Source organism: Paenibacillus sp. HJGM_3 (assembly GCF_045062745.1).
In the GTDB taxonomy this organism is placed as follows: Bacteria; Bacillota; Bacilli; order Paenibacillales; family NBRC-103111; genus Paenibacillus_AA.
This window is the reverse complement of the sequence record NZ_JBJGED010000003.1, coordinates 288,357-346,027: the sequence shown is the minus strand read 5'-3', so window position 1 is coordinate 346,027 and position 57,671 is coordinate 288,357. Positions and strand designations below refer to the sequence as shown.

Genomic DNA, 57,671 nt, shown 5'->3' with positions numbered 1-57,671 from the left:
GACATGAGCGATTGGCTGATTACGAACAGGAAAGGGGCGATGATCGAACAGCATACCACGATGAGAAAGGCCGCATTCACATAATCGAACAACTTGAGCTTTACCATATGCCCTCCCTCCCTAAGCGTTTCACCATGTAGTTCGTACCGAGCAGGAAGATGAGCCCAACGACGTTTTTGAACACGCCTACCGCTTGCGCATAAGAGTATCTTGAATTTTCCAAACCTTCCCGGTATACATACGTATCGATAATATCTCCTACGGAGTATACATTAGGGGAGTACAGGAGAAGCACTTGTTCAAACCCGGCATTCAAGATGCCGCCGACCGCGAATATGAATAGAATGGAGATGATGTTGGCCATCCCCGGCAAGCTGATATGAATCATTTGTTGAAACCGGTTGGCGCCATCTATTTTTGCGGACTCGTATTGGGCCGGATCGATTCCCGCCAAGGCGGCCAAATAAATGATGCTCCCCCAACCGAGTCCCGCCCAAATATCGCTGGAAACGAGAATGCTGCGAAAAAAATTCGGGTCGGAGACCAAATTGTTCTGGGATCCGCCGAACTCCGCAACCATCTTGCCGATCAAGCCGCTTGTAGGGGACAACAACGATAGAATCAGAGCGGAAATAATCGCCCAAGATAGGAAATGCGGCAAATAACTGATCGTTTGAACGGTTTTTTTGAACCTGGCGTTTCTTAGTTCGTTCAACAGAAGCGCAAACACGATCGGCGCCGGAAAACCGAAGATGATCTTATAGGCGCTGATCAGCAAAGTATTGCTAAGGATGCGCACGAAATAGTAGGAATCGAAAAAATGGACGAAATTCTCCATCCCCACCCATCTGGCATCGATAAACATGGATTCGATACCGCGAAACGGGCTGAAATTCTGGAAGGCAATCACAATGCCATACATAGGGACATAATGGAATAACAGCACATGCAGCAATCCGGGAAGCAGCAATATATACAGGAACTTGAACTTCCACAGGTTGCGGAAAAAGCCCGTTTTCTTCGTTCCCAGCAGATTTTGCGTTCGACTACCTTTGCTTAATGGAGACACAGGGATCGATTTCAAAACGGCTCACACCTTTCCATAAGAGGGCTCATCTTCTGTTGACAACAGAAGATGAACCCATTCATCCGCTTACTTGGCAGCTGCGGCGAATTGCTCGTTTTTGTCGTCAATCATTTGTTGGCCGCCAATCTCCAGCCATTTCTTCACAATGCTGTCCCAGTTCTCAACCGGAATTTCTCCGTTGAATACTTTTATCTTCTGCTCGGACCAATACGTATTTAGATCCGTCAGTTTGGAGAAGGATTTCCATTTGGACGTGTCGTAAAGCACTTTGGCGTCAATCGGGTCAAAGCGAGGCAGCTTGTGCACTTGATCCCGCTTCAAGTTGTATTCTTGGTGAACCCAGGTATTCGCGGGCCATACGGGACTTCCAGGCCAGTTGATGAACACCGTCTTGTATTTGGCGTAATATTTGGCCTTGGACAGATCCGTCTTATCGTCTGCGACAAATTCGACCAGCTTGTTCGTTCCCCGAGTGAAGTTCTCGCCTTCAACACCGAAGTAGACCAAGTCGCTCCCCTCCGGCGTTGCTTGGTAATCGAAATATTTCATGACGGCTTCGGGACTGGCGTTTTTCTTGAATATGACCCAGGCCGATGTGGCGGCAGGGGCCGCAGGCAATTTATTGATCCCCTTGCCTTCTAACGCGACGGGGACATATTGGGCATCCGGCACCGTTTTCCTAAGCACCTCTACCGCGTTTATGATGGTTCCCGAGAATGAGGCTGCCACGGTTCCTGCTTTGTTCTGTGCGATCAACTCTTGCTGCTTGGGCGCCGTAGAGAGCACCATATCGGGCCAGATATACCCTCTTTTCTTCCACTCTACGAATTTGGCCATCATGTCTTTATAGCTCGGGTGAAGCTCGGGCGGTTTGATTTTGCCGTCACTATCTTTCCACCATGCTGTAGCTGCCGGCTGGAAGAATGGAGCGAAGACATATTCCAACATGTCAATCCTCCCGCCTGAACCGGTCGACAAGGCATAAGTATCGGCCTTTCCATTTCCGTCGGGGTCGCCGGTTTTAAACGCTTCCATGATCTTTTCATAATCGTCAACGGTTTTCGGCATCGATAAATTTAACTTGGCAAGCCAATCGGTTCGGATTTGCAAAGCGTTTGGCGTGATCACAGGGGTCTCAATCGGAATGCCCAGAATTTGATTTTTGTACGTCACTTTTTCAAAAGCGGCAGGCACTACGTTTTTCTTCAAGTTCGGTCCGTATTTATCCAGCAAGTCGTTGAGAGATAGAATGACACCGTCATTGTAAGCTTGAATCGCATCGGTAATAGACATTTCCGCGAATTCCAATTGTTCGCCTGAGGAGAGCATCAGATTGCGCTTGGTGACGCACTGGCCGGCCTCCGAGAAGACGATGTTGACATCGGCGCCTGTTTTTTCCTGAAGTATATCGTGCACATGCTTCTCTTCCGGCGTCTTCCGATCGAAAGTGGCATTGCAATTCAGCCCTACGACTTTGACAGGGGCGCCTTTGGTCGGCGTTGAGTCCCCCGTACCTTTCGGATCCTTGGTGTTTGACGAGCTGCATGCTGTCGATGTTGCCATGACGGACACTATCAAGATTGAGAGCCATAGCCTTGGCATTCTCTTCTGTTCCACGCTTCATTCCTCCTTATTGGTTCCCGGCCCCCGGGATAGCTACAACCTACAACAGCCCTTGCCCGCAATTCAATCCTAATATTTTAAATCGTTGAAACGACGGGCTTTTCGCCGCTGTTCAACGTGTTGAATATTGTATTACAACCCGATTTCAAAACAAAAAACCGACGTCGAAGTCGGTTTCGTTCTAACGGATTTAACTATTGCGGTTGACCCGCAGCTCTCTGTACTCGGACGGCGTGATCCCCGTATATTGCTTGAAGACTCTGGCAAAGTAGCTGTTGCTGTTGAATCCGGTTTTCAAGCCGACCTCCGCAATTTTCGTGCTTGTATTCGATAATAGGTGTTTTGCCTTTTCGACTCGATACTCATTCAGGTATTCAATGGGGGTCCGGTTATAACTTTTTTTGCAAACTTGAATCAAGTGCTGCTTGCTAATTCCGGTATAGTCCGCCATTTCGTCGAGGGAGAAATTATCCATGTAGCGAACCGCGATGAAATCGTCAATCTTGCGGATGTAATCCTTCGTATCGACCGCATATTCCCGAAAGTTATGGAACTTGGAAAATAAAAATTGCTTGACGGCTGTTACGTTCATATTGCCCTTTTCCGCAATCAATTTATTCAATTCATCCAAGAAGGACAAGCTGTTCTGTCCGTACATCCGCAGAAAAAGCGAAATGACCGTATAAAAATTCAAATTGTACTCGACAACCGTAATTTGCTCGGAGAACAAAGCATGTAAGGCGTTCGTAAAGCTCCTCTCGTTTTGCTGCTTAATAGCCAATTCCATTTCTTCAACGGCCGGGGTCTCGACTGCCGTGTTATGGTAATCCATCGGAAGTTTATTATAGCAATACAGCTTCGAATCAAGCGAAAAAATCCGCCCGACATTGTATGCATACATGGCTTCGAGATAAGACTTATGCAAGTCATGGAGCGGATGAATGCCGCCGATGCTAATCTCCAACCGTTCCAGCAGGTCTTCTTTGAAGCTGAGCAGGAGATCGGTAGTAAAACGGTTCACGTCTTCGTGCTCCAGTTGGAACAACACGATGTACATTTCATTCGTCTCTTCAAACATTTCATAACGGAATGTCCCGTCTAAACCGTCTACAATCGATTTTCTCATGCGTACGGGATCATGGCCGATTTCATCTATCGATGGTAGGATTTTCATGATGGTCACAAGATGATATCTCGCATAAGCTTTTGTTAATCTTTCTATGTCCGGATTAATTCCGATCTGGCCCATCAATAGACGATGCAGAAGCGTTTTTCTTAGCAGTTCTTCGTTTTCATTGATTCTCAGGACAATCCTGTAAAACGGTTTATAAAGCTCACGGAATCCAATCAGGATAAGAACCAGCATGAAGACGACAACGGCCGAGACCACGATAATCAGCGTATTCTTTAGTTTCGCGACATCCCCGTACAACTGCTTCGTATTGACTTCGCTAATTAATCGCCAATTAAAGGCATTGAGTCTATAGTCGTTCATTTGGAAGGTCTTTGGATCCCGCTCGAGATCGGAAAGGTTCATCCCAAATTTTTGCGAATCCCGATGAAACATGATTTTACCGTTAGCGTCTGTAAGAAAATAATTATACAGCTCGGCGTTCACGTTCAATTCTTGTAAAAAAGAAGCATAAATCTTATCCAGATTAACATTATAAATGAAATAATTTTGCTCTCCTCTTGAAGAAGGAAGCCGTTGAACAATAGACGCAACATGGGCCCCTTGTTTTGACTTTCCCTGTACGATCTCGATTTCATATAAGGACATCCCGGATGCAACGGAGGTGATCCACGGTATGGCACTGTTACTGGGATTTCGTTCAATTCCATAATTAGAGATAAGTAACATATTCTCAATACCATTGTAATACAGGATTTCCGTGACATAGGGATTGGCATAAACTAAGTTGGTAATATCCCCTAACGCCTTCCATTGTTCGTATTCCGTTCTAATATTGGCGAAACGGCTGTCTAGCGTAATGGAATTCGTGAAATCGATAATTTGTTGAAGCGTTCTTTCCATCAATGCGCCGGTTCGAGTTAATTCGTTTTCGTTTTTCGAATTGATAAGCTCGACCGTTTTGGTTACGAACAAATTCATATTGTAAGCGCTAACAATTAAAAAAGGAATACTGGAGACGACCGCCAAAACGATTATCACTTTGTAGATGTACGATTTAATATCTTTCGTCACCACTACTCCCCCTTAAATACTGCTGCTGAAATCCTCGATTCGCTTACACACAATATAGATGTACTCGCATGGAAGCGTCAAGAAGTCCTCCCCCAAATCTACCATCACAATTTTCCGTTTATTGGCATAACCTTATTTTCGTGCACCGTAAATATAATATATAATTAAATCATATTGTATACAATAATCATATTAGTGGCCTTGATCTTATCGACTCTAAAACGATGGAAGCCAGTTAGATCAAGGTTTACATAAAAATGAAAAAAGCCTGTCAGATCAAGGGTTTGATCTGACGGCTTAAAATACTGATCTCATTTTTAGACATAATAAGTCTCATTTGTTGCTGCAGCTGGATTCGTCCAAGATTGCCATGTCAAGGGTGCAACAATACTTTTGCCACATTTCCGGGATTCGACACCAGCTTCGAATACCACTCCGATGCTTGCTCGAAAGGCGCCTTAACCACCCATTCGTCCTTGATGCGAATCCGCCCGTCGGCAATCCACTGCAACGCCGTCTGAAAGTTCGAGGCTGAATAGGCGAAAGTACCGATGCAGGAAATCTCTTTGCGGATCATCATGTTAATCGGCAGCTGGGATTCGGCCTCATGAAGGCCGGTCCAGATCACTTTCCCGCCAAATCCTACACATTCGACGGCCATCGAGCGGGTAGCTGCGGCTCCTACCGCATCGATGACGACATCGAACCCGTTTGCTCCAACCCTCCCTTTGATGTGTTCTTCCGTTGGATGAAGAGGGATGGCCCCAAGCTCAGCTGCCATCTCCAGCCGCTGAGGGTTACGATCCACCGCTACGATCTCCTTTACCCCATGAGCCTGAACGGCTTGCATGGCGAATAAGCCAATGGGTCCCATTCCGATGATCATGACGCGATGGTCGGGCTTCAGCCTCGCGGCCTCGGCTACCCTGACTCCGCAAGCAAGCGGTTCGACAAAAGCGCCTTGTTCAAAGGTAACGTGCTCCTCGAGCGGATAAACGAATCGTGCCGGAATCTTCACATACTCCGCGTTACTCCCCGGCAGTGAGGCACTGAGCAATTGCCGGACCGAACACAACTGCTGGTTTCCGCTTAAACAAGCCTGACATTGGCCGCACGTAATAAGGGGATTGGCCGTAACCCGCGTTCCCGGTCGGAGGTGCGGGTAGGCTCGGGCTGCCTTTTCGCCCATCTGTGCCACTATGCCGGAGAATTCATGCCCGAATATCATAGGAGGCGTTCTCAACGAATTATGCCCCAAATAACCGCTGAGCTCCGATCCGCAAATGCCTGAATAGACGACTCTGATTAAAACCTCATCCTCTGTTGGAATTGGATTAACCGTTTGACGCACGTTCATTTGTTGAGGTCCTTCGTAGATTACTGCTTTCACTGGACATTCCCGCCTTTTTCCGGAATATTCATTTGACTGCACCATTGCAGAATCGCTTGAATGTAGTGTTTGGTTAATCGCATCAAGCTGTCCAGATCCACGAACTCGTCTGGCGCGTGGGCATTTTCGCCAACGGGGCCGAATATGACGGATGGTGTCGTCGAATAGTCGTTGAATATAAACGCATCGCAAGCAAAAGGAGCCATCTCGGGTTTGGCTTCGGGAGCCCCATCCTTGATACGGAGCTCGACTAGCAAATCCGCAAGCTCTGATTCCGCATACGTCCCCGGAATGAAGCGAGTGATCTGCTCCCACTCCATTCGGTACGTTTCCATTCCCGGCTGCTCGCTAAGGCTGCGAATACGCCCGCCGAAGGTCCGGTCCAAATCGTCAAACGTCTGACCGGGATAGCTCTCGACCCAAACTTCCAAAAAACAGCGTTCCGGCACCCCGTCCGCCATTCCCGGTTCATAGTCGCCCGCCTGAACCTTAGAAAGCACAACATTGGGTTTCGTTCCGGGAATAGGACCCGGCGTATTAGGCGGGGCCGATTTCTCCATCTCCTCCTGATATCGTTCAATTTCGCTAATGATGCGAGCTAAGCCGTAGAGAGGATTGCACACCTTTTCACCGCCGAATCCCATTCCCCCCTTGCCGTGTACCGTAATTCGCCACATTACTCCTCCAAGATGGGAGGTACATACCTGAAGATTGCTCGGCTCCGGGATAATGGCGGCATCGGCATGAAATCCGCCGAGTCTTCCGGCGAGCGTACCATTAGCGCCGCCCATCTCTTCATCGACTACACTTTCGAATAAAACGTCTCCCCTAAGCTCTACCCTGTGCATTTTCAAATAATGAAACGCGAACAAAACCGCAGCCATGCCGCCTTTCATGTCGTTTGAGCCTCTTCCGTAAAGTCGATTCCCCTCCACGATCGGGGTAAACGGAGAGAATCGCCCGCCCCTGCTGCCGATCACGACATCCGCATGCCCCGAGAACAGGAGCGATTTGCCTCCTCCTTTTCCCGCTTTGCGGGCGAAAAGATTAGGCCGTCCGCCGTAGTCGCGTCCCGGCCAATAGGCGGGATGAGCTTGCAACCCTTCTACGGTATGAAGGTCGTATCGTTCACATTCGAACCCCAACGCCTCCAGCTCCTCCTGCAGGACAAGCTGCACCGGCAGCTCCGCCCCATGCGGTGGACGATTCTCGCTTGGAATGGCGATTAGTCGGCCTGCGATCCGAATCAACCATTCCCGGTTTTGCTGAAGCCAATTTTCAATCATCTCGACAGTATCCAATGAGTTCACCCTGCCCGCTTTTGAATATGGTATGTTCGTTAAAAACAGAGCTGTCCGCCATCCACGACCAAAGATTCCCCCGTTATGAAAGAGGCATCTTCGGAAGCAAGAAACGCAAAGACCCCAGCTACATCGGATACTTTCCCTCTTCGGCCAAGCGGTATTTTCGTTCTGACATATTCGGCGGCCTTTTCCTTATCATCGATGCTATCGGAGAGAGGGGTTTGAATGTAACCCGGACATACGGCATTGACGCGAATCCCGTAAGGGCCAAGCTCAATCGCCATCGTTTTGGTCAATAGAACCACGCCGCCTTTAGAGGCATTATAGTGCGCATAATTCGCTTCGCCTACGATTCCGTTCGTGGAGGACATGTTCAGGATCACGCCTCCGTTGCCCTGTACGACCATCTGTCGGGCAACGGCTTGCGCCACTAGAAACATGCCGTTCAGGTTGACATCGATCATACGACGCCAATGGCTCTCCGTAATATCCAGAAAAGGTTCTTCCCACGCAATACCTGCATTATTTACGAGAATATCCACGTACCCGAATGCTTCTACTACTCTATCGACCGCCTGGCGAACTTGCTCGGAACGGGAAATATCCGTTTGAATGGCCATTACCCGGCAGCCTTTGGCGAGCAGCCCCTTTTCCGTTTCCTCCAAATCGTTCCATTCGTTGGACAATAGAGCTACCGAGGCTCCTTCGGCAGCGAACCGTTCGGCCGTTGCCTTGCCAATCCCCCGGCCCGCCCCGGTAACCAAAACCACGCGATTTTCAAATCTATACATAGATGGCCTCCTCCGTTGCGCGCAGCTCGATGAACTACTCCCACGTAATCCTTTGGAACGTTCGAGTCTCTGCGGACTCCTTCGCCTTCAAGCACATTAAGGCGCTTAGCAATCCATCCTCCAGCTTACTTTTGGAGGAGGCTCTGCCCGCCATAATATCTCCGAAGTTGCGCACGAGCTCGTGATCGCCTCCAAAATGGTCTTCCCCGGAACTGAATTCGTGGATCTCCACCTTCGGCGTGTGATGCATCAACACTTTGAGGATCCCGGTCATAAAGTCAAAATCGATGGTCCCTTTGTACCCCAAGAAACGCGCCCCGCGCATACCTGCCTTTCTTCGAGCAAAAAAGTTTTGCGAGTAAGACACATGCATGCCGCTTTCGTATTCTATCAGAGCGCTGCCCGAATCTTCGTTGCCGGTATCCTCCGCGAAGCAGCAATACTGCCAATCCGGATGAAAGTGTGGGGCTTTTTTGACGTGAGGGCTTTCCAAACAAGTCCGGTTGTCCTCGCAATCGGAACATCTCAATCCAGCCGGTTTCGTGCCCTTGAAAATTTGCTTCGACTTCATCGCACAGATGGCGACCGGCGTCTGTCCAAGCACGTATTGAATATAGTCGAAATCGTGGGTGGCCTTCTGCAAGAACAACCCGCCTGTCTCCGATTCATCCCGGTACCAATGCTGATAATACACATTGCCATACGGCACATTGTTCACGGCTTGTACATGCTCCACCGTTCCGATCTGACCGGAGTCGACGATTTGCTTGATGGTTTGAACCAGACTGGTGACGCGGAGCGGGAAAGATACAACGACCTGCGAACGTGAGGCTTCATATCCAGCTTTAAGTCGGCGAAGGTCCTCCATGGTTGTGGCGACCGGCTTTTCCAGATAGAGTGGCAATCCGCTTGGAAATACCTTAAGGGCCATTTCGGTATGCAGCGAGCAGCGTGTTCCGATCAGGACGCCGTCCAGCTTGCATTCAGCTAACATCGCTTCTGTCGTTTCAAAAAAGGGTACTTTCCTTCCGCCGCTGCTTTCGAGCTCGCGCTGTTTGTCATTTTGAATGTCTACTACTGCCGCTATTTGAGCTTCGGGATGCTCCTTCTTCAGTGCCTCAATGACATGGGAAATGCGTTTTCCGTATCCGATAACTCCTATATTCATGGTCCTCTCCCCCATTGCCTAGTAATTGATTTACTCCCCCATTATAAAAAAACCGACGTATGATGGCTTTGTACCTGAGGCCAGATTTTTTGTCTCTGACGCCGATCATTTCGCTTGCTAGCAGGACCGAACGAGACTATGATTTACATAACATGCATAAGGAGACTGCCCGATATGTATACGGTCCGCACGCGTCTTACCCCTGCGATTGTGATCCATAAGCTAATCACGATGTATTATTTCGAATTCGGCAAAGATTTCGTATTTAATGGAGAGAAACATGATTTCTGGGAGTTTCTGTATGTCGACAAAGGGGAAATCGAATATGTGGCTGACGAAGAACGCTATACGTTGAAGCAAGGCAGCATTATTTTTCATAAACCGAACGAATTTCACCGGTTCTCGGCTTTCCATGGAACGGCGCCAAGCGTCATTGTGATGACGTTCGACTGCAGATCCAAAGCTATGAAACAGTTTGAGAATCAAGTCATTGTGCTGAATGACGAAGAACGGAATTGGCTTGCGCTCATCGTGGAGGAAGGCATGCAGGCGTTTACCTTTCCTTTTACGTATCCGCTGAAGCGAAGACCGGACGCTCCGATCGGCAGTGAGCAGTTGGTGCAGAGCTATTTGAACGTGTTCCTGATCCGGCTGCTGCGAAGGTCCGAATTCCGGCCGCTTCGGCTGAACCACGCTCCCGATCTATCGTCCGCCGCTAAAGAGAAGAGCAGTCAGAAGCTTGTGCGCAACGTTCTACATTATATGGAGGCGCGGATCAGGGAGTCGATCTCGCTTAATGAGCTGAGCGAGGCGCTCCATATCGCCAAAACTCGTCTGAAGGACGAATTCAAGAAAGAAACGGGCCATACGATTATGGAGACGTTCATGAGAATTAAGATCGAACGAGCCAGGATGCTCATCCGGGAGGACAATAGCAATTTTACCGAGATATCGCGGCATTTGGGGTTCAGCAGCGTGCATTACTTCTCGAAGGTGTTCAAGCGTGAGACCGGGTCAACACCGACCGAATATGCCCGAACGGTTAAAGCGAGGGTGAGAGCCTATAAGGAAAACGATCCGCTGAGGGAAGTGTAAGCGGAAGCGCTAATCCTAGCGATTTTCATCGACAAACGATACCAATGTCTCAGTTGTAGCTATAATCGGTCTCAATGGTAACCATCCAACACTCACTGTGTGTAATGGTTACCATTGAGACTAAAATTGTGTCAAATTGGTCGGTCTAGTGGTTACTAACGAGAGCAGCCTCTTAGAGCCGGAAGAGCTCAGCTGGTTAGTTTGTCAGTTCCTTATTGCAGCACAACCGACTCCGCCAAAGGCGTCATGTCGTTAAGGTTATCCCAGATGAAGGCTTTCACGGAATGCCCTGCGGCGGATTCTGGCACGGTGACGGACAGGGACAAAGTACTGTTATCGTACTTGTTCAAGACGATTTCCTGGCTCTTGAACTCCACCAAGCCGGCCGGTGAATACAAGGCCACGATCAGAGTCGCATTCATATGCTTCTCCGAGCTGTTGATCACTCGCGAGGAGACGTTAATCGTACCGGCCGCAATCGCGCTGACTACCTGTCCGGCGGCATCGGTGAAGACCGGCGTCTCAATGGACACCATCGGTCCGACGATGACTTCTACGGAGTTGCTTTCGACGGTGCGGCCGTTATAGCTGAATGTGGCATGGTAACGAGTTGAGCCGTCGGAAAGCCCGGATACCACTCCACCGTTAATCGAAGCAATCGTTGGATGATCGATGGAATAGCTCAGCTCCGCGGAATCGGTAGGCAGCTCCACCATCAGCCCCTCGCTGTCGGTACCGGTTACCGAGATTCTCGTCGTTTCGCCTGCGCGCAGCTGCAGCTTCTCGGCGAACAGTTGGATGCTCACGATATCGTCCAAGCCGAAGCCGTCCAAGTAGACGAGCTTAACCGCATCGGCTACGACCTCGCCATTGGCAGCATCGCTCAGCTGAATGTAGCTGGAGGTTCCTGCGTTGAATGTATGAATGCCCATGATGTTCCAGGTGCCGCCTCTTACCGGCCGTTGATCAGCTTGATACGTTTTGGAACCGGCGGAAGTAGTGACCGTGTATTTCGCATTCCCCGCTCTACTCGAGCCGCCATCCGGCAAATAGTAGTACACCGCGTAAAACCCGGGAATCGTCACATTCGGCGTCCATCTAACGGTGTTCAATCCTGAGCCGGCTGCAATTCTCACAAAGTTGTTATTGTAGGAGTTGCTTCCTGTACTAGCCGTCCAGGCACCGGTTACAGACGGATTGTCGACGATGATGGACTTCTTCGTTCTTACGGCAACACTGGTACTCGACACGGACTCGTTCCAATTTCGGTCCTTGGCCACCACATAAAAATTGTAATCCGTATCCGGCGTGAGTCCCGTTAAGGTAACCACATTACTGGCGATCACAGACCCGAGCCGCTCATCGTTCGCCGCGTTGTAAATATCCGCATCCAATTCCACGCCATTCTCCATAGAACTCCAAGTCAGCATAACGGTCGAATCCGTAAAATCGGTCACGGCGAGCGAAGTCGGCGCAGCCGGGGCTGTCGTGTCCGCGATGGCGTCCGACGCATCCTCGAACGCTCCGATATCCGGCAATCCTCTGTAGATCGGATTGTTCCAGAAATCTCTCCCGCCGTTATTGCCGACCACGGTACCCGCTCCGATCAACGGTGAATTCGGCTTCAGTTTGTAGCCGTCTACGGTGTTGCGCCCGTCCGAGCCTTTGCCCGGATCGACGAATCCGGGATCGCCAACTACGTTGTTCTTGCCTTGTGTCGGGGCGGCTTTGCCATAGAACGCGTTGTTCACGAACTTAGGGCCCGTCGGATACGTTTCGGTTACCGGAGACGGCCCGGTTACGTAGAAGACGTTGTTTAGGAACGTGGCGTTCGCATTGTTTTTCATCTGAAAGCCGACGCCCGTATCGTTGTAGAAGACGTTGTTGTAATAAATCCCCGGATCGTTGATGTTCATCGTGTAGCTGTGCCAGCCGTCGCGCATATCGTTCTGGCTGATGTTGTAGCGATGGATGTTGATCCCGCTCTTGAGCTGCCCCATATCCATGAAGTAGCCGCCTGCATTGTCATGGGTGTAGTTGTATTGGAAAATATGGTCGCCTCGCGTAGCCAAATCGGTATCGAAGGCGGAGGAATCGGAATCGGCCTTGATCTCGGCTCTCGTACGCCCGACTTCGTTGAACTGCACGAGCGCCCGGTCGGTTCTCCAAACCCAGATGCCGGCAATCCACTTGATACCGGGAGCGAAAGCCCCGGCGTCCAAGCTGACGTTATGCTCGATGAGCGGATTGATCGACACCCCGACAACGATGCCGTCCGCGCCGGTGTTGGTGACCGTGTTGCCCCTAATCGCCACATTGCGGTTGAAATACGCCACATCCGACGAAAATGCCGCAATATTGACCCCCATAACCGCGAGATCATGAATATGATTGTTCTCCAGCGTCAGGCCGTCATAATACGCTTTGGGCCTGCCCGTTTCAAACTCCCACGCCTCGATCTGGATACCGGCGTTGGCGTTTTTGTTCACGCCCTTATCCTTGCCGTCCGTGGTCGTCGTCGTAGTTTCGCCCGTCAAATTCATCCCGGTGACATCGTGGATATCCATGTTGCGGATCGTAATATTCTTCATCGGACCGTTGTGAAACGCCTTGATCCAAATCCCGCTTCTCCGGTAATACCCGGTCTTGTAATCATCGGGATTCGAAGGATTGAAGTTCGTCAGCTCGAGGTTTTCCAGCGTGACATTCTGCACATTCTCCAAATTGATGGCAGCGTAGTCGGCGTTTGCGTTGATAACCGGCGCGGGGCCGTCGCCGTACTTGCTCACCACGATCGGATTGGCGTCCGAGCCCGAGCTCTTCAGCTTAAGAGAGCCTGACCAGGAGCCGCCCGATTTGAACAAAATCCGATCTCCGGGAAGGAAATTTCGGTTGTTCACCTTGCTTAAGCTGCGCCAGGCTGTCGCTTCGCTCGTTCCGTTGTTGCTGTCGTTCCCATCCGCGGAATCAATATAGTAGGTTGTGTTGTCCGCATAAACCCGATCGACGGGAAGCACGCCCCCCCACCCGGTCAACAGCAGTACCGCCGCCAATCCGATCGCCAACCATTGCAGCATGTTCCGTTTCAAATTCATCGACCTCCTCATGGACGGCCATGGCCGTGGCCATTGCCGTTGCCGTTGCCGTGGCTATTGCCATGGCCGTGGCCATTGCCGTTGCCGTTGCCGTTTCCGGGTCCGTCGCCGGGATCAACCGGTGTAGTATCGATAACTTGCAAATCGAATACCGAAGCCGAGCCCGCGCTAAACTCAAACGTGAAGGTCGTGCTTCCAACAGGCAATGTCGCGAGATACGTCTTGGACAGCACCACTCGCGTACCGTTCACCGTGTAATCCGTCCCTTCGGTCAATACAGTTGATCCATGTGCGATCGAAGCGAGCGTATTCCCGTTCAAGGTCATGTCGAGGTTCAAATCGGCTTGACTTGCGGCGTTCTTGTCAAACGAAGCCGTTACAGGCGAGATCGTCGAAGTTCCGTCACCCACCGTGAAGGAAAGCACTTGCGGAACTTGAATGCCTTGGCCGCCGACCTTGACCGTATACACGCCTTTTCGATTCGGCAACCCGCTGACATCGAACACGAACTCGAAGCGGCCGTTCGCATCGCTCCTCGTTTGATCGAACCCGATCGTGGCCCCGGCTTCACTTTGCATCGCCATCGTAACGAAGCTATTCGCCATGCGATACGTCTGCCCCGTCACGGTTACGGACTGCGCGCTCAGAGCGACCGTCGCATTCAAAGCCATTTCCGCAGGCGGTGCCGCCGCCCCCTCGAAGGCGATTTTGCCGAAGTTGCCTCTGACCTTCTTGTTCACCTCGCCGTTAATCGTCCAGCCCCATTGTCCACGGCTCGCAAAACCTCCGTCGCTCAGGAAAGCGTTCAGAATGAACGGCTTGCCTGTCCATGGTTGAGTGAGACCGAGCTGGTGCAGGGGAACCGCGACCTCCATTGTGTAACCCTTGCCATCCGCGTCCTTCTTGAGCTCCATGAAGACGGACGGTTTGGAGTTGACGCCGTTAATGGTCATGTAGGACTGATAGCCGAAGTCAATTCCGCTTCCGAGTACGAGCTGGATATCCGTAGGCAGCATCGTCCCTTTTTTATCCGGGTACTGGGTATAGTCGAGATCCTCAGTGCCCATGAACAGCTCCAGCACGTCGCCGTTCCAGATGCCGGTTCCGGTTTTCGTATTGATCATCGGGGTCGGATCTTTGACTTTAGCGCCGAGATACAGCTTCTTCTCGTCATATTTGAAATACATATCCGCGCTGTGGCTGTCCCCGTTATTGTCGATCACGCCTTGGATGCGCATCAGCTCGGCGCCCGCCCATTCTCCGATCGGATTGCCGTTCGAATCGGTTGCTACGACGCCGTCCAGCACGATTTCACCCGAAGCTCGCTTGATCACGATGTCCGTGTCGACAGGAGTCACAGGAACTTCCGCCCCATAGCCGAACGCCATCTTCGTCATATAAGGGAAGCCGTTGCCCGTATTGCCGACGAGCTTCACGCGGACGTATTTCACTCCCGTAGGCAAATAATTCGCTTGCAGCACATCCGGAATGCTGTTATTGGCGGAAGACCCGAAGGCCGGATGCTTGTAGACGCCGGCAATGTTCCATAGCGTAAAGTCCGTACCGTTGACGGATGTCCACAGCTCCATCGCCTGGCTGCTAGGGAGATTGCCGAAATAATAGCCCTCTACATAAGCCGTTTTGAAATCTTTGCCCGCCGGTGCTGCATACGTCATCATCGAAGCCACCGTCGTGTCTCGGCGCTTGATATAGGAGTTGGTGCCAAACGTCCGGATATCGGCGATATTCGTCGGATTGACCACCTGCAGATTGGCGGTATCCGTACCGGCCACATACTTGGAGAAACCGGATGCATCGTCTATCAGGTAGCCGTCCATCGACCTTGTCGAGGAGAGCGTGCTCTCGATCACGATCTGATCAATCTTGAAGTCGCTCGCCGTCGCGGCATCCCCGTAGTATCCGGCCTGCGGCAGGATGACGCGAAGGTACTTCGTTCCCGGCGTGATCGGCTCGGCCGTCGAATACGTCGCCTTCACATATTGAACGCCGGCCATCAGCTCCGGACGCAGCTTACGGAGAAGCGTGACCGTCTTGCCGTTCTCGAAGCTTCCCGTCTGGCTGTTGTACACCGCTTCGACGACCGACAGCTCGTTCTGGATCGTGAAGTTCAGCGCCCATTTGTTATAGGTCACTTCAATATCCATGGTCTTGAACTCGTTCGCATCCGAATAGTAGGAGAAGTCGCCTGCTACACCAATTGCGCTGCCGCTGCTAAGGGTCGTTCCTTTATGACTGAATACTTGAGTGAAATCATTCATCTCGTCTGTGAATCGATTGCTGCCGTCGAAGGCGATCGCATGGCCCGTCACGGTTCCCGCTTCAGCGGATGTAGGTGGTGCCGGCACATACACCCCCGTGCTTACGACATGCATCCCCGTCGTAGTCCCCTCCTGAGCAACGGGCGTCACGCCGAAGAACAAAAATTTCCCCACATCGGTGGAAGCAACCGTGTAGTCTGCATATACCGCGTTTGTGATCGTCGTTTTGTCTGAGCCGTTCGATTGCGCCCCCCGATACCACTGGTAAGTGGACGTTCCTTCGGGATCAGACTCCGCATCGCTGAACACGTAGCCGCCTGTCAGCGTATTCCCCGGAGCAGGCGTGCCGTACACGTTCAAGGTCACCGCAGCCGGAGCCTGGTTCACAGGACCTTGCCCGTCGTCTTCTTTGACAATAAGCAGATCGTCCACGGCAATGGTGCCGGTTTGCAGCCTGTACGAGGAGAACGAGTATTGGGACACTTGGGTAGCGGTAGGCGTATAAAGAGCAATATTCGTCGCCGAGGCAATCTGTACGCCATCGACCGTTACGCTATATTGCTTGGAGGTCATATTGACATCCACATGAATGCTGTACCACTGGTTCGCCACAATGCCGGACTTGACCGTGGATTTATCATTGTTGCCGGATCTGCGCGTTATTTTGTCCCCGAAAAACAACAGCTCGACCACCTTGGCCCCGCTCGGATCTTTTAGCGCAAAGAAGTAACCTTCGAAGCCGGAACTTATCGTGCTGGTCTTGGCGCGCAGGTCTACGCTGAACGAAGTGGTGATGGGAGCGACAAAATTGTAGGTGGCTGTGTTAGCGGTTTGGTTGCTGTTCTCGGTCGTGGATAAGTAGCCGTTCCCGGAAGGATCTTCTACTACGCCGACTAAATTGGGGCTTGATGTGGCGACCCAGCCCGCAGGAACTTGTCCTACGGGCGTGTTTTCGAAATTCTCAGATAATACCGTGACTGTTTCTGCCTCCGCCTGTGGAGTACCCAGGGGAACCAGGCCGACCAAGAGCGCTGCCATTGCAAGAATGGCGATGCCTCTTCGCATGCGGCCACCTCCTCTTGAAATCTTTATTTGCCAAGCAGTACGCTAGAAGCTGCTGACTTCAATGCTTCCTCATCCCTCGTGATTCGGGCGAGGCTTGACTGCTCTTGAAGGAACCGTTCGAACGATTGATCGCTCAGCTTCGTTGCAATCCCCTTTCTCACTTCATCCAATGGAACCAAAACATCGGCCTGTTTGTCCAAACATTGCAGCAGGCTAAGCGTTTGCTTCTCATCGATGATGGCGCTCATTCCATCCTTGTCCAATTGTTTGGCCTCCGCTGCGAGAGCAGGATTCGTCATCACGTCGGTTTTGGCCGTCGTCCCGTCGAAGAGCCGCTCCTTGCAGCTGAATACGGTAGGCTGGCTCCGGCAATAGCTGTCGGTCACGGTCATGAAGTCCTCGCCGGCCGTTACACGCTTGGCGATTTCCTGCAGGCGATTCTCGGCGTTCGTGCGGGATGTTCCCTCGTTCGTCGTCGAATAAGAAGCAGTGATCATCTTTACTTTCGTTAAGCCCGTCTTCATAAAATCGCGCTGATTCTCCGTGTAATAGTTGGCAATGTCCGAATCGTCGACGACTTTGCGCTCGCTATACTTCCTCCTTAGCTCTTCCAGCAGCTGAGACTGCCGCATGTCGTAGTACATTTTTTCCCCGAGCTGAGTAGGCCCGTAAAGCGGCTTGCCCTTACGCACGTCCGCTTGGCGCCGTTCGTTCTCCGCCTGCAGCTGCTCCAGAAATGCGGTATAGCTGGTGTCCTGCAGGAAGCCGGCTTGGACGCCGAGCGATTGCTGAACCTTCGCCGCGACCACCTTGCTCCAAGCGTCGTTTGTAATTTTCTCGAGCGGTGTTTCCCCGTTGAAGGATTGGTTCCAGAATGCCGGACTGTCCTCCACCCCGTATTTGGCTTGAAAGTACGCATATACCTTAGAGCGTTCGGCCAACAAAAAGAAGGCAAATTCTCTTGCTTCCACCACCTCGCTGTTCACGACACCGACGTCAACGTCAACAGCACCGGAATGGGCCTGTGCATACGGCTTGGCACATCCGCCGAGGAGAGCCGTTAGGATCGCCATGGTCAGACACACTGCACCAAGTACACCTGATCTGTTCCTTGCCCTTGTCATAGATAAACGAACTCCTCCTTTGTAACCGGTTCCAACAGTAAAATTTTAGCAATCACGTTGCCGCCGCGGCTATATAATTCCGTGACCGAATGCTCGTATTTGTGACCATTCGTACAAACAGAACAAAATCATCCTTGGAACCGTCTATAGTTTCCTTAACTATATAAAAAAGCCAGTAAGATCAAGGGTTGATCTTACTGGCACAGCCATCAAGCATCAAAAAGGCCCGGGACCATGAATCATGTTCCCGAGCCCTTCTCGCTATCCTCTATTGGAGCCGCTCCAGCAACACGCTGTCGAAACTCGCCTGAGCGTTCGTCGCCCGGAACCCGAAGCCGCCGCGCGGCAGCGTCGTGTCGTAGGCGCTCAGCTCGAGCGTCCCATTCACGTACAGCTTCAGCACACCGCCCTCTACGGTGGCCTTCAGCGTGTAGTACGTGCCGGTGGAGATCGTGTACGTCTTCTCCGCAAGCACGGTCGACGCCGAGATGGCCTGCAGGCCGCTCAGCACCTTCTCGATGCGCAGCTTCGTGCCGCTACCGCTGTTGTACAGAAGGAAGCGGTAACCGTCGTTGATGCCGAGCGAGCGGGCGACAAGTCCGGCGCTGGCCGGCGTCGCGCCCCAGGCGACGACCTTCACCTTCGCCTGTCCGCTGTAGGCGTACAAGTCGTTCTGCTGCCGCGTTCGCACCTCCGAGTGACCTAAGCTGAGCGAGTCGGTATACAGCTCGGAGTTGTCGATCGACCAAGGCCCGCGGTTGATTTCCCAATCGTCTCCGATAACCTCCGACACCTTGACATTGTCGAAGTACACATCGCGGCGATGCGCGCTCAGTCCGACAAATCCTTCGGTAATGTCCCTATCGGTCGCCGTCAAATAGAGGGTCCCGTCGACGTACAGCTTGAGCGTATTGCCGCTGATCGTGCCCTTCAGCTTGTACGTAGTTCCGGTCGCCATCGTGAACGGCGTGGTCGCGAGCACCGTAGTCGTGCCGGCAAATACCTTCTCAATACGCAACGATGCGGTCCCGCTCAGCACGTAATAGCGGAATGTGTACGTATTGAGCGCATCCTGGTACCGGGCCATCAGATGGACTCCGTTCGTGGCGGTCGTGGACGACACCGTCGTCACGTCCGCCTCCACGAGCACGTCCGTCCACTTGGACGTCGTAACCGTCTTGGCGTTCACGCTGGCGTCGTCCGTTTGGCGGTACACTTGACCGGCGCCTTGGGCCACGACGCTCCATGTCCCGTTAATCGGCTGCCAGCCGGTCGCCGAACCGCTCTCGAAGTTATGCAGCTCATTCGTCAGCGGTTCGTCTCCGATGATCTCCGCTACCTTGATATTGTCGAAGTACGCATCGCGTCGATGCGTGCTCAGTCCGACATACCCTCCGTTAATGGCCGAATCGGTCGCACTCAAGATGAGGGTCCCGTCGACGTACAGCTTGAGCGTATTGCCGCTGATCGTCCCCTTCAGCTTATACGTAGTGCCATTATTCATTGTGAACGGCGTAGTCGCGAGCACCGTAGTCGTGCCGGCCACTATCTTCTCGATCCGCAACGATGCGGTCCCGCTCTGCACGTAATAGCGGAATGTGTACGTATTGAGCGCGTCCTGGTACCGGGCCATCAGTTGGACCCCGTTCGTGGCGGTCGTAGTCGACACCGTCGTCACATCCGCCTCCACGAGCACGTCCGTCCACGTAGATGTGGTGACCGTCTTGGCGTTCACGCCGGTATTGTCGGTCTGGCGGTACACTTTGCCCGCGCCTTGGGTCACGACGCTCCATGTCCCGTTAACCGGCTGCCAGCCGGTCGCCGATCCACTCTCGAAGTTATAGAACTCGTCCGTCAAATCATTCGTCGGCGGATCCGTGTCGAAGCTATCCGTCAACACCGTCGAAGCCGTGCTCGCCCCGGCCGCCGCTACGGTGATGAAATTCCCCGCCGTCGTGAACCCGATGCCGGCCCCATTGAACGTCACGGACGTCACCCCGGGCGCGAAAATCGTGACCGTATACGCGAGCTTATCGCTGCTGGACAGCTGCAGGGTCGTGCCGCTGTACTTCACCGACAAGTTCTGAACCTTGCCGGTAGCCGAGAGGAGATTCGTTGCCCCGTCCGTCAACAGGCTGCCCTCAGTGATCGCGATCTGGCTAAGCGCGCCGCCTGACGTCTTCTCGATATAGGCCAGCTCGCCGTTATAGCCGTATGTCCCGAAGCTTCGAGTCGGATGCGTCGTCTCGTGCGAGAGATAGTAGGCAGCCACATTCCCGTTGTTCCCCGCATCGAGGTGGATCGTCAGCGCCGTAGCGGTGTGAGGGTTAACGCCTGACATCGCGAGGCGCGACACCGTAACATTATGATTTTGACCCGTATCCTCGGGAAAAATCACCGTGTCGTAGGAAGTGCTGTCCGATGCTGACTTGGTGTAGGCTAGGTATTGGGCTGCCGAATAGGAATTGTAAGTGTCTGAATAATACCCGTTCCGCACTGCCGCCGTGATGGAAGAAGGATCGGCCGGCACGATTTTCACGTTAGGCTCCCCGGCGAACTGCGTCGTCACCGCCTTCGAAGTCCCGTTCAGGCTGAGCGTATTCGGGAGGAAGTGCCACAATTGCTCGTACGTATTGGCACTCGAGCCGCCCGTCATCACGTCCGAAACGATCCAGTAGTTCGGCTTGACGAAAAACACTTTGCGGTTGTGGTGGATCGGCGCGTAACTGTCGTGTTGGCCGTCATAGATGTCGAAGCCGTCGTTCGAGATCCATTTGTTCAGCTGGCGTTTCCCGCCCAGGCTTTGCGGGGCGTTGTTCACCTCGACCGTGTTGTGGGCTTCCGTGGTGTCCCTCAGCCACTGCCCCACCGTGTTTGGCATATCGTAGGTATAAACCCCCGGGTCGGCGATCAGCCGCTTGCCGAATGCGTACATGACGAGGCTTAGGTCATCCGGATGGTTGTGGGAACCTCCGTAATTCGTATCTCCATTCTCGATGTACATATACTTGTCGTTGTCGTTCCAGCCCGTTCGCATGATCGCGGAGCTGTTCGGATAGACGACGGACGTATGATCCGGCATGGTCCCGCCGGCTCGATCCGTAGCGACGTATTCGAAATCCGACCGACCGTAAATGGTCGAATAATCGTTCAGAACCGAGTGGGGGGAGAAGTTCTTATAAGAGGAATCCCCGATCATCGGCCCTTCCTCCAGGTTCGGGAGGAGCGCGTCCATCGTAAATTCGGCGCTGCGCTCGAGCAGCTCTCTGGAGTCCTTCAGCACATTGGAATAGCCGTTCAGCTGCCCGAATTTCTGAATCGTATTGGCCAACTGCAGGGCATATAGATGATAGTTCTCCGTAGGCTCAGAGTTCATGCCGTCGCCCTTGATGTGTTTGCCAATGTACTTGCTCATCGCGCCTTCGCCGCGCATCCTCCAGCTCTCCGCATCCTTGAACTCGGGAAAGTAGACGCCGGTGACGTACATCGAGCGGGCGATACTGGCGTACCAGTTGTTACCTTCTGTCGATTCGATGTTCGTATACGCGTAGTCGGCCATTTGCCAGATATGCTTCAGGTAAGCCGCATTACCGTTCGAATCAATCGAAGGACTGTTCCGGAACACCGAATAGGCCATGTTCCACGCGGACAGCCGCTTCGCCATGTCCAGAAAAACCTCTGACGCGATGTTCGTATTGCCTTTGTCCACAATAAATTCCAAGGCGAATTTCATCCAGGTGTCGGAGTACGCAATCCGCTTCGGGTCGCCGGGAGCGAGCCCATTGTACGCAGGAGCGAGAATGTTGTACATCAGAAATTCGTTCACTCGGTTGTTGAACGAGCCGTTCGACCAGGAACCGCCCGACCATGTCTCATCCCACTGGATGCCGCCGGACCCGCTGAAGTTCTTGGTCTCACCGAGAATCGTGAATATGTAGTTGACCAGGTCATCCGGGCTGGATTCCATCGGACCTCCGGAAGGCGTTGTACCGACCGTGAAATAGACGGGGGTGGTGCGGTTTTGATAATAACTTAGCAGGTTTGTCTTGGCGGCCGTGTAGTTGCCAGCGGCAACGTTTGCCTTCACCGTCGCGAGACCGGGATAATCAAGATTGAGCTTGGAGAAAAAGGAAGCGTCGGTCATGTTGCTAGGGTCCGTGTAGGCTCGTGCTGGTTGTGAAGGAAGCAGGAAAACGATAAGCGCGACGATAAGGGCGAATAACAGCAACAACATGGGCTTGAAGGCAGCTTGGCGAAGTGTGTTATCCATTAAAGACCTTCTTTCTCATCAGAATTGGTGCTAGCTGGACGTAAAGCATGACTGGGAATGTCGGCTAGCTATTGGCGATATAAGAGAGTGACCACCCCCTTTCTATCCCATATCTTCTCTTCTAACTATTTTTCCTGCTCTCCCTATAAACGCTCGGAGTCACACCTTCATATTTTTTAAAAAGTCGAATGAATGTACTGATACTACTGATCCCGACAAGATCACATATATCCTTGATCAGAATTTCGTCATCTTTCAACAGCTCAATCGCTTTATTCACGCGTAGCTTATTGATGTAGTCCGTCAATGATTCCCCGACCTGTTCCTTGAAGTAACGCGATAAATAAGAAGGATGGATATCGAATTCATCCGAAATCATCGTAACGCTCAGGTTATGATCTCGGAATTCGCGATTGATAAACTCAAGCACATTCTCTTTGAGGCGGAAATTATGGCTTCTCTTCTTGGCGTGCACATGATCGCATACTTTACCTAGAAACACGATCATCCGATCCTTCATGGCCATAACCGTAACCCCATCCATCAGCTCTTCCACTGCTTTCATGTTGTCCATATACAGCTCCGTTTGATCCAGATTCACTTCAATGGCCGCCTTCATCATCGTGCTGATGATATCGAACATGAGACACCGCACCATGTCAATCGACATGCCTTTATCCGTCAGATTATGGGCGATGACCTCATCAAGGATGGCCTTGGCGTGCTCGAAATCTCCGGCTTTTACGTAATTGATCAATTGCTGTTCATTCTCAAGAGAGTAAACATACGAACGATTGAAGCTCTGAATCTGATCATAAAAAATGACGGTTTGGGTCCCGAACACCATTTTATATTCCATTGCATCTAAAGCTTCTTGGTAGGCGGTCGGCAATTCGGAAATGGTTCTTCGGACCGTGCTCACCGAAACCGTGAAGAAGATATGGAATCGACCGCCAATGAACCGCTGAGCTTCTTCCGTGATACAGGTTAGCTCTTGTTTCGCTTCCTCCGGCGACACATCCGGACCCAGATTAACAATACAAGCGAGCATTTCATCAATTTCGGTCATCCAGCCCTGGTACTTCTGTCCGACCATCTCCTCAACGATGTTGGATAGAATGAGATGAACCAACTCTCGCTTCTTCTCCGCATCCGTCTCGTCCTTGTGAAAGATTCCGCTAAAGTCCTCCAAGTAGAAAAGCAGCACGGCGAAATGTTCGGACCGCAGCTTCATGCCATACTCCGCCATAGCCTCATGAACCGGGAATTCCTGTCCCACACGTCCCTTGAGAATGCGAACAAGCAAATTGGAGCGCAGCACAGTTTTCTGTTTCTCAATCATCCGGTTCATCTGGTTGTTCATGTCCATGGTGTTCTCAATTGCTTCTTCCAAAAAATCGTACTCATTGACGGTAACACCGTGGTTTAGTCGGGAGCGGGCCGCGACAGACCGCACAAGCTGCTGCAGCGGATAATAGTTGTGTCTCGCCAGCAGGATCGCAAGGATGACTCCAACTGCAATGGCGATAACCAGCGTTAGTACGGTCAGATCGCGAACATACTCCGCTTTCTGGCTATATAATTTCGAAGGAAGAACATATACGTATTTCCAAGTTGTGCTTCGGGACTGGATATAAGAGATGATTACATCCTCTCCGTCCCAATGACGCTGAATCGTCCCTCTTTCACCAATCATGCCGTCAAACATATCGGACGTCGGTTTGGTTGGTTCCGATGCAGCAAGCAATTGATTGGCACCGTTCAGAATGTAAACATGCCCTTGATTGTAAGATTGAACATTTCGCATGGCAGATAGCAAACTCTGAATATTCAATTCGATCACCAGGGTAGCGAGACGACCACTTCGGTCTTCAAAAGGCAACGTTTGAACGAAGGAGATTCCTTCGGTTTGCTGTCCGTGATCGGTTTGCATTGAGAAAAATTGCCCGCGATACGTCTGATCCAGGAAGCGCTTCCATTCCTCGTAGGACAAGCCCGAACCTGCTTGCACCGTCGTATAAAACACCTCCGGCTCATAGTAGGAAGACTCCGTCAGGATGAAATTGCTATTGTGGAAGTACAAATAAAAGCGATTGGAGTACCGGTGAGAGCTGTTGTATACCTTGAAATCAGCTAAGGCGTTCACCATCGCAATCCGATCTTCCGGACCGATTGTCCCTTGTGTTCGCATAAGCTGACGAACCTTGGAATTAATGGAGATGACTTCGCTTAAGCGGTAGGCATATTCAATTTGATTGTCAATATCTTGCTGGAACTGCGACAGAAGCGATTTGTTTGCACGATTGATCTCTTCTTCGATTACATGCCGGGTCTGAAAATAAGTAACAAGCATGATCGCAATCGGAATGAATAGTACGATCGCATACGACCGAATCCATCGTGATATGACGCTATTTTTTTCCAGACCAAACAATGCAATCACGCTCCGCCGCCATAATGGTTTTTCATCGCTGTTATCCCTTGATGGATCCAATCATAACACCTTTTACAAAATATCTTTGCAAAAAAGGATAAATGAACAGGATCGGCAGCGTGGCCACCATAATGGTTGCGTATTTGATGCTTTCTCCGACCGTTTCGATTTCGCCTGCAGACGAATGGCTAGTCATGTATTCCGTACTGTTCTGGATCAGAATTTCTCGAAGGATGAGCTGCAGAGGGAACAGGCTGCGATCTCTCAGATACAGCATGGAAGAGAACCAGGCATTCCAGTGATGAACCCCATAGAACAGGGTCATAACCGCAAGAACAGGAAGGGATAACGGGACAACGATTCTCGCAAGAATAGTGAAATCATGGGCTCCGTCGATCTTCGCCGATTCGAATAAGCTATCGGGAATGGAAGCAAATGAGGTTCGAAGGATGATTAAGTTCCATGTTGAGATGGCCCCGGGGATGATGAGAGCCAGCAAACTATTGCCCAGATGCAGCCAATTGTTCACAAGCAAATAGGAAGGGATCATTCCTCCGGAGAAAAACATCGTAAACACAATAAGCAGCATAAGCTTATTCGTCCATGGAACCCCTCTGCGGGACAGCACATACGCCCCCAAGCAGGTCAAGAACAAGTTGATCGATGTGCCGACGGTTACAACAAACAGCGTATTCGCATAGCCTCGAAGGATATTCGGATTCAGGAAGACAAGCTTGTAGGCCCCCCATGTAAATCCTTCCGGCCACAATAAGATGCCGGTGTGGGACAGGAGCAGTCTGGAATCGCTGAGCGAAGACATGATCACATAGATGAAGGGATACAAGGTAACGACGATCATCGCACTCATCAACAAAATGTTAAACCATTGGAAAACGTTTTCACCGTTTGCTCTTCGTATCGTGTTTGGTTTCACTTGGATCTCCCCCTCACCATAAGCTGCTTTCGCCCAGTCTTCGACTAATCTTGTTAGCTATGAGGAGCAGCAAAAAATTCAATGCGGATTGAAACAATCCTACGGCTGTAGCGTAGCTGAATTCGAATGAGTTGCCAAGCCCTTTGCGATAGACGAAAGTACTAATGACGTCAGCGGTTTCATAGGTGTTGGGATTATACAGCAGAATGATTTTCTCGAATCCCACGTCCAGCATGTGCCCGATTTTCAAGATGAACAGGATGATGATGATCGGCGCAATGCCGGGCAGCGTAATATTCAGAGTCTGCCTCCACTTCCCTGCTCCATCGACCCGGGATGCCTCGTACAATTCGGGATTGATCCCGGTGATCGCAGCCAGATAGATGATGGAGCCCCACCCCACACTTTGCCAGATGTCGGAAGCTATATAGATCGTGCGGAAAAATTCGGGATGCGCTAGCAACGAAGTCCGGTCCATCCCCAACCAAACCAGCATATCCATGATGACGCCTTCTCTTGCCACGAACTGGTTGATCATGCCGCAAATGACAACCAGCGATATGAAATGAGGAAGGTAGGTAATCGTTTGAACTGCTTTCTTGAAAAAGCGTCCTCCTATTTCATTGATTAAGAGGGCAAATAGGATGGGTGCCGGGAAGGCGAATACAAGCGAATACAGATTCAGCAGCAAAGTATTCTTCAGAAGCCTCCAAAAATAGTAGCTCTCAAAAAAAGTCGTGAAATGCTGAAAGCCTACCCAGGGACTGCCGAGAAATCCTTCCGCAACTCGGTAATCCTTAAAGGCGATGATGGCTCCATACATGGGCACATAGTGAAACAAGGCATAGAAAACAACAACGGGGAAGATCATGAAATATAAATATTTATGCTTGCGATAATCCTGCAGTACGCTTCTCATGCTGCACGCTCCTATCGGTCTCTTAAAGGAGTTCAGGCAGAGCAGATCCGCAATCCGCAGGCTCTGCCTGAATCCGTCTTTCTCTATTTGCGCTTATTATATTGATCCAGTGCATTTTGTTGGATCGCGATGGCTCGTTCAATCTTGAGCGCCTTCATTTGGGCGATATATTTGTCGAAATTGGCAAGCGGCTCGACACCCATAATGAACTTCAGGAACATTTCGCTCTGATACGTAGTCACTTCGGACATGATCGTGGACAACTCGCTCGCTTCTGCAACGGTTGGCGTCACGCGGGGCATCTGGACGGCGGTTGCATTTTTTTGATGACGGCTGAATATTGCCGAGGCGTCCTTCTGACTCTGAAGCGGGTAATACTGATCAATGTAGCGATCATCGCCGACGAATCCAGGGGAAGGAGTGGAAACTCGCAAATATTTGGCCATGGCTTCGCCAACCGAGAGCTTATCCGGATTTTTCATAATCAAATCCGTATACTTGGGATACCCGTTCACCATCGTGTAAGTTACCCCTTCTACCCCAAAGGATTTCAACATATGACCTTCATTGGAATAGTGATAGTCCAACCACTTGGCGGTTTCGGCCGGATATTTATTGGCAGGAGTAATCCCTGCGCTACCTCCACCTCGGTAATCGAAAGGTTTGTTGATAAATCGCGGCTCTTCTCCCTTGCGTAGTACCGGATACGGCGCTCCTACAAGATCATATGTGCCTTGTGCCGCGTTCAAATATTTCCCCATCCCGCTGCCGATAAAGGCAAAAAATGCGCCTGAGCTTCCGTTTGTCGCTTTTGCATCGAGAGACTTGGCATCTTGAGTGGCGAAATCCGGGTCAAGCAGGCCTTCCTTGTACCAGGCGTTTAACTGGGTTAAATAATTTTTGTAGTTCGCTTCGTAGGGACCGTATTTTACTTTTCCATTTTCTTGATAAAAATCCCAGCCAATCCCGTAAGGCCCGTTAAACATTTCGCGATTAAAATCGGCGAGCCTCATGGTAAGCGGCGCCTTTGCATTTTTCTTCTCTTTGAATTGTCTTAGCACATTCGTCCAATCCTCGATGGTTACCGGCACTTCAAGCTTCAGCTCATTCAACCAATCTTTGCGAAGCACCATGCCCCCGGATACCGCGTTGTTGCCGATCCCGATTCCAGGGAAAACATAAATGGTGCCGTCATCCGTACTAATCTCTCTCTTGATTTCAGGATGTTCGGCTAAGTACTTCTTCAGGTTTGGCGCATTTTTATCGATGATGTCATTCAGCTTGATGAGCACTTTATCGGAAAGCGCTTTCGCAGGGCCTCCGGGATAAGTGGTAAAATCTCTTTCAATGATGTCGGGCAAATTCCCTGAAGCGACTAACAAGTTAAACTGCTCGTTCTCGCTGCCGACAGCCGGATGTTGAAACTCAATTTTTACATTCATCTTCTTTTCCATTTCCTGATAAAATAAAGATTCGCCATAATTTTTCAAGGATCGGGTAACATCGGCAGTAATCGGCGTCCAGTAGGAAAGCTTGATCGGAGCAGCCGCTGACGGCTGTGTGCTAGAGGATGGAGCGTCGCTATTGCTATTGGATGAACATCCGGCCAGAAGGCTTCCCGCCACTGCCGCCGTCAATGTAATTACGGTCAATTGCCTTTTCAATGAGATGACCTCCGTTTTTTTCTATTGGTTCGGTCGTTTAGTTTTCTTCAGAGTAAGCTCTGAATGGCTAAAAATCTATTAGCAATCCTAAAGTCGCTTTGCATTTGATGACATTACGGGGCGGATGCTGCATTTCCAACCTTGGATTCCCAAGAGGCCGCTTTTTTACGCACAATATTTCGCACGGTATCGGCCATGTCGTAATTAACATCCTTGGATGGCTTCATCGTGACGAGTATGGAAAAATGGGGATCTTCTACAAGGGGAACAACGGTTTCAAGAAGCTGACCTCGAATTCCCGGGTGCCGTTCAGCGATCCGAATGAGCGCCATCAAGGAAAAGGAGAAGTACTGGAAAAAGTATTCATCGTTGTGATTAATAAATTCAATGTCTGTAGATTGATTAATAAACTGGTCCCGTTGCCGCATGATTTGCAGCAGCTCCGGAACGATCTCCACGTCGCCAAGCTTGCCTAACAGGTAGATGGCAGCGTAGCCTCTCGCCTGATTGTATTTTCGGCTAGTTCTAGGAACGTAAGGATCTCGCGTTCTCACACAATCCCTCAAATGCGGAATTGCTGCTTCATCCCCCTGCAAGGCCAGTGCGAAGGCCGTGTTTTTGCGCAAATTTTGCTGATCGGCGGTTGTTTGGCTCAGCCATTCTTTAAGCGTGCCATTGATGGCCGCCCCTAGTCTTCGAGTGGACCAAATGGCGATACCTGGCTTATCGCCGGCCAGCTCTTCCTTAATACGTTCCAAACTCGTTAGCCAAATCACTTTTTGATTGGTTTCATCTTCCCCAACAGATAGGCCATCCTTCATCCCTACGTGATTGGAAGGCCGCAAACATCCGTTTTCTAAAAGCAGGGGACGCAGTTGATCATAGGGAACATGCCTGACTGAGAGTCCTTGATCTAGCGCTAGATAGGCGATCAAAGCAGCAGCTTCCCCGCATTTCTGCATATCGCGCTTCATCCTCACACAAGCCGCCAGATCATGATCAATGGCAATGGACCGTCCCGCTACCAGCACATTGTCGAAGCCTTTGGGAATAAGAGCACCCAATGGAAGGGGGACCGATAGGGTTAGACCCCACAAGCTGGCTGCAACTGCCCAATCCTGCTGTAGTTCACTCTCGAATGCGATGTCTTTTGCATGATTGTCCACATTCGAATAGGCATAGAAGAGCGGTTCTGCAGATAGACGATCGGCCACAACATCGGCAAACGTTACCTGCTCTTCACCGAGAATGAATCGTCCTTCTCGAATCCCAAGCTGCGGTGCGAGCTTCAAGAACTTCGTGGATTCGTTATATTGGTCCGGCAAATGAGTGAATATGCAGGCGGATCGGAGAATGGCTTGAGTAAGCTCATCTTGGTTGGTTTGATCCACATATCCATGGTCGCTGTACATATTATGGACCCATTGATCACGAATGGCCATTACCGGTAGGGAGAACGGCTGCATCTTCCCGTCAAGCTGCCTGCCGCTTCCATACATCTCAGCGCCCATTATGGAGCAAACCTCAGCTTCACCGGTCGCATCGATCAAGATTCGGCAGCTTGCCTGCTGAATTCCTTCTGGCCCGATCCACCGTACTCCTCTCACGGCCATCCCTTCCATGTAAACCCCTACAACCGCGCTTTCATATTGAACCGTAGCTCCGGTATCCAGGGCTCTGCGCTCGAGGGCAATCTTCTTGACCTCTGCATTGACCCCTCGGGACTTCGTGTAGCCCATCGCCTCCAGCTCTCGGGTCTCCTCATCGATCGATTCGAACAACCCGCCCGGTGAGCCGTAATAATAGCCAATGATCGCTCCGTTTGTTCCCGCTCCTCCCATCGAGTTCAGTCGTTCCAATCCTAACACGCGGAGCCCTTTGTTAGCGGCCGTAATCGCGGAGATTGCTCCTGCCGTCCCCAATCCGACAACAATGACATCGAACCGATCGGAAAATTCAATTGGATCTCCGGCTGTCTTTACCACTACGGAACCTTGCTCACGATAATGAAAGTTCATGCTGCTGCACCTCTTCCCCGTATTGAAAACCCTCATCCATCGCGTGAAGGGGATTATCAAACCCACATGACGGCATCCATAACCACCCTTCCCCCAGCTTCACGTGCTGGGCCTCGGTCCGGACTGAAAACACGTCCGCAATGGCAGCGATTGTCCAAGGTCGGAGCGATTCAGGTCTCGATTTCCAATAGTGGTGCAGCTGTTCCCGTGCCATGTCCCAGGTGGACGAGGCATCAACTGGAAATTGCAGATAAGCTTCCGATGCAAACAAACCTGCAGTTAGAAGTTCCTCCTGCTCCATAAGGAAATCCAACGAGTCTTCTGCAAGGTTTGCCGTATCCCGATGCAGATCAGCCCCTATGAACTTAGCCCCGAGTGGCACCTTTCCTCCAGCCGAACGACACTCCGAAGTAGTATCGATGATTTGGTCGACGCACATATTGCGAACTCCGGTTGCATCATACAGAGTCACCTCATAGCCGGCTCCTGATCGCGGCCTCACATCCAGAACCTCGGTCATGAATCGGATCGGCTGCTGAGAATCAAGCAGTAGCTTGTAAACTGAAGGCGCCAACCCTCCTAAGTGCACCCCACCTGCCTCATTCAACAAGTTCCGGTTCATCCATTGTTTGCGCAGTTGCTCGGTTAATGTTGACTGCGGAGTTCGGTTCCAATTGTGACCTGTACGATAGCAATTGATAAATTCATGTCCAACTAGCATCGTTCGCTCAACTAGTAATCCTTGTGATCCTAACTTCTGTGCCAATCCAATACCTGCGAAAGTGGCCCCGATCACCAGAACCTTAACCGTGTCTTCCATCTTGCTCCTCCCTTCAATGTTTCTGTCTGTTCGCCTTCAGTTTAGGGAGTGAACCGACTCTATGGCAATTTGCAATTTGGTTTGTTCTGCTTACTTCATGACCATGTCATCAGATGAGAATCTCCACTGGATTTGCTCATTGTCTGAAAAAGGGTGCAAATAATCGTAACGCACCATAAATGGAGGCGGCCTGATGTTCAGGCCGCCTCCAATTTGTGTACGCCCAGCCGTCATCTATACGGTGAAAGTCCGGAATGGGGGCTGGCAAGCGCCTACCATAGCCAAGAGCAAGGGTGTCCGCCGCGAGGCGGAATCCGAAGGAAGCTGGAGGCAAAAGCACGGCTCGAGGTACACGAATCCAATTTGAGGCGGTTGGAGCTGGATGAGTCACCACTACATGACAAAATCCAAAGCTGCCAAAGGCTGTAACCGTAAACTTGGGCGAGCGCGGGCGGAAAGATGACGAACTTATCTGGGGAGACCTGCGGAATACGCGAAGTACTATCGTAACCGCGGTGGAAACGCCGCGCTGAATCCCCAGGAGTCAGCAGAGTCCATAGTATGGGAGTACGGGACGCCGGAAACCGGAAGGGCCGAACCTAAAGGAGCAGATGAACCTATGCGTTCGCAGGATGAGCGTAGACAGCAGCCAACTTCATACGAAGGCTCACGGCAAAGAGAAGCGGTGAAACCGCGAGGGTATGCCGGAGCGCCGAGCTCATCTTCGGTACAAGTAGACCACTCATCTCGCGAAGATCAGACCAAACTGTTGGAGCGAATGCTGGAAGGCGAAAACCTTCGTCTCGGAATCTCTTCCAATAAAATCAACGAACAGATCAGACAGTCCAACTACGTCGTTAATATCCGCTCTCCTAACAATAAATTTATTCATCTATATCCCTCATTTTTAGAGATACATAAAATATCCTGCTCGTCCCTCGGTTTAAGAGCGTTTAAAAAACGCCACAAGAAGGTACCTTGTGGCGCACAGTATTATGTGGTAACATAGTACCCGGAATGGGGGAAGGAATATCGATGCCGGAATGGACTTCTCAAGTTAGACGGGGCATATTGGAGTATTGCATTTTATTACTGATCGACGGAAGGCCATCCTATGGATACGAATTGGTCACGGTGCTGAACCGTTGGGAGCCACTTGCCATCACGGAAGGCACGCTCTATCCCCTCCTGCGACGACTGGTCAAAGAAAAGGTGCTCGACTCGTTCTGGCAAGAGTCCGAGTCAGGTCCGCCTCGCAAGTATTACAGCCTTACCCCGCACGGAAAGCATATGCTGCAGACGATGTCACTGGAGTGGAATCACATCGCGGGTGCCGTTAATCAAATTGAAGCATACAGAGATGAGGAACGTATATGAGCCCTACGGTAAAAGTCTATTTGGAGAAGTTAAACGAACACTTACGAATCTTGCCGGAGGAGGAAAGGCTTGATGCGATCCGGGAAATTGAAAGCCATATCGTGCATGGACTGCAGGACGGTCAGACGGATGCGGTGATCTTGGCGAAGCTAGGCGACCCGAAGAAGCTGGCAAAAGCTTATCGAAGCGAGTATCTCCTGCAGAAGAGACCGAGTAATTTCTCGGAAGTCATAGCCATGATCGGTTTTTATAGTACCGCGGGGCTGCTTAGTGTGATTCTCGTACCGATCTTGGGTACGATCGCATACGGCTTCGGCTTTTGCGCCATCCTGATCCTGTTGGCCGGGTTATTGCGCACGTTTGGTGTTCCTTGGATCAATATGAACCTGGGCCCAACCTACACGGTCCCGACTGAGTGGAGCATGCTCTTTGCCGCTGTCGTCGCCGGAATCGTCGGAGCGATCGCCTACATCAGCTGGAAATATCTAAAGCGGTATCTGGCTGCCCTGTCTGACCGTTACCGCATGATGCTGCAGTCCAGAATCCGGTAAGCCCCGCCGCTGCATGCACATGCAAGGAAGGGCTGCGAGTAGATTGCCTTCGGCAACGGTCGCAGCCCTATCTTTTTTGATCATGTAAACCTTCCACGCCATTCTTGGTTATACTTTGCTGCTTCTCAAGTGCAAGGTTAACATCGTTTTGACATATTAAAGAATGCTGCAGAAACGACACCAAGACGCTATCGTTAGACAGACCGTCCGAAAGCTCGAAAACCTTGGCTTTACCGTAACATTGGCCACATCCGAAGCTTCCTGATCCTCCCTACTAAACAAAGAAGACGCAGCTTTTTTAAAAGCTGTACAAGCTGCGCCTAGTTTCGTATTGTCTTTTTTCGGGATACGTGCTATCAGTTATTTTCAGGGTAGTTCAACTTGCGAAGATGTCCTTATGATAACGTATCAACAGACAGCTGTGCAATTGCTTGATCACGCGCTTGTTTTACCCTATCTATTTTCTTGTCTTCAACAGCCCAGAACCGATTCCCATAAGGATCATAGAACATCATTATTGGTTCACCTCCGCCTGTATCAAGAATAATTTCACCCACGGCCACACCGCTTTTAATTAAATCAGAACGTAATTCCTCGATATTATCTGTAATAAATTGAATGCTGTAATGCGGATTGCTTTTAATATCACCTGTATACCAAAGACTGTTTTCATCGTCCTCCTCTCCAAAAAGTCCTATTTCTTGTCCATTTTCGAGTTTAAGACAAGCAATTCCCATTTTCCAGACAACTTCAAATCCCAGCACATTAACATACCATTCGATAGCCTTTTCGTATTCTTCGGCATTCCCTGATTTCGTAACAGGGATGCCTACTACAAATTTTTTCACAATAGTAGCCATTTGACTTCCTCCATGTTTAATAAATTTAACAATTAATCTTCGATAATACTGCTCACATTCCTTTATTATCCATTCCTCAAATCTGCCCTTTAGCTTAATGATACCGCCGGGATCGCTCAGCGGCAGCTTCATGATGGTGGTGTTGAACAATCGTCTCCCGGTAGCTTAAGCCCTCACACCTTCTATCGTACCGAGGGAGTTCAAGTGATTACACGCTCCCAGCGGGCAAAAAAAGCTCCGGAGCCAACTTTCGCCCCGGAGCCCAAGACTGCAATCTACATACGAATTGCCGCTTTAATCTGCTTCGTATAGTAAAACCGCACGATGAAGAAATACACAATCTGAATCGCCAGGAACACGCCGAGCACGACCGCGGATTCCCTGAACAGATCATAAAAGAACAGATGGGATAGCGAGGTTAGCGCCACCGCCCCGTGCAGAAGTGCCACGACGATCGGAGCGAAAAACAAAATCGCCGTCTGCCGATTCAACACCTGCTTCAATTCTTTTTCGCTTAGGCCCATTCGGGCGATCGTCTTGAATTTCTGCTTGTCCCCGTCCACATCCATGTAGAGCCGGAAATACAAGAAGCTGCCCGCCGAGACGAAAAACACAATGCCGATAAACAAACCGACGAACATAACCGGGCCGTATTGCTTGTTGATTTGATAAATCCTATATTCGCTGCAGAACACATCATGCAGCATCTGCGCCTCCAGCTTTTCCGCGGCCGCCAGGACATGCTGCTTCCCATCCGTCGCTTGCCACGCGTAGAAGCTTCTCTCCTCCGCCGGAGCGGGAAGCAGCTCGTAGTCCCGGTCCGACACGATATAGGAATCCGCGAACGGCAAAGCATTCGAGGAGAACATCTTTCCCGGCTGCAGCACGACACCAGTCGCGAGTTCAACGGTTGCGTCCATCCGCTCCGGGTTCCTGCCTATCGTAAAGCTATCGGCCCTCACGGCAAACACTTGCCCGTCTGGTACGTCAACCGGTGCTTTGCCGATTAGTGCTGCAAAGCGGTTATAGTCGGATTCCTTGGAGATCTGCACCCGCTCGCCGCCCATCTTATAATAGCGGAGAAACATGTGCGCTTGGTCAGCCTGGACCCCCTCTTCCTGCAAAGTCCGATTAATCGCGGCCACGGTCTGCTGTTCCTGGGCATCCCCATAATAAGTGAACGTATTCGGGTTCCCCGTCTTGATGCCGGCCGTCAGAAACGTCTGCAGCCCGAACAAGGTCCCGATCGCGCTGAACGCTACGGTAGAAATAACGGCCACCAGAAAAAAGGTCCGCGCATTGTCCTTCATCCGGTAGGAGAGGTCGGAGAACAAAATCATATTGGTCTTCCGCCAGAACCACGTCTCCTTATTCTTCAACCGGCGTACCGCAAACACGCTGATCTGCGTAAAAAACAGGTAAGTGCCGAGAATCACCAGCACAACCACCGGCAGCAGAGCCACTACGACGATCACTCCCTTTACGAAGAAGGCAATCGTATACCCGGTCCCCAGCAACAAAATCCCTAACACCGTTAAAAGCAAATTCGCTTTCGGTTCGCCTTTGGACTTCTTGTCCCCTTTGAGCAGCTCGATCAGCTTGCGGCTGCGCAGCACGTAAGAGACAAATAGGGAAATGACGAAAAACAACACGATAAACGAACCGAAGGTTAACCCGACCGCACCGACCGGGATATAAAAGTTCAGCTCATTTTCGATGATCAGTACGTTTTGGGCGAGCAGCAAAATGGCTTTGGCGAACACCAACCCCAGCGTGATCCCGCCCAATGTAGCGAAAAAGCCGATGATCATGTTTTCCAGGAACACCATCGATCGAATTTGCCGCATCGACATGCCGTGCATCATGAGCAAGCCGAACTCTTTTTTCCGCGACTGCAGAAAAGAGCTCATCGAATAAAGAATAAAGAAAAAGGAAAACACATAAATGATACCCGCTGCTACGTTCATGCCCTTGACCACATTGCCGTTCATCTCGTCACCGCTGAGGGCCGGATGGAACGCAAAGATGGCGAACGTAAAAAACACCATGACCGTGAACAGGCTGCTCAGAAAATAGGCGGCATACAGCCGTTTGTTGCGGGAGACGTTATTAAACGCGAATTGACGAAAGGTCATTGGCGTGCCCTCCCAGCAAGGATAAAGTATCGATGATCCGCTGGAAAAAAGCCTGACGATTGTCGCCGCGGTGAATTTCCGAATACAGCTTGCCGTCGCGGATGAACACGACCCGGTTGCAGTAGCTGGCCGCTAGCGGATCATGTGTAACCAGCATCATGGTCGCGCGCTCCTCCCGGTTAAGGGACTCAAGCAATTCCATCACATCCTTGGAGGACTTGGAATCCAGGTTCCCGGTCGGCTCGTCGGCCAGCAGCAGCTTCGGCGCATGAATCATCGCTCGGGCAACCGCCGTTCTTTGAGCTTGACCGCCGGAGATTTCGTATGTGCGTTTTTTCAGGATCTCCGTAATCCCGAGCTTGGCTGCGACGGCATGCGCTTTTTGTTTCATCTCCGCCACTTTGCTGCCATCCAGCGTTAGCGGCAGGACGATGTTTTCCTCCACCGTCAGGGTATGGAGCAGATTGAAATCCTGAAACACAAACCCGAGCTCGCGGCGGCGAAACTTAGCCAGGTCGTCTTTCTTGAGACGGTGCGGATTCTGGCCGTTAATCAAAACCTCGCCGGTCGTAGGTTCGTCGATCGTAGCTATAATATTGAGCAGAGTCGTTTTGCCGCTGCCGGACGGACCCATAATGCCGACGAATTCTCCCTCCACGATCGTCAAATCGATATCCGTCAAAGCGCGGTGGGTGATGTTGCCTTCGTACACCTTACTTACCTGTTTTACATTCAGCATGCTTTAGATCTCCTTTCTCTCCGATCCGATCTTGGGATCTGTGGTTATCATACCGCGGTCCGCCGGGCATGGACTATCGATTAAACTTTCAATTTCCTTACAGGGCCGTAAGGTTTTGAGTGGAGGAGAAAAGGATGCGGATTTCCGTTCCCTGGCCGGCCTCCGACTCCAGCTCGATCCGGTGCCCCAAGTAATGCGCCGCCTCCTTCGTCAGATAAAGCCCCATCCCGGTAGATTCCCGGAAAACACGTCCGTTTTCCCCGGTATAAAAAGCGTCGAACACCCGCCGTTTATCCGTTTCCGGGATGCCGACGCCGAAATCCTTCACTTGCAGAACGGCCTCCCCGGCCTGTTCATAAAGGGATACGAGGAAGGTGTCGCTTTTCCCGGACGAATATTTAACCGCGTTATGCATCAGTTGGGACAAGATGAAAAACAGCCACTTCTCATCCGTTTCCACCATAATCCCTGGCCTGCTCTCTTCCAGCTTCGGATACACCTTGCTGCGGATATAAAATCTTCGATTCTCTTTATTCACGTCATGAACGATTTTGGACAACAGGACCGGCTTGATGTGAAAATCCTGCTCCATCGACCGAAGCCGGGCCATATACAAAATCGTGTTCAGCCCGGTTTTCATCCGGTCCGTCTCTTCCCGAATATCGGACGACTCGGGTTCGTCCAGATTTTGGGCTGTCAATTCAATGACGGACAGCGGGGTTTTCATGTGATGCACCCATTGCTCCATAAACTGCAGATGCTGCTCCTGCTGTTGTTCCAGCGTTTTGATCTGATTTTTGTAAGACCGGTATTGATCCCGCAGCAGCTGGTCCAGCGCTTCCGAGATGGGGGCGTGCTCCGTCCTCTGCAAGGAATCGTCCAACGATTCCAGCGGATCGTTCAACCGCTTGTAGAAGCCGCGGCGGCTGACGTAGTGGTAGACAAGGTAACACGTAAGAAAGAAAAAGCCCAGAAACGCCGCATAAAGGCCAGGAAGCAAAGAGCGGAAGCCGGCGAGCCAATAGATCGACAATACGGTAAAAAACTGCAGCGCCTGGACGGCAATTAACAGAGCATGCTCTTTGAAAAACAACCTCATCGTTTACCCCCGGCAGGCCAGCTGACGTTTAATCGGTACCCCGTCCCGCGGACCGTTTCCACGGCATCCGGGAGGCCGAGCTGCTGAAACTTTTTGCGCACCCGGGTTATATTCACATTCAACGTGTTTTCATCCACATAGGACTGATCGTCCCAGAGCTTCTCCAGCAGGTCCTCCCGGCCGGCCACACGCGGATAGCGGTCCAGCAAGCTTTCAATAATGTCGGCTTCGTTTTTGGACAACGACACGGTGTTCGCCTGGTACGTCATCTCCAGCCTTTCCGGAAACAGCTTCAGTCCGTCCCGCTCGAGCACTCGCTCCTGCGCTTTCGATGCATATTCGCCGTATGTCCGGCGCAGCTGGCTGCGGATTTTCGCCATGACGACTTCCGCCGAAAACGGCTTCGTAATAAAGTCGTCCCCGCCGTTTTCCAAGGCCATGACCTGATCCATTTCTCCGATTCGGGCCGAGATGAAAATCACCGGGCAAATCGATTCCTTGCGAATCTGCCTGCACCAATAATAGCCGTCGTAGCTAGGGAGATTGATATCCAGTAGGACCAAATCGGGCGAGTGGGCATGGAAGGTGTCCATGACGGCGTGAAAGTCGGTCACTTTGACCGCTTGGAAGCCATATTTTTGAATGTATCCTTGCAAGTGTTCCGCAATTTTCGGATCGTCTTCCACAATCATAATCGTCTGCATACCCGCACCTCGGTTCAAGACTATTGTTTCACGGATTAACTCTTTCCATAACCGTATAGATTATAGATTACACGGCATGGCGCAGGCAAAACAAAAAGGCACCGGGGGTGCCTTTTAATAGGTAACTGCAGCCTTCTCTAACAGCGGACATGCTTGCGTTTAAAGCCGATTTGCCCATTGTCCACCGCTTTTTGAATGTTTACGAGAGCGTTTATGGTCTTGCTTTTCGCGCCGCTCCCCACCGCTACCGGCCCCACTTCCTTGGCGATTCGGACCGCCTTGTCGTGAAGCGGCACATAGGAGACCGCCACAGCTGATTCATGGCATATTTCGCGCGCTCGGGAGCGTCGTGGATCGTTTCTTTTACTTGGTCCAGCAAGGGCCGCCAGCTTGCTTTCGGAGAACTCGCGGTCCGGCCGGCTGCCTAGCAGCCAGCAGTAGCAGCTCCAGCCTGCCGACATTTTCAACTCGTCGCCGCTCGCGATCCATCGGTCGGACACCTCTTGGGCGATTTCGGTCTCGGACAAGGTCACCGCCACTACGTAATCCGACAGCATATAGAAATACGCCGTTTCGATCCAACGACCGAAATCCTCCACCGTCATGGCCTTCGGGGTTGATCTAACTGGCCTTTTATTTTAGTCTCATTCGTACATATAAAAAGTCTCATTTGTTAATGCGGTTGCTGTTTCAGTACTAAACCTTGAACGCCTTCATTGCCTTGCGCAGCTCGCCGAAGCCCGGACGCTTACCGTACATCAACACGCCGACGCGATAGATCTTCGCGGACAGCCAGCCGAGCGCGTACACGGACACCGCGGTAATCGCGATCGACAGCCACACTTCCCAGAGCGCCGGATCGCTCATCCCCACGCGCAGGAACATGATGAGCGGCGAGAAGAACGGAACGAACGACATCGCAACGACGAACGGGGCGGTCGGGTTCTGCAGTCCGAACATCGCGATCATGAACCCGGCCACGATGACGAACGTAAGCGGCATAATCGCTTGCCCGACCTCCTCCGTGCGGCTCACGAGCGAGCCGACCGCCGCGAACATCGTGGAGTAGATGAAATAGCCGAGCAGATAGAAGATCAGGAAGTAGACGAGCAGCATCGGGTCGAGATCGCCTAGGCGGATATCCATCTCCTTGAACTTCTCCCAATTGGCCGGAACCGCCAGATTGGCCGCCGCTACAGCGATGAAGACGCCGATCTGCACGAGCCCTACGAGGCAGATGCCGACGATCTTGCCGAACATTTGCTTGAGCGGCGCGACACTCGTCACGAGCAGCTCCATGACGCGCGAGCTTTTCTCTGACGTGATCTCCATCGCAACCATGTTGCCGAATCCGATCACGCTGATGTACAGCAGCATGAGCAGAGCATAGACAAGCCCGTAGGCCATTGCTATCTCCGACTCCGACTTCCCTTGATCCCCTTGCATCAATTGTACCGTCTCGAGCTTCAGGGGAGAGGTCAGCTTCGCGAGCTGTTCGGGCCTCAGGCCCAAGTCTTTCATCGTCCATTCCGATTTGACCATCTGCAGCACGGTCTGCAGCTTGTTCTCCTGCGAGAAGTTCGTCCCGCTCTTCGATTTGTACGTGGCCTTAGGGAACCCTCCGGCCGGATCGTCCGTCAGCTCCAGCATGCCTTTGATCGTACCCGCCTCGATCTGTTCCAGCGCCAGCCGCTCATTGCCTTCCTTCGTCCCCGTGCCCTTCAAGGAAATGAATTCGAAATCCGGTTCCGGCTGCTTGCCGGAGTACGCCTGCAGCATCCCGGTGACGGTCGTGCCGTTCTCGATCACGCCGATCTTAGTCGCTTCATGGTCGGAGAATCGCGCGATAATGTTAGGCAAATTGATGAGAACCGTTACGATGAGCGAGATGATGATCGTCGTGACGAGAAACGACTTGGAATTCATTTTGTTGCGAAAGGTGAATTTGACTACAGCCATCCAACTATTCAAGGTCGCCACCTACCGTCTTTATGAAGATTTCGTTCAATGTCGGCTCCATGATCTGGAACCGGTTCACTTCCGTCTGCCGCATAGCCGCTTGTAAAATGTCCTGCCCCACGCTGGGGTCGACGACGTGAATCTCCGTCCACGCTTGATGGGGGATCACTTCCTTGACGCCCGGGATCGAAGCGAGCCCTTCCACGGCACGCTCCGTTTCCAGGATGATGCGTTCCCGGGGGAACGACCGCTTGATCGCTTTCAGGCTGCCTTTCAGCATCGTGTTCGATCTGTGCAGGATGCAGACGTTCTCGCACAGCTCCTCGACATGGTCCATCCGGTGGCTGGAGAATAGAATCGTCTTCCCCTGATTACGCAGCTCCTTCACCTGCTTCTTCAGCAGCTCGACATTGACCGGATCGAGGCCGCTGAACGGCTCGTCGAGGATCAGAATGGCCGGGTTGTGAATGACAGCCGCGATGAATTGAATTTTTTGCTGATTGCCCTTGGACAGCTCCTCGACCTTCTTATCGTAATACTCCGGCACCTCGAACCGCTCGAGCCACATCTTCAGGCTGCGCTCGGCTTCCTTGCGGGGGGTGCCCCGCAGCTCGGCGAGGTACAGCAGCTGATCGGACACCTTCACCTTCGGATACAAGCCGCGCTCTTCGGGCAAATATCCCATCAGCCGCTTGAGCTCCTCGGTATAGCCGTGCCCCTGCCACCGAATCGTACCCCCGTCCGGCAAAATGAGCCCCAGCACCATCCGCATCGTAGTCGTCTTCCCGGCCCCGTTCGCCCCGAGCAGCCCGAAGATCTCGCCCTCGCGGGCCTCTATATCGATGCCGTTCACCGCGGTCTTTGTTCCATAGTGCTTCGTGACCTGCTCCAGCTTCAGCGTAATTGCGCTCATCGTCTTTGCATCTCCTTAGCTCCGTGAATAATCAAATGCGTTAAGATTTCGTCCAGCTCCACCGACTGCACTTGGCTGACGTAGAGGCCGGCCTGGCGCAGCGCCTGCTCCGTCTCCTGGGCCGAGCGGCTCACGAGGCGGCAGCCGCGGTATGTCTCGACCGCCACGACACCGGGCAACGAACCGACTCCCTCGAGCCTGTCGGAGGGGGCCTCCACCCAGAAGGACTTCCAGCTGTCGAGCAGAGTGTCTTTCTCATGCACGCCCAGCAGCCGGCCTTGGTGCATGAAGGCCACGTAGTCGGCCAACCGCCGCACTTCGTCGATCGTATGGGTCGCCATAACAACCGTCCGTGTGCCGTCCGCCATGAACTGCTGGATGTCCTCCAGCATGAGCCGCCAAGCGAGCGGATCGAGTCCCGACGAGGGTTCGTCGAGGAGCAGCAGCTCCGGTTCCTGCGCCAGCGCCACGCAGAAAGCGATGCGGCGCTTCATGCCCTTCGAGAGCGCCTTGACCTTATGGCTCGGGTTGATCTCGTATCGTTTCATAAGCGCTTGCCACTTGGTCGGATTCCAGGCCGGATACCAGAGGGCGTGGAACTCGGCATATTCATTCACCCTCCAGCCCTGCTCCTCGGCATAGGAGTTGTCGGCCACGTAGCCGATGCGGGCTTTGATCTCCGTCTCCCTCTCGTCGTACGGTTCTCCGAACAAGGTGACGGAACCGGTATCCAGGCGTCCGATGTTCAGGAGGAGCTGGAACAGCGACGTTTTGCCCGAGCCGTTCGGCCCGACGACGGCCAGTACGCAGCCCGGCTCCACTTGCAGATCGATCGGCCCCAGTTGGAAGTCTCCGTACTTTTTGCTTAGTCCTTGGATCCTGATGATCGATGGTTGTTGGGCCATTTTACAGATCCTCCTTCTCGGGATTTGCGGCGGCGGGGTACCACTCCTCTATGGTTTCGTCGAGCAGCTGTTGCATTTCCTCGCGGGTGAATTGGACGCGCTTGGCCGTTTCGAAAGCGGCTTGCACCGCTTCCTTGACCGCTTCGGTCCGATAGCCCTGGCGGTCCTGCACGCTGACGGCCGCTACGAACGTTCCCGTGCCTTGTCGGGTGCGGAGCAGCCCTTCGTTCTCCAAGTCCTGGTACACCCGGCGAATCGTGATGACGCTGCAATTCAGATCCGTCGCCATCTCCCGAATGGAGGGCAGCAGCGTCCCTTCCGCGAGTTGACCGCTTACGATTAAGCCGCGAAGCTGCACTTCGATTTGATGATACATAGGTTCAGGGGAATCGGCTGCTACTTTGATTGGGATGGGCATTGCCCTCACCTCCTCACCGGGCGTAGTCCCGCGTACGGAGGCGGCGCTCGGTCAGTTTCATCCAGAGACGAGTTAGGAGAAGAGCGGCAATCAGGCTCAGCGCCGGGATGAGCACGCCGTAGTCCTCGACCAATTCGATGGTGGCTTTTACGTAACTAACTCCTATAACCGCTCCCATGACTCCCAGCAGTACGATTCCGATCATGGAGGCCATGCAAAACCAGAAGTAGTGCTTTCCGGACCAGCCCATCTCCGTGACCACATACATCCCGCCTATGCTGGCTCCGATTCCAAGCCAAGTGATCGCCCACTCCACATAATGCACGATACTTAGATGGCTCCCGAACCCGGCTACGAAGTAGAGCGGGATGTACAAGATCGGCGCGAACGCGAACAGGCAAACGAACAAAGTCTGGAATCGCCCCAGCACCAGTTCTTCGATTCGGATCGGCAGTGAACGCATGTAGGCCAGTTTTTTGGTAATGGTGTCGCTATTCCAGTAATTGCGGTACTCCTTCGACATCACGAACCCCATTACACTGACACTGGTGAGCATCAGGATATCCTGCATCAAGTAATCGCCCCATTCGTGCTCGCCGGGCTGTTGCTCCAACACGCGCCTCAATGCCATTCCGATAAAGAAGCTGAAGTACAGGTTGAACAGCACCGAGAGCACATATCCCTTTTTGGATTGATTCAAATTATATTTGGCAATCCACCAGGCACGCTTCCACACCATGTATCACCATCTCGCCTTTCGATGTTAAGTCTGTATACTGTGTATATTTATATTAACAGTATACACAGGAGGGGAAGCTCTTGCAATCCCTTTGTGGTAAAATGGTGGAAAAGTAAGGCGGCTGGTGGTCTGGGGCGTGGTGCGTTGGTCGGTTTCGTCGATTAATTCGGCAACTCGCGGTCAGACCACCATTTTTAGAAATCTCTGCATCCTATTGTCCACTAAGGAGATGATAGTATCCATAAGCTTCAGCTAAGCGTACTCGATCTGCTCCCTATCCTCCCGGGCGCGAGCGCGGCGGAGGCGCTCGAGCAAGCCGTCCTGCTGGCGCAGACGGCGGAACGGCTCGGCTACACCCGGTACTGGGTAGCCGAGCATCACGACATGGAGCGCCTCGCCTGCTCCGCGCCCGAGGTCGTGCTCGCGCACGTCGGCGCCCGGACCGAGCGCATCCGCCTCGGTTCGGGCGCGGTGCTGCTGCCGCACTACAAGGCGATCAAGGTCGCCGAGACGTTCCACACGCTCGCGACCTTGTACCCGGGGCGGATCGACCTCGGGCTCGGTCGCGCACCGGGCGGCTCGGCGCACTTGAGCCTGGCGCTGAGCGGCAATTTCCTCGACAACGTCCGGCGGCTGCCGGAGACGCTCGGCGATCTGATGCAGCTGCTCGCAGGGGCGTTCGAGCTGGACGGCGTGCCGGTGGCCGCGCGGCCGATCCCGCCGAGCCCGCCGGAGGTGTGGCTGCTCGGCACGAACCGGAAGAGCGCGGCCTACGCCGCGGAATTCGGAACCGGCTTCGTCTTCGGCCAGTTCATGAGCGACGAGGATGGCGCGGACATCATCCGCGCCTATAGACAGAGCTATCGCCCGTCACGCCTGCAAGGCAGCGCTCGGGCGATCGTGGCGGTCGGCGTCATCTGCGCCGACACGGAAGAAGCGGCGCACCAGCTCGCCGCCGAGGGGGCACGGCTGTTCCGGCCGCCCAGTCCGCCCCAGCCAGAGCTGGACGCGGAAAACGGTGCAGCCGCCGCGCCGTCTCTCGCCCTTTCCCCTCAGCCGAACCCCAAACTGCTGATCGGCACCCCCCAACAAGTCCGAGACCGCTTGGAGGAGCTCGCCCGGTACTATGAAGTCGACGAGTTCCTCGTCGTCAGCCATATCGTCGATTACGCAGAACGGCGGCGATCCTATGAGCGGCTGCTAGGCCCAGTGGAGTGACATGCGGTCCATACTGCTACGAGGGGCCTCTCTGAAATCCAAACAAAAAAAGAGGCCCGCCAACTGCGGGACTCCTCCTACCTTCTTATACCACAGCCGCTTATTGATAATCCGGGCCCCAGACACGCGCTTTGTAGAAGGCAGCGCCGGTTACCGTGCGAGTCGCGTTCGGTGCGTAGAAATCTACGGTGTCCGTACACCAGCCGCTCGCTGTGCAAGCGCCTGGCGGGGTTTTCGTAGCATCGGCCTTCGTCTCCACGATCTGGCCGGACGGCTGATTGCTGACGCCCTTCACGAAGGAACGGTTCGCCCCGCTCGGAGCCGAGGTGAACGTCTTCGCGGTTTTGTCGTAAATGTAGACGGCGGCGTTCGTGCTGACCCATAGCTTGTTGGTGTCATAGTAATACGCCGACACGTCATGGCCCCACGGAGTAGGCAGGATGCTCCGGCGCGACAGATCCTCGGTCAGAGTCGGAGCCGAAACCGTGCCTCCGACCGTTAGGGCGGTGAGAATGTGCTCCTTCGTCACCGGATCCTGGCCGATGACCCACAGCACCTCGTTCGCCGGATCCCACAAGGTAGCATGGGAAGCCAGCAGTGGATACTCGCCCGGAACACCGCCTCCCGGCGAGGTGGGGTACACGCGCACCGAGCCCGCGTCCGTCGCGGCGACGGCAAGATTGCCGTTCGGCAGCAGCTCGGCGGAGTGCGGATTGCTGCCGGCGCCTACGTCCACCGCCCACTTCCGCACGCCGCCCGGATAAGAGGCAATCGTCGCCAATCGGCCGGCCGTCGCGACAACCCATTGCCCGCCCCAGACGCTGTTGTTGCGCAGCTTCACATCGGACGGGCCGCCCCACCAGCCGACTTCGGTCGTCGAATAGCCGAGCGCCGTCGAGGGCTTCCAGGACCATTTCTTCGCCGTGGCCGTATTCCAGTTATAGACGACCGGGTCATACACCTCGATCGTGTTGTTCGCCTGATTGGTCGTGACGATCCAGCAGCCACAGGGCGTAGCCGCCTCCGCCTGCCGAACGCCGATATACCAAGCCGCGAGTACGGCCAACAGTGCAACGGACAGTATGCCGTACGCAAGCTTGCGCCGCCGCTCCATCTTCCGGATCGATTCCAGCACGCCCGACACGCGGGTCCTTAGAAATACGCTCATTTCTAAACCTCCTCCTAGGCATAATTGCAACTGGGATGATCGGTCTTAGATGCGTCTTTCCGTCTTTATGGCCTGGACAACCTCACTGATACTCCGAACGCCAGACGCGCGCCTTGTAAATCGCCATGCCGGGGATCGTCCATCGAATCCCCTGCGCCCACCGATCTTCGGCAGCCGAACCCGCCGCTTCGACTGTGTCCGTACCCCAGGCATACATGTTCCCTTCCCTTGGGGCTGTCGTGAAAACCATGCCGGACGAAACATTGCCCACGCTTTTCACAAAAAGACCATTCACCGCCTCCGAGCCGGGGTACGCGGTCAGCCAGACGTCCGCTTCCTTACTGTACTGATAGACGCCCGTATTCGTCGTGACCCACAGCCTGTCGCGGTTGCCGTACACGGGGGCCAGATCATGGCCCCACGAGGTGGGCAGTTCCGCAGTGCGGGCTTGCAGGAGCTCGGGCCGCGCGGCCGTTCCCTCCACGCGAAGCGCGACCAGCTCGCGGTCCCCTACCGCCCACAGCAGCCCACGGTCGGGATCCCACAGCACACCATGCGCGCCTGGCAGCGTGAATTCCGCGTAATCGGCGCAATCCGCGCCTTGGGATGCCGCATAGACGCGCACCCAGCCTCCGTCGCTGGCCGCGACGGCCACATTGCCGTCCGGCAGCAGCTCGACGGCATGCGGGTTGCCTCCGACACGGCATGACCAGCGAATCGGCCGCCCGGCCGGATACGGCGCCAACACGGCGAGCCCGCGCGAATCGGCGGCGACGATCCACTGACCGCCTCCGAGAGCGGCGGACGTCCGCAATTTCACATCGGAAGGCAAGCCCCAGCCCTGCACATCCGCCCCGACAGTCCCGGGCGACCATTGCCAGCGCCATGCAGCGGATCTCGCCCAACCGCTCTCGCCTTCGCCCTCCTGTGCCTCCTCCAATTCCAGCGGATCGACGACCACGATCTGCGACGACGCCTGTTCGGTCAGCGCCAGCAGAGGCACGAGCGGGCGCCCGGTCGCATGCGCCCGGAGCAGGCGGCGATACGTGTCGGCCAGCTCTTCCGGCTCTTGAACCCGCACCTCGTGCATAAACGCCCCGGCATATCCCGTCCGGTCCAACGCCCCCAGGATGCCGGTCCAATCCAAGACGCCGGTCCCCGGCATCCAGTGCTTCTCATCCGCTCCATCGTTGTCGGAGATATGAGTTGTAATAATCCGCGAGCCCAACCGCTCAATAAACCGCTCAGGCGCTTCCCGGAACAAATGATTCACGTCGACGCAGACTCCCAGCCCAGGCTCATCGGCGATCAACCATTCGATCTCGTCGGCCGAATGGCCGAGACACGTCCGCGGCAGGCATTCGACCGCCAGCCTTACTCCAAACCGCGCAGCATCCGACGCCAATCCGCCCAACGTCCGCTTGCAGATCGCCAGCCGCTCCGCCCGCTCGGCCGGCTCGATCGGCTCCCAGCTCGGGTGGAACACGGCAATGCCGACGCCCATCTCACCCGCGAACTCAAGGGCGGCTCGCACTTTCTCCACCACCCCAGCGCGAATCTCCTCATCCGGGCTGGAAGGATCCCAGCTCACCCCAAAAGGGATATGGACGGACCATACGTCCAAGCCCAGTCCCCGAGCCTCCTCCACAATCCGAATCGCCTTCGCCCTAACGCCCGGGTCGGCGACATCCAGCGGATGCAGGTTCAGCTCGATGCACGCGATCCCCGCCTGCCGCATACGCGCCAGATCGGGCGGATTCGCTACACTGAACGTGCTGCCTAACCGCAGCCGCTCCCCGAGCGGCTCCTGCCGCCTCACAGCCGCACCTGCCCGCCCGTCTCGAGACGGAATGCTCCGCCGCGCGGCAGCTCCTGCTGCGTGCCGTCCGGCAGCACGAGCACGGCTGGCGTGCCCGCGGGCGTCTCGCCCGACACGGTCCACCGCTCGGCGTCCCGCCGCCATTCCACGCGCACGAGGCCCTTGGGCGTGACCGCCTCGCCCCGAAGCTCCGGCAGCGACAGCCCCTGCGGCCCGATCCGGATCGAGCGCCAGCCCGGATCCGCCGCCTTCACGCCGAGCAGACAGCGCGTGAACTCGTACAACGGCAGGGCGCCCCAGCCGTGGCAGTCGCTCCGCTGCATGAACGGATCCTCGGGCCACGTCGTCAGGCCGAGCTGCAGCAGCTCCCGCCACGGCTTCCAGAGCGCTTCGGTTTCCGCGTATAGCCCAACCTGCTCCAGCGCCCGGAACATGTAGTACGACATCGCATAGGAGACAACGAGCAGATCGTCCTGGCGCAGCATGCGCTCCATGAGGGTTCGGGCCGCTTCGCCCTCGACCGCTCCGGCCAAGACCGCCCACACCTGGGCATGCTGGCTGTATTGCTCATAGGCCGGCCCTTCTCGGTATAGGCCGCGCTCCTCGCACCAGCAATGGGCATTAACCGCTGCCGCCACTAAACCGGCGCGCGCTTCATATTCCGCGGCCGTCTCCCTCCGGCCGGCCAACCGGCTCAAGCGGGCGGCCGAGCGAAGGGCGTACACGTACAAGAGATTGTGAATCGTGGAGGGCCCTTGCAAAGTCGCGGTCGGCGCTCCCTTGTTCGAGCTCCATTCCGGCACCCAGTCGAAATATTCCCAATAGCCTAGCCGCTCCACAAGTCCGTGCTCACCGAGCTTCCGGTCGTACCAGTCCAGAACCGAGTCCACGGTCGCCTTGTAGCGGGCCGCCACCGACGAGTCGCCGGTATGCTCGTAATAATCCTCAACCATGAGGATCCAATGGAGCGAAAAGGCCGGGATCACCTGCGACTCGAGGCAAGGGAACCGGGCCTGCAGGATGCCCTCCGGCAGCAGCGACGCATGGTAATCCTCAATCGCCCGCGCCGCCAATCGGGCGTCCCCGCTGACCGCGTACGTGAACAAGATTTGCAGACGCGTGTCCATCGCATATTGCAGCTGCTCGTAATACGGGCAGTCCTCGTACGTCTCGTGCATGCAGCGCTGCAGGGTGCGCACGCTGACATCCCAGAGCGGCCGGATCCAATCTGCCCCCGCCGAATCTACGTTCGATGCCGCCTGCAGGGGATACCCGGTCTCCCGGTAAGTCAGCGGGGCGTGCTCCAGCGGCTCGTCTGCAGTCTCCACCTCGACTTCAATGAACCGGAAGGTACGGAACCAGAACGGCTCATACGTCTCCGCGTGCTGCGCTCCGGACGGCCAGTACACGTCAGTATGGCCGATCAGGTCGTAATGCTCGGCATCGTCCCGACGCCCCTTCAGCGGAAACCCGGCTCCCTCCCGCTTCTTCGAGTAGCTCTCCGCATACAGCAGCCGAACCCGGCTCCCGCGGCCGCCCCGAACCTGCAGCCGTACATAGCCGGTCGTGACCTCGCCCGCATCCCAGACGATCTTCCGCCTCGAGCGAGGTGGCACCACCTCAGGCGCCTCAACCGCATCGGCCGCCTCGGCCTCCCTACCGGCTCCCGCTAACCTGCCATCCCGCCTGACGAACACCCGCTCCCGCTCGAACAGCAGAGGTATCGGGCGGTCCTGCAGCGGGAACGGCGGGATAATCCCGTACGCCCGGCCGTCCGCCGGCCAGCGGACCGCCGGCTGGCGCCACACGCCGCCGACGGCAGCCTCGCCCCCGCGCCCGGCTTCATTCCAGCCCGCCGGAATCCGCTCCCCGTGCACGCGCTCCATCGCGCCCATGAAATGCGTCTGGCCGTACGTCTCCCATTCCACCGCCTCGTCCAGGCTCACCCGCCAGCGGCTGCCTTCCCGCCGCGTCGAGACGTCCGCCAGCACGTCCCCCGCCGCGCTCACGCACTGCCCGCTCGCGATGAAGCAAGGCCCGGCCGCATTCGTCCAGACACTGTACGGCCCCGCCGCTCCAGGCGTCTGCGACTCGTACGGGGCATACGCCACCACCTTGGCCGCGATCACGTTCTCCCCTTCCCGCAGGTACGAGCCCAGTTCATACGTCTCGTAATAATGCCGCCACCGGTCCCCCTTGCACGGCCCGGACCCGATCGCCACGCCGTTGATCCACAAGCGGTAACGGCTGCCCGCGCTGACCGAGAATTGCAGCTCAGCCTTCTCCGGCAAGGTGAACGCGCAGCGGAAATACGCTACCTCGTTACCCGGTCGAACTCCCCCTCCGTCTCCCGGCTGCCGGGCCGCGAGCCAGAATGCGCCGTTCAACTTCGTCACGACATCCACAACATTCGCCCCTTTCGAAATTCTCGATCCATTCTAACGAACGCTCTACCCCTTGACGCTCCCCATCACGATCCCTTTGACGAAGAACCGCTGCAGGAACGGATACACCGCCAGGATCGGCAGCGCCGCGAGGAATATTTGGGACGACTTGATCGTCCGCTCGGACAAATTCGCCAGCTCGGACAGATCGACCGACGTCATAAGCTGCATGTCCTTGCCGATAATGATCGTGCGCAGGTAGCTCTGCAGCGGGTAATTCTCCGGCGAATTCATATAGATCAAGCCGTCGAACCAGCTGTTCCAGTGCCCGACGACCGTGAATAGGGTAATGGTCGCGAGCGCCGGTGTGGACAGCGGGACATAGATGCGCCATAGCGTCGTCCAATGGCCGGCCCCGTCCATGAACGCGGACTCCTCCAGCTCCCTCGGCAGGCCGCGGTAGAAGTTCAGCAGCAAAATGATGTTGAACACCGCCACCGCTCCCGGCAGCACGAGAGCCCAGATCGAATCGAGCAGCCCCAGCGTCTTGATCGTCATGTAAGAAGGAATGAGTCCGCCGTGGAACAAAATCGTGGTGACGAAAAACCACGCGTATACCGTCCGCCACTTGAACCGGGTCGCTTCCTTAGCGAGCGGATAGGCGGTGAGCACGACGAGGAACATGCTGACGGCCGTCCCCAGAACCGCTCGCTTCAGCGTTACCATAAGGGCAACGAGAAACTCCGGCTTCTTCAGCGCGTATGTGTAGGCGTCGAACGTGAACTGCACCGGCCAAAGCCCGACCAGTCCGCCCATCGCGGCCGCGCTGGAGCTGAGCGAGACCGACAGTACGTGCAGCAGCGGCAGAAGACACAGAATCGAGGCCCCGATCAAAAATACGTAATTTGCCGCGAGGAACAAGGTTCGACTCCAGCTGTTGTTGCGCTTCATGGTTAAACCCTCCTCCCCACTCAGAAAATCCGATACCCGGCGAACCGGTATGCCAAGCCATACGAGACCGAGATGAACAGCAGCGAGACGACCGACTTGAACAACCCGACGGCGGTGGCGACGCTGTACTGCGCATCGATCATTCCGATCCGATAGACGAACGTATCAATAATGTCACCGCTCTCATACACTTGCGGACTGTACAGGTTGAACACCTGATCGAAGCCGGCATTCAGCACGCTGCCCAGACTGAGCGTCGTCATCAGAATCACGATCGGCATGATGCCGGGGATCGTAATGTGAACCGTCTGCTTCCAGCGGTTCGCCCCATCCACGATCGCCGCCTCATACAAGGACGGGTCAATGCTCGTCAACGCCGCGAGGTACACGATCGTGCCGAAGCCGAACTCCTTCCACACATCGGTAATGACAAGCACGTATGGAAACCAGCTGTTGCTGCCGAGGAAGTAGATCGGCTCGACCCCGAAAAACCCGATAACCTCATTGACGATCCCTTTCAGCGACAGCACGTCGATCAGCACCCCGCCCAGGATGACCCAGGACAAGAAATGCGGCAAATAAATGAGCGTCTGCACCGTCCGCTTGATTCGCTCTCGCACAAGCTCGTTCAGAAGCAGTGCGAACGTGATCGGCACGACGAGTCCTGCGACGATCTTCATCGTCGCGATGAAGATCGTATTCCACAGAATCGTCCAGATGTCTGGAAGATTGAACACATACTTGAAATTTTTGAGTCCCACCCAGTCCGATCCGAAAATCCCCTTCGTCGGGATGAATTTCTCGAACGCCATCACTACGCCCAGCATCGGCCAGTAACTGAAGATCAGTACCAGGATGATGGCCGGGAGAAGCATCAGATGAAGGGGCATGTTGTGAAGCCATTTTCGCCTGGTCATGTCGGCCCACCTCCTTAATTAACCCGGAACAGAGACATAGGGGAGCCCATGGGGAAGGAGATTAAGCTCCCCTTCCCCATGCGCTGCCCCCGCTTCATCGTGACCGTTACTTGGCCGACTTGGCCCATTCATTGATTTCTTGCGTAATCTCGTTTCCGCCGAGCTTCTTCCAATCCTCCACGAACTTGTCGAAGGCTGAGATCGGTTCGCCCATGATGATCTTCGTGAGCGTCTCCAGCTCCATCTTGTCGAGTGTCGCTTTCTTCTCGCCCATCGTCTTGGTCGGAGCGCCGTAGAAGGCGTTCATCTGGAGCAGCTTGTTATTGACGTACTGGTTGATGACCTTGAACGAGCTGTCTTCGCCGAACACTCTCGCCTGGTTCCACTGCTTGTTGTCGCCGTTGTTGAACGCCTTGACCTTGTCCAAAGTCGATTGCTGCTCCGGATTCAGCTTGGACGTGTTGGCCGACTTAAGCGCCTCGGTCACGCTCAGATGGACGTCCAGGTTTTTACGCGAAGACCATGCGTTGAACGGGGCATGCTTGAACGCCTCGATGCCTTCCTTCGTGTTGAAGTATGTTTCGAACTCGATCGTCTGTCCCCAACCCTTCTCTATGAACATGTTGACCATCTTCATGAGCGCTTCGGGGTTTTTCGCCTTCTTGCTCGCCACGTAGTAGGTCACCACCGGAAGTCCAACGGCCGGTTTGGCCGGTTGACTGTCGGCGGAGACGATCGGGAACGCTTTCCATTCCATCGCCGGATTCAGGTCCTTGCCCTTCTGCAGCGGATTGATCGGCAGCCACATCGCGCCATACGCTAGGCCGATCTTGCCGGCTACGAGATCCTCGCCCGCCTTGTTTCCGTCCTTCACGCCGAATTCTTTGTCCAGCAGCCCGTTTTTGTACATGTCCTGCAGCTTCAGGAGCGCGTTCTTCATCTCCGGTTGGATCGAACCGTACGCGATGTTGCCGGAGGCGTCCTTTACCCAGCTGCCCTGATACGCATGGAAGCCGTTGAAAAAGCCGCCCAAGCCCATAATCCCGCCGCCGCCGATCCCTTTATTCAGCCCTAGTCCGAACGTGTCGGCTTTCCCGTTGCCGTCAGGATCTTGCTTGGCGAACGCCTCGGCAATCTTCACTACATCGTCCATGGTCTTGGGTTCGGGCAGATTCAGCTTCTTCAGCCAATCGGTCCGTACCCACAGAATGGATGCTCCGTCCATCGAGGAGTTCGTATTCGGGATCGCCATCAGTTTTCCGTTGAATTTGGCGGAATTCAGTTGCTCCGGGCCGTCTTCGTTCATGAATTTCTTCGTCAGCGGAGCCGCGTACTTCTCATACACGCTGGTGAGGTCCTGCACCATACCGGCCTCGATCAGCTGCTTCAGCTGGATGCTGCTCACCGCGAGGAAGTCTGGGAGGTCGTCGGACGCGATCATCACGTTCATCTTCTGCGTCATTTCGTCGCCGCTCGTCGCGATCCACTTGTACTTCAAGTTGATTCCGAGCTGATCCTTGTACAACCGCGACCATTCATTATTCTCGATCGTGTCCGAACCGACGAACTTCACCCCGGGATCTACGCTTCGCACCGTAGTGATGTCAATCGGCGGGTTGTACTTCCCGAATGGATTGGCCGACTCGGCCGGTTGAGAGCTGGATGCCGGCGATGCCGACGGATTCCCGGACTTCGGCGTCTCGGACGAACAAGCGGCGGTGACTAGCAAAGCGCTTAGAACCCCCAGCGTACTAAGCTTGAGTCGTTTCATTGTTGAGCCTCCCTGTTTGGTTATATGTGTGAATATGCTCTAATTATAGGAACAGGTCCGGGCGGTCCGATATACTACAAATTACAGAAACCTTGCCCGATCTATACGACTTGCGCTTTTTACACTTTGGTCCCGTCCCAGCCTATCTCTGGCCGAGCAGCCGGTACTCTTGGGGGGTATAGCCGGTCTTGCGTTTGAAGATGCGGGCAAAATAAGCCGGAGACTCGAACCCCACCTGTTTCGTGATCTCATGCATTTTGAGCTGGGACTCTACGACATACTCCTTCGCTTTAGTCATCCGCACATCGGTAATGTAATCGAGCAATCCGACGCCGGTCGTCTGTTTGTATAGCCGGGACAAGTAACAAGGGTTCAGATGTACGATCTGGGACAGCGCGGTGAGCGATAAATCTTTGTCCAGATGCTCGTGAATGTAGCGGTTAATCCGATCGACCACTTGGCTCGTCCGGTCGTCCTGCTCATGCTTGCGTATGTCGAACAGCCGCATGGCGAGGGCCGCCAGCCCATGAACCGCTTCCTCCCGATTCGCCTGCAGTCCCCCCTGGATCCACTTGTCCAAGTCCGCCAGCAGGTCGTCCTTTGCTTCGTCCTCCCACCTGTTGACTTGCGTGAGGAGCATGGACGCGAGCGCGTAATAGATTTCGATGAAAAAAGGTTGGTCTGCGTAGTACGGCCGCAGCGCCTGCGCGATTTCCTCCATCGTCCGCAGCCACTCCTCCTTGTCCCCGCTCTCGAACAGGAATTCTGCCCCCGTCAGCCGTTTCACCAAGGCTCGAATGTCGTGTTTGTCGCGCTCCGCCTGAACGCGTCCTTCTGGCGGCGCATCCGCCTCCTCGAAAAGGAGCGTCTCCTCACTAAGTCCGAGACCGCGGCTCAATAGCTTCCTGAGCCGGTCATAGGCGGCGCTTACATTCGTCCACGGCTCCGGCCGGCTGCCGGCTGCGAGCGAGATCGGCATGTGGAGCAGGTCCTTGCACGTCGTCTGGATCGTCTCCAGCACCCCCTGCACGAGACGAACCGTCGCCGCCCATGCTTCCTCCGGCTCCAGCTCCGGTTCCGGAACACGCCCGGCCGGCTGTAGGAGCCACAGAAACCGATTGCGGTCCATCTCCACGAGCTGCACCTGGCAGCCGGTCAAGAACTCCTCCGCCACGTTATGGACGGCATAGAGCAGGAGGGCCTTGTCCGACGCGCTCCACCCTTCCTTCCAATGGTCCACGCGGCCCAATATGAGCAGTACGTCCTCTTCGTACCGCAGCCGGATATCCAGCTCCTCGAACTGCTGAGGCTCCACCTTGACGAACGCGGTTTCCCCCTCGCACAGCTGGATCAGCCATTCCCGTCTCAGGTAAGGTACGGCCAGCTGGAGCTGTTCCCTCGCTCGCGCGACGAACTGCTTGTTCGAGCGTTCGGTGATGAGCGACTCCAGGGCGCGGCTGACGCTGGCCACGATCTCCTCCGGCGGCTCCGTCTTCAGCACATAATCGACCGACCCGTGACGCAGCGCCGTCTGCACATAATCGAAATCGTTATACCCGGAGAGGAAGATCACTTTGCAGTCCGGCCAGACGCGGTTGATCTCTCTCTGCAGCTCCAACCCGGACATGCCCGGCATCCGGATATCCGTCAGCACGATGTCGATCCGGTTGCGGCGGAGCACCTCGACCGCTTCGTCCCCGGAATACGCACGGAACAGCTCGAGCTCATACCGCTCGAAGTCAAGCATCAAGCGATAGATGCCGTCGACCAGGATAGGCTCGTCATCTACAATGAGCAATCGATACATGCGTTACACCCTCTCTCTTGGAATACAGATTCGAACCTTAAGTCCGCCGAGCTCGCTCCGGGACAGCTGCAGCGACGCATCTTCCCCGAAGCGTAACCGGAGGCGGCGGTGGATATTGACAAGTCCGGTCGTTTCTAGCGGCTCCGGTCCGGCTAGGATGCTTTGCCGGAGCTGCAACAGCCGTTCGTCAGTCAGCTCATCCCCGTTGTCCTCCACCACAATGGTCACAAACCGGTCGTCACACGTGCTGCACACCTGGATCACTCCATCTCGCTTCTTGTTCTCGAGCCCGTAATTGTATGCGTTCTCGAGGATCGGCTGCACAATGAGCCTCGGTACGCGGAGCGACTCGAACTCGACAGGCGGATCCTCGAACCGCACCTGGATGCGATGTGAGAACCGGAATGCCTGAATGTCCGTGAACGTCCGTGCGAAGTTCATCTCGGCTTGAAGCGTCACTTCTTCAGAGCCGTCCCTAGTGATGAATTTGAAATACTCGCCCAGGTATCGTGTGAATCGTACGACACTGTCATATTCTTCGTTCTGAGCGATGTGGGAGAGGGTGAAGAAGCTGTTGTACAGAAAATGGGGATTGATCTGCGCCTGCAGCTGTCGAAACTCGGAGATGTTCGCCCGGTACCGCTGTTCATACACTTCATGAATGAGCACCCTCAAATGATCGACCATCGCATTGTACTGGATGAACAAATAGGCGAACTCGTCCTTGGCCGGGTGGTGGACGCTCCGTGTCAGGTTGCCCTGCTCCACGGCACGGAACGCTCTGACGAGCGTTCGAAGCGGCCGATGGATCAGACGGTAGATGACATAGGACACAAATAGAATGGCGATCAGCGCTACCAGCGACAGGACCCAGGTCCATACCCGATACTTATTCAGCGGGCCCAGTACCGCCTTCTCGGGTAAATACATGAACAGCGTCGTCCCCAGCATCGAGGACGTGCGGGAAGCGGTGAAAAACCGTTCCTTCCCAATGACCTGCGTTACAATTCCGGTGCCGGTGTCGGCTGCCGGCAGGCGGCTCGTAATCGCCTCGTCCATTCCATTATTGCCGGTGCCGGAGAGCGTCCAGCCTCCCCGGTTATCGGCCAGGATCGCTCCACCGCCGGGAATATCCGTGAAGCGGCTGAGCACCTCGATGAGCTCCTTGCGATTGATCTCAACGACCAACAGATAGAGCGGGCTGCTGCTCGTGTATTCGGGGTAGGTGTAGCTGATGAACAACCGATTCTTGTAGAACCGGAACGGTGTATAGCGGTCGGCAGGAGCCGACAAGGCGCTGAATTCATCCTGCGGAATCGGCCCGACCCCTTCCCCCGACGAGATCGTACGCTGCATCTGATAGAAATGGAGACTCGCCTTGCTCACATAACTGCTCGATTCCTTTAGAAGCTGCATCTGCTTTTGCAGCCGCAGAATAGCCCGCGTTCTTTCGAAATCCTCCATCACCTCGGAAGCGACGCTTAGCTTCATTACATCGTCGTCGGTCACGTATTCCTTGCTCAGCTTGATGATTTTGCTGAACTCGAGCTCGAGCTGCTCCATATAAAATTGGACTCGGGTAGACGTCGAATTGGCGATTTCGTTCCGAACCGAGGCGGAGCCCGACTCGTTCATACGCAGGCTGATGCCATAGAGCGGTACAACCAGCATCAGGAAGGACACAATCAGCTTTCCGTACAACGATCCTCGGGGGCGAACCCGCTTCCATAACTTGCGCATCGTATATCCTCCGTCCCTCCGCTTACCGCAATACGAATAGCCTTCGCTCCGACTTGGCGGACGACGAAGGCTCTGAGTAAATCCAGTGTATCAGCTCATGAAGCGAATGCCTATACAAGATTGTTGATTTTATTTGCCCATTTTCTACCTCTTGCACATTATTGACTTCTTGTGTCTATTGTCTGGTCTACCTCGCCTGAGTGTAATACAA

At 54.0% G+C, this 57,671-nt stretch carries 40 protein-coding genes and 1 pseudogene (1 of these 41 only partly in view); 4 read left to right on the top strand and 37 right to left on the bottom strand.

Features of this window, described 5'->3' with window-relative positions:
* The 8 genes from ACI5FR_RS05535 to ACI5FR_RS05500 all read right to left on the bottom strand — a co-directional run.
* Positions 1-107: the 5' end (the start) of a carbohydrate ABC transporter permease gene (locus ACI5FR_RS05535; RefSeq protein WP_405451405.1), read on the bottom strand. 763 nt of this gene lie to the left of the window's left edge; the window shows 107 of its 870 coding nt (coding positions 1-107); it begins with the start codon at positions 105-107; the stop codon falls past the left edge of the window.
* A complete protein-coding gene (locus tag ACI5FR_RS05530) occupies positions 101-1,084 on the bottom strand; it encodes an ABC transporter permease (protein ID WP_405451402.1) in 984 nt (327 codons plus the stop codon). Before ACI5FR_RS05530 ends, ACI5FR_RS05535 begins: the two co-directional genes overlap by 7 nt.
* 69 nt (positions 1,085-1,153) lie before the next feature.
* On the bottom strand, positions 1,154-2,704 hold the full coding sequence (locus ACI5FR_RS05525) for a type 2 periplasmic-binding domain-containing protein (RefSeq protein ID WP_405451399.1): 1,551 nt from the start codon (positions 2,702-2,704) through the stop codon (positions 1,154-1,156).
* Between the two features lie 196 nt (positions 2,705-2,900).
* On the bottom strand, positions 2,901-4,916 hold the full coding sequence (locus ACI5FR_RS05520; protein ID WP_405451396.1) for a helix-turn-helix domain-containing protein: 2,016 nt from the start codon (positions 4,914-4,916) through the stop codon (positions 2,901-2,903).
* Between the two features lie 373 nt (positions 4,917-5,289).
* Positions 5,290-6,306, bottom strand: coding sequence for a zinc-dependent alcohol dehydrogenase (locus ACI5FR_RS05515; protein WP_405451393.1), 1,017 nt, complete (start codon positions 6,304-6,306; stop codon positions 5,290-5,292).
* On the bottom strand, positions 6,303-7,592 hold the full coding sequence (locus ACI5FR_RS05510) for a M20 family metallopeptidase (RefSeq protein ID WP_405451391.1): 1,290 nt from the start codon (positions 7,590-7,592) through the stop codon (positions 6,303-6,305). The genes ACI5FR_RS05515 and ACI5FR_RS05510 overlap by 4 nt, the downstream gene beginning before the upstream one ends.
* A 53-nt stretch (positions 7,593-7,645) precedes the next feature.
* Positions 7,646-8,401: an SDR family NAD(P)-dependent oxidoreductase gene (locus ACI5FR_RS05505; RefSeq protein ID WP_405451388.1), complete on the bottom strand. Its 756-nt coding sequence runs from the start codon at positions 8,399-8,401 to the stop codon at positions 7,646-7,648.
* Between the two features lie 34 nt (positions 8,402-8,435).
* On the bottom strand, positions 8,436-9,569 hold the full coding sequence (locus ACI5FR_RS05500) for a Gfo/Idh/MocA family protein (protein ID WP_405451385.1): 1,134 nt from the start codon (positions 9,567-9,569) through the stop codon (positions 8,436-8,438).
* A 174-nt stretch (positions 9,570-9,743) separates the two neighbouring features.
* On the opposite strand from ACI5FR_RS05500, the gene ACI5FR_RS05495 reads away from it, so the two are divergent.
* Positions 9,744-10,664 carry an AraC family transcriptional regulator gene (locus tag ACI5FR_RS05495; RefSeq protein ID WP_405451383.1) on the top strand — a complete coding sequence of 307 codons (921 nt, stop codon included), beginning with the start codon at positions 9,744-9,746 and terminating at the stop codon, positions 10,662-10,664.
* Positions 10,665-10,876: 212 nt separating this feature from the next.
* On the opposite strand, the gene ACI5FR_RS05490 is transcribed toward ACI5FR_RS05495, so the two are convergent.
* From ACI5FR_RS05490 to ACI5FR_RS05445, 10 genes are all read right to left on the bottom strand, one after another.
* Positions 10,877-13,753: a golvesin C-terminal-like domain-containing protein gene (locus tag ACI5FR_RS05490; RefSeq protein ID WP_405451380.1), complete on the bottom strand. Its 2,877-nt coding sequence runs from the start codon at positions 13,751-13,753 to the stop codon at positions 10,877-10,879.
* 14 nt (positions 13,754-13,767) lie between these two features.
* The gene (locus ACI5FR_RS05485) at positions 13,768-17,103 is read right to left on the bottom strand and encodes a X2-like carbohydrate binding domain-containing protein (RefSeq protein ID WP_405451378.1); all 3,336 of its coding nucleotides are present in this window, start codon (positions 17,101-17,103) and stop codon (positions 13,768-13,770) included.
* A gap of 23 nt (positions 17,104-17,126) precedes the next feature.
* A complete protein-coding gene (locus ACI5FR_RS05480; protein WP_405451375.1) occupies positions 17,127-18,188 on the bottom strand; it encodes a peptidylprolyl isomerase in 1,062 nt (353 codons plus the stop codon).
* 307 nt (positions 18,189-18,495) lie between these two features.
* Positions 18,496-22,497, bottom strand: a complete 4,002-nt coding sequence (locus ACI5FR_RS05475; RefSeq protein WP_405451372.1) for a heparinase II/III family protein — start codon at positions 22,495-22,497, stop codon at positions 18,496-18,498.
* A gap of 121 nt (positions 22,498-22,618) precedes the next feature.
* Positions 22,619-24,991 carry a helix-turn-helix domain-containing protein gene (locus ACI5FR_RS05470; RefSeq protein ID WP_405451369.1) on the bottom strand — a complete coding sequence of 791 codons (2,373 nt, stop codon included), beginning with the start codon at positions 24,989-24,991 and terminating at the stop codon, positions 22,619-22,621.
* Positions 24,972-25,799: a carbohydrate ABC transporter permease gene (locus tag ACI5FR_RS05465; protein WP_405451502.1), complete on the bottom strand. Its 828-nt coding sequence runs from the start codon at positions 25,797-25,799 to the stop codon at positions 24,972-24,974. Before ACI5FR_RS05465 ends, ACI5FR_RS05470 begins: the two co-directional genes overlap by 20 nt.
* Positions 25,800-25,878: 79 nt before the next feature.
* Positions 25,879-26,784 (bottom strand): ABC transporter permease, encoded by a 906-nt coding sequence (locus ACI5FR_RS05460; protein ID WP_405451367.1) that lies wholly within the window; start codon positions 26,782-26,784, stop codon positions 25,879-25,881.
* 83 nt (positions 26,785-26,867) lie between these two features.
* On the bottom strand, positions 26,868-28,448 hold the full coding sequence (locus tag ACI5FR_RS05455; protein ID WP_405451365.1) for an ABC transporter substrate-binding protein: 1,581 nt from the start codon (positions 28,446-28,448) through the stop codon (positions 26,868-26,870).
* A gap of 113 nt (positions 28,449-28,561) precedes the next feature.
* A complete protein-coding gene (locus ACI5FR_RS05450) occupies positions 28,562-30,466 on the bottom strand; it encodes an FAD-dependent oxidoreductase (protein WP_405451363.1) in 1,905 nt (634 codons plus the stop codon).
* Entirely contained in the window at positions 30,447-31,286 is an 840-nt protein-coding gene (locus ACI5FR_RS05445; protein WP_405451360.1) for a hypothetical protein, read from the bottom strand. Before ACI5FR_RS05445 ends, ACI5FR_RS05450 begins: the two co-directional genes overlap by 20 nt.
* 1,035 nt (positions 31,287-32,321) lie before the next feature.
* On the opposite strand from ACI5FR_RS05445, the gene ACI5FR_RS05440 reads away from it, so the two are divergent.
* Positions 32,322-32,663: a PadR family transcriptional regulator gene (locus tag ACI5FR_RS05440; RefSeq protein WP_405451358.1), complete on the top strand. Its 342-nt coding sequence runs from the start codon at positions 32,322-32,324 to the stop codon at positions 32,661-32,663.
* Positions 32,660-33,214, top strand: a complete 555-nt coding sequence (locus ACI5FR_RS05435) for a DUF1700 domain-containing protein (protein ID WP_405451355.1) — start codon at positions 32,660-32,662, stop codon at positions 33,212-33,214. Before ACI5FR_RS05440 ends, ACI5FR_RS05435 begins: the two co-directional genes overlap by 4 nt.
* 395 nt (positions 33,215-33,609) lie before the next feature.
* Here ACI5FR_RS05435 and ACI5FR_RS05430 read toward each other — a convergent pair whose 3' ends face one another.
* From ACI5FR_RS05430 to ACI5FR_RS05380, 11 genes and pseudogenes are all read right to left on the bottom strand, one after another.
* The gene (locus ACI5FR_RS05430; protein ID WP_405451353.1) at positions 33,610-34,074 is read right to left on the bottom strand and encodes a VOC family protein; all 465 of its coding nucleotides are present in this window, start codon (positions 34,072-34,074) and stop codon (positions 33,610-33,612) included.
* Between the two features lie 275 nt (positions 34,075-34,349).
* Positions 34,350-36,209, bottom strand: a complete 1,860-nt coding sequence (locus ACI5FR_RS05425; RefSeq protein WP_405451351.1) for an ABC transporter permease — start codon at positions 36,207-36,209, stop codon at positions 34,350-34,352.
* Positions 36,184-36,948 carry an ABC transporter ATP-binding protein gene (locus ACI5FR_RS05420; protein ID WP_405451348.1) on the bottom strand — a complete coding sequence of 255 codons (765 nt, stop codon included), beginning with the start codon at positions 36,946-36,948 and terminating at the stop codon, positions 36,184-36,186. Before ACI5FR_RS05420 ends, ACI5FR_RS05425 begins: the two co-directional genes overlap by 26 nt.
* A gap of 97 nt (positions 36,949-37,045) precedes the next feature.
* Positions 37,046-38,047 carry a sensor histidine kinase gene (locus ACI5FR_RS05415; protein ID WP_405451346.1) on the bottom strand — a complete coding sequence of 334 codons (1,002 nt, stop codon included), beginning with the start codon at positions 38,045-38,047 and terminating at the stop codon, positions 37,046-37,048.
* The gene (locus ACI5FR_RS05410; protein ID WP_405451343.1) at positions 38,044-38,751 is read right to left on the bottom strand and encodes a response regulator transcription factor; all 708 of its coding nucleotides are present in this window, start codon (positions 38,749-38,751) and stop codon (positions 38,044-38,046) included. Before ACI5FR_RS05410 ends, ACI5FR_RS05415 begins: the two co-directional genes overlap by 4 nt.
* 137 nt (positions 38,752-38,888) lie before the next feature.
* Positions 38,889-39,377: pseudogene (locus tag ACI5FR_RS05405) on the bottom strand (DNA alkylation repair protein); the annotation flags it as partial.
* Between the two features lie 70 nt (positions 39,378-39,447).
* A complete protein-coding gene (locus ACI5FR_RS05400) occupies positions 39,448-40,731 on the bottom strand; it encodes an ABC transporter permease (protein WP_405451341.1) in 1,284 nt (427 codons plus the stop codon).
* Positions 40,715-41,623 carry an ABC transporter ATP-binding protein gene (locus ACI5FR_RS05395; protein ID WP_405451339.1) on the bottom strand — a complete coding sequence of 303 codons (909 nt, stop codon included), beginning with the start codon at positions 41,621-41,623 and terminating at the stop codon, positions 40,715-40,717. Before ACI5FR_RS05395 ends, ACI5FR_RS05400 begins: the two co-directional genes overlap by 17 nt.
* On the bottom strand, positions 41,620-42,528 hold the full coding sequence (locus ACI5FR_RS05390; protein ID WP_405451336.1) for an ABC transporter ATP-binding protein: 909 nt from the start codon (positions 42,526-42,528) through the stop codon (positions 41,620-41,622). The genes ACI5FR_RS05395 and ACI5FR_RS05390 overlap by 4 nt, the downstream gene beginning before the upstream one ends.
* 1 nt (position 42,529) lies before the next feature.
* Positions 42,530-42,946 (bottom strand): GntR family transcriptional regulator, encoded by a 417-nt coding sequence (locus tag ACI5FR_RS05385; protein WP_405451333.1) that lies wholly within the window; start codon positions 42,944-42,946, stop codon positions 42,530-42,532.
* 13 nt (positions 42,947-42,959) lie between these two features.
* Positions 42,960-43,685, bottom strand: coding sequence for a hypothetical protein (locus tag ACI5FR_RS05380; RefSeq protein WP_405451330.1), 726 nt, complete (start codon positions 43,683-43,685; stop codon positions 42,960-42,962).
* A 237-nt stretch (positions 43,686-43,922) separates the two neighbouring features.
* Between ACI5FR_RS05380 and ACI5FR_RS05375 the strand changes: the two genes are divergently transcribed.
* On the top strand, positions 43,923-44,903 hold the full coding sequence (locus ACI5FR_RS05375) for an LLM class flavin-dependent oxidoreductase (RefSeq protein WP_405451501.1): 981 nt from the start codon (positions 43,923-43,925) through the stop codon (positions 44,901-44,903).
* Positions 44,904-45,003: 100 nt separating this feature from the next.
* On the opposite strand, the gene ACI5FR_RS05370 is transcribed toward ACI5FR_RS05375, so the two are convergent.
* The 8 genes from ACI5FR_RS05370 to ACI5FR_RS05335 form a co-directional block, all read right to left on the bottom strand.
* Positions 45,004-46,071 carry a DUF6528 family protein gene (locus ACI5FR_RS05370; protein WP_405451327.1) on the bottom strand — a complete coding sequence of 356 codons (1,068 nt, stop codon included), beginning with the start codon at positions 46,069-46,071 and terminating at the stop codon, positions 45,004-45,006.
* An 82-nt stretch (positions 46,072-46,153) separates the two neighbouring features.
* A complete protein-coding gene (locus tag ACI5FR_RS05365; protein WP_405451325.1) occupies positions 46,154-47,890 on the bottom strand; it encodes a DUF6528 family protein in 1,737 nt (578 codons plus the stop codon).
* Positions 47,887-50,295, bottom strand: a complete 2,409-nt coding sequence (locus ACI5FR_RS05360) for a family 78 glycoside hydrolase catalytic domain (RefSeq protein ID WP_405451322.1) — start codon at positions 50,293-50,295, stop codon at positions 47,887-47,889. Before ACI5FR_RS05360 ends, ACI5FR_RS05365 begins: the two co-directional genes overlap by 4 nt.
* A 45-nt stretch (positions 50,296-50,340) precedes the next feature.
* A complete protein-coding gene (locus tag ACI5FR_RS05355; RefSeq protein WP_405451319.1) occupies positions 50,341-51,225 on the bottom strand; it encodes a carbohydrate ABC transporter permease in 885 nt (294 codons plus the stop codon).
* Between the two features lie 20 nt (positions 51,226-51,245).
* Positions 51,246-52,142 (bottom strand): ABC transporter permease, encoded by an 897-nt coding sequence (locus ACI5FR_RS05350; RefSeq protein ID WP_405451317.1) that lies wholly within the window; start codon positions 52,140-52,142, stop codon positions 51,246-51,248.
* Positions 52,143-52,248: 106 nt separating this feature from the next.
* Positions 52,249-53,913 (bottom strand): extracellular solute-binding protein, encoded by a 1,665-nt coding sequence (locus ACI5FR_RS05345; protein WP_405451315.1) that lies wholly within the window; start codon positions 53,911-53,913, stop codon positions 52,249-52,251.
* A gap of 142 nt (positions 53,914-54,055) precedes the next feature.
* Positions 54,056-55,720 (bottom strand): response regulator, encoded by a 1,665-nt coding sequence (locus ACI5FR_RS05340; RefSeq protein WP_405451312.1) that lies wholly within the window; start codon positions 55,718-55,720, stop codon positions 54,056-54,058.
* A gap of 3 nt (positions 55,721-55,723) precedes the next feature.
* On the bottom strand, positions 55,724-57,460 hold the full coding sequence (locus tag ACI5FR_RS05335; protein WP_405451310.1) for a sensor histidine kinase: 1,737 nt from the start codon (positions 57,458-57,460) through the stop codon (positions 55,724-55,726).
* Positions 57,461-57,671: the final 211 nt, after the last annotated feature.

Excerpts from the sequence above, each read along its gene's own strand:
- ACI5FR_RS05510 (WP_405451391.1), bottom strand. The coding sequence starts at position 7,592 with ATGATTGAAAATTGGCTTCAGCAAAACCGGGAATGGTTGATTCGGATC.
- ACI5FR_RS05505 (WP_405451388.1), bottom strand. The coding sequence starts at position 8,401 with ATGTATAGATTTGAAAATCGCGTGGTTTTGGTTACCGGGGCGGGCCGG.
- ACI5FR_RS05500 (WP_405451385.1), bottom strand. The coding sequence starts at position 9,569 with ATGAATATAGGAGTTATCGGATACGGAAAACGCATTTCCCATGTCATT.
- ACI5FR_RS05495 (WP_405451383.1), top strand. The coding sequence starts at position 9,744 with ATGTATACGGTCCGCACGCGTCTTACCCCTGCGATTGTGATCCATAAG.
- ACI5FR_RS05485 (WP_405451378.1), bottom strand. The coding sequence starts at position 17,103 with ATGCGAAGAGGCATCGCCATTCTTGCAATGGCAGCGCTCTTGGTCGGC.
- ACI5FR_RS05475 (WP_405451372.1), bottom strand. The coding sequence starts at position 22,497 with ATGGATAACACACTTCGCCAAGCTGCCTTCAAGCCCATGTTGTTGCTG.
- ACI5FR_RS05465 (WP_405451502.1), bottom strand. The coding sequence starts at position 25,799 with ATGAGTGCGATGATCGTCGTTACCTTGTATCCCTTCATCTATGTGATC.
- ACI5FR_RS05460 (WP_405451367.1), bottom strand. The coding sequence starts at position 26,784 with ATGAGAAGCGTACTGCAGGATTATCGCAAGCATAAATATTTATATTTC.
- ACI5FR_RS05450 (WP_405451363.1), bottom strand. The coding sequence starts at position 30,466 with ATGAACTTTCATTATCGTGAGCAAGGTTCCGTAGTGGTAAAGACAGCC.
- ACI5FR_RS05445 (WP_405451360.1), bottom strand. The coding sequence starts at position 31,286 with ATGGAAGACACGGTTAAGGTTCTGGTGATCGGGGCCACTTTCGCAGGT.
- ACI5FR_RS05440 (WP_405451358.1), top strand. The coding sequence starts at position 32,322 with ATGCCGGAATGGACTTCTCAAGTTAGACGGGGCATATTGGAGTATTGC.
- ACI5FR_RS05435 (WP_405451355.1), top strand. The coding sequence starts at position 32,660 with ATGAGCCCTACGGTAAAAGTCTATTTGGAGAAGTTAAACGAACACTTA.
- ACI5FR_RS05430 (WP_405451353.1), bottom strand. The coding sequence starts at position 34,074 with ATGGCTACTATTGTGAAAAAATTTGTAGTAGGCATCCCTGTTACGAAA.
- ACI5FR_RS05425 (WP_405451351.1), bottom strand. The coding sequence starts at position 36,209 with ATGACCTTTCGTCAATTCGCGTTTAATAACGTCTCCCGCAACAAACGG.
- ACI5FR_RS05420 (WP_405451348.1), bottom strand. The coding sequence starts at position 36,948 with ATGCTGAATGTAAAACAGGTAAGTAAGGTGTACGAAGGCAACATCACC.
- ACI5FR_RS05415 (WP_405451346.1), bottom strand. The coding sequence starts at position 38,047 with ATGAGGTTGTTTTTCAAAGAGCATGCTCTGTTAATTGCCGTCCAGGCG.
- ACI5FR_RS05410 (WP_405451343.1), bottom strand. The coding sequence starts at position 38,751 with ATGCAGACGATTATGATTGTGGAAGACGATCCGAAAATTGCGGAACAC.
- ACI5FR_RS05395 (WP_405451339.1), bottom strand. The coding sequence starts at position 41,623 with ATGAGCGCAATTACGCTGAAGCTGGAGCAGGTCACGAAGCACTATGGA.
- ACI5FR_RS05390 (WP_405451336.1), bottom strand. The coding sequence starts at position 42,528 with ATGGCCCAACAACCATCGATCATCAGGATCCAAGGACTAAGCAAAAAG.
- ACI5FR_RS05385 (WP_405451333.1), bottom strand. The coding sequence starts at position 42,946 with ATGCCCATCCCAATCAAAGTAGCAGCCGATTCCCCTGAACCTATGTAT.
- ACI5FR_RS05380 (WP_405451330.1), bottom strand. The coding sequence starts at position 43,685 with ATGGTGTGGAAGCGTGCCTGGTGGATTGCCAAATATAATTTGAATCAA.
- ACI5FR_RS05370 (WP_405451327.1), bottom strand. The coding sequence starts at position 46,071 with ATGAGCGTATTTCTAAGGACCCGCGTGTCGGGCGTGCTGGAATCGATC.
- ACI5FR_RS05355 (WP_405451319.1), bottom strand. The coding sequence starts at position 51,225 with ATGAAGCGCAACAACAGCTGGAGTCGAACCTTGTTCCTCGCGGCAAAT.
- ACI5FR_RS05350 (WP_405451317.1), bottom strand. The coding sequence starts at position 52,142 with ATGACCAGGCGAAAATGGCTTCACAACATGCCCCTTCATCTGATGCTT.
- ACI5FR_RS05345 (WP_405451315.1), bottom strand. The coding sequence starts at position 53,913 with ATGAAACGACTCAAGCTTAGTACGCTGGGGGTTCTAAGCGCTTTGCTA.
- ACI5FR_RS05340 (WP_405451312.1), bottom strand. The coding sequence starts at position 55,720 with ATGTATCGATTGCTCATTGTAGATGACGAGCCTATCCTGGTCGACGGC.
- ACI5FR_RS05335 (WP_405451310.1), bottom strand. The coding sequence starts at position 57,460 with ATGCGCAAGTTATGGAAGCGGGTTCGCCCCCGAGGATCGTTGTACGGA.